We start from the raw sequence: 57,269 nt of genomic DNA, 5'->3' as shown, positions 1-57,269 counted from the left end.
CAGAAGGATTGTTTACCAGAATTACGGGGAAAATTAGTGCACTTACAATCCTTCAATATATAAACAAGATTAATAACAAACCCATTGGACAAATTAAATATGCACTAATTTAATTCCGCCAACGGGTTATATCAATACTTTAACGAAACCTTCGGATGTATATGGGACATTTGTCTATCAACCTACATCTGTAACAGAACAAACTTATGAGCCGGTGGCTAATAAAGTTATTCAATCTGTTGCAACGAATTATTCTTATGATAATTATGGAAATCTGTTGGTGCAAACTGCGACTTATGGTAACGGAGATGTACAAAAAGTAACAAATACATATAACAACAACACAACAGACTGGCTTATTGGGCTATTGACCCGAAGTGTGAGTACGAGTACGGTGAATGGTAGTTCACTGACTAATACAGTTGATTATGCTTATAACAATACAACAGGCTTGTTGCAAACACAAACAGTTGAACCGAATCAATCATCATATAAATCCGTAACAACTTATACTTATGATGGGTATGGGAATGTTGCAACAAAAGCCAAAATGGTTGGCAGCACTTCACGTATGGAATCTTATACGTATGAGAAAGGACGTTTTATTAAAACTCATACAGATGTTTTAGGACAAGTGGAGTCTTTTGTTTATGATCCGGTTTCTGGTTTGTTGTCTTCTCAAACGGATATAGCAGGTGACGAGTCGACTTTTACTTATGATGGTTTTGGAAAAATAAAGACGCAGTCTTTGAGTTCTTCATCTGCAAATAAGGTTTCAACGAGTTGGACGTGGACGAATGGTAACCCTTCAAAATCTGTAGTTCTTCGTACAGAAACAACAGGGGACGGTCAAATCATCAAAACCTGGTATGATGTTCTTGGGCGTGAGATTCAGTCTAGTCATAAGAATTTCCAAAATAAGGAAGTTTATACAACAACTGAGTATGATGCATTGGGGCGTACTATAAAAGTTTCCGAACCTTATTTTACGGGGAGTTCTTCGTCTGCAATCCAGTATCATACCAGTCAATATGATAATTATGGCAGAATAAGTAAGTTAGTGACACCTTTGGGTACAATAGCCTATAGTTATTCTGGTAATCAAACAACTATTAATGATGGAACTAAAGGTTATACCACTGTCCGAGAAACTGATACTGCCGGGAAGTTAAAATCTGTAACAGATCCGGGGGGTAAGATAACTTATACCTATGGACCATCGGGTGCTCCGGTTAAAGTTGTCTGTGGTTCAACCTTCTCAACTATGAAGTATGATCTATTAGGACGTCGAACCGAACTAAAAGATCCGAATGCCGGTACAATTACTTATGAATATGATGGTTGGGGTAATCTGAAAAAGCAAACAGATGCCAGAGGTGAAGCGGAAGAATATGTATATGATGGTAGCGGGCGTCTTCAAACGTATAAAAGAGGAGCTGGGGAATCTTTTTCCTATACTTATGATTCTAAATATAAAGGACTGGTGAGTTCAATTGTTTATGGTGGTATGAAAACTACATGTACTTATGGAACTTATGGTCGTTTAGACTCAAAAATAGAAACTGTCGATAACAAATCTTTCCTATTTTCATATAGTTACAATAATAAAGGACAATTGGAAACGATGACTTATCCTAACTCAAAGTCAATTAAATACGAATATACAAACGGTGATCTTTATAAAATTATTTGGCAACCGACTGTGACGACAGTCTGGCAAAAAAGTGATGCAAATGCGAAAGGCCAAATATTGTCGGTAAATTCAGGAAACAGTATACAGAATAATTTTACTTATAACACCATCGGAATACCGACTTCAATTCAGGCAATAAAAGGGACATCGACTCTATTCAATGTAGCTTACCGGGATATTGATTCCCGTGGTAATATTCAAAACAGACATGATTTTTATAAGTCTCAGGGAGAGTATTTTGCATATGACGACATGAACCGACTTACGTCCGGAGTTGAATATGGTGAAAATGGAAACATAACATTTAAATCGGATGCCGGAACATATCAGTATGCAGCAAATCATCCCCATGCGGTTAATAAAGTCTCTCCCGGGAATAATATGGGATTGGCTAATACTAATTTGTCGGTAACATATAACAGTGTTCGTTTGCCAGTTAAGATTACAGAAAACAATAAGGTCTATACGATTTCTTATAATGGAGGAAATAGTCGTATAAAAAGCCAATATGTGGAAAATAATGCGACTGTATTCACAAAATACTATAGTGGTCCTTATGAAGAGATTCAAAAAGGTTCTACAATCCGTAAAAATTATTATATTTACGCCGGTGGAGAAATAGCGGCTGTTTATACGGAAGGTGCATCTGATGCCGGCATGTATTATTTTCATAATGACCATTTAGGTTCTCCCTGGTTGATAACCAATGCTTCAGGTAATGAAGTGCAACGTTTGAACTTTAATGCTTGGGGGCGTAGGCGTGATGCTTCGAACTGGAATAATTATGAGAATCTGCCGGAGATGAAATTTGATCGTGGCTTTACGGGTCATGAACATTTGGAGATGTTTGGTCTGATCAATATGAATGCGCGTTTGTATGATCCGGTGTTAGGTCGTTTCTTAAGCCCTGATCCTATTGTTCAGGTACCAGATTTTACGCAGTCTTATAATGGTTATTCGTATGCGTTGAATAACCCGTTATCGTACAAGGATCCGAATGGTGAAAGTCTTATCCTGGCAGCAGCTATTATTGGTGGATGGATTGGCATGGGAACAGCGATGGTATCCAGTGATAAGAGTGGTTGGGGATTGGCTGGGGATATGTTTAAAGGCTTATTTGTTGGAGCCGCTTCTGGAGCTGCTGGTGCATGGGCTGGTGGAGCTGTTGCGGGTTCGATAACGGCAGGTGGTTTCATAAATGGAAGTCTTTCTGGGCTAGCAGGTGGATTTGGAGGCGGTTTTGTCGGTTGCTCCGGAAATGCTTGGTTATCAGGAGCTGGTTTTGGTGCAGGACTGAAGGCTGGATTTGTAGGAGGCGCATTAAGTGCTGCTTTTAGTGGTTTATCTGGCGGTCTGATACGTGGGTTTACGGATATGGCTAAAGGGTATTCATTTTGGGATGGAAGAACAACCTCTGAGTTTGTAATAGGAAATTCAATAGAAAAGACAGATTATAAAGCAATGGGAGATAATTATAATGATAGTTTTATTGCTGAATTGAATGATGAAAGCTTGAAAACTAGAATTCAAGGAGAGTATAGTATAAAAGAAGGTGATTTAGGCATAGAAAAAATAACAACACGAACAGGAGAAAGGTATGGTATGACTACAAAAGAATCATATGTAAACCTAAAAAACGGACACGAAGTTGCTGGATATGCAGATTTGTCCTCTACAGGGCGTAGTTCAAAAATACATATTTCTCCGAAATACGCAAATGCATTGGATGTAGCTGATTTTAGGGCTGTAGCTGGACATGAGCTGATTCATGCTTACCACCAATATACTTTTGCTGGAGCTTTTGTGAGAGCTTCTTCTGAAAGTGTTGCTTATCGATATTCAGCAAATATTTATTTGAGGGCATCTCAACCTGTAAAGGCATTTCAGTGGATGCAAAATGCTGTTAACCAACGTTTTTTTGGGCACTCCAGTAGTTATGAAATTCCCAATATTTATAGGTTTAGATAATGAAATACAAATTTGTCATACTATTTATGTTTTGTGCAAATCCTTTATTTGCGCAAAGATATGTTTTGGGTGAAAGTAAATTCTTGAACCATTGGACTCAGGAGTATATCGATTGTCGGTTGTATCTTTTGGACAATAAATATACTATGAAATTCTCTTTGATATCAGATGATATAGTTTTTAATATGTTTCCCTTGTATGGGTATGTCCGAAAAGAGGGAAATTTATATTATTTGAAAGATATACCAACTAATGCTGAAATAGTCTTGGAAAAGGATAAGTCAGCTAATTTCAACATAAAAAAGGGCTTTTCATTTATGCAAAAGAAATGTCTTACTTATGAAGACAAAGCTGATAGTGACGATTTTTCTTGGTTTGATATTGATGTTGAATATGATAAAAAGAAGAAAGAGGTTCAATCAATAAGAGATAAACAGTTACCTGATAAACTAAAGTTTGGGTTTGGAGAATATATGAATGGGAATGTTCATGTGTTTCTTGAAGGAAATGGCTCATATACAATTGCATATAAATTTCAAGAGTATTTGATTGTAATTTCAGAAGGAAAATGGGCAACCAGAAATGGTATTTTAAAATTAAGAGATCCATTTCTTAATTATTCGTTTACAATGTTGATAAGCGTGGATAGACAGTTGATTGCGATTGATTTTCCAAATGAATTGAATGAGAAGCGGATATACTCTTTTGTGGAAGGAGGTAATAAATATAAAAAAATAAATTTGCATAAATAGGAAACTGTTTTGATTTTTTTATTTAATCCTCTTGACACATGATTTGTGTCGGAAATGTGAGAATTAAAGAGATTACGACAAAGACAGGACGGATGGGGATGATGACTGATGGAGTATATGTTGATAATGGAGCTGAAGTTGCTGGCTATATAGATATACTACAGGGAAGAGTTTGGTGCATATCTCTCCGCGATATACTTTAGGAAATGTTGTGGATTTTAGAGCGGTTGCTGGTCATGAGTTAAATCATGTATATCATAATTATTTTTTTTTAAGAGCTTATGTGAAAGCTTATTCAGAAACTGTGGCATATAAATATACTGCTAGTGTATACCAAAATGTTGGTAGATATCAGATGGCTTTAGATGTGACAAATATAGCAAAAAGCTTAGGGTATTCAGGGACCTATCCAAGTAGTTATAATTTAGGGAATACGATAAAATCAATGTGGGTCTATTAAATTTATGATTATGTTAAAATCTTTTTGTGACTTAAAAGACACTTTAGTTCAAACGTATGAACTGAAAGATCCTTTTTATGAAAAGAATATTTCATGTTATTTAGAAATGATAAATAATAAGGAGTATTGCATTTATTTTATTATTGGACCAGGTGATGATAGGCTGATTTTATTTCTTTCTTTCGGATCAATGTCTGTGAAGGGGAGCAGTATTCTTTTGAATGACATAAGAAGTAATTCGACTTTAATTCTGGAAAAAAGAGACAATGTTGATCTATTTGTAAAAAAAGGTTTTAAACTAATGCATGGGAAATCTTTTATTCATGTAGGTGGATCAGACTCATTTATACATAAATCTATATTGGATATAAAGGATGAATCAGAAAAAAGGAAGAAGAAAGTAGAGGAGTATTTAAGTTTACTAAATTCAGATCATGTTCCTTTACAATTGGGAGTATATGATAATGGATATGTTTATTTGGATATAAATATAAATTTTAATTTTAAAATCTATTATTTGATAGAAAGAAAAGTTTTTTTGTTATCAGAAGGTAAATGGATAAAAGATGGTAATAAATTGCAATTAAATGATTCTTCTTTGGATTATTCTTTTTTACTCCTAATAGAATCTAAATCATTAATTGCTATTTATTTCCCAAATGAGATAAATGAAAGTGATCAATATTCTTTAGTTAAAAATGGATTGTATGCGTTTATTATGCGATGAGTGTTAATGTTCAGAATATTAGCTTCAGCTTGGATTTAGATAAAATAGAGAATGAAATATATGTATGATAAAAAAGGAATGGTAGAAATACTAAATATGTATGGTGAAGGTTAAGTATATATTAATTGCTGTTTTTTCTATGTATATAGAAACTATATTTGCTCAATATTATGAAATGGGAGAACGTAAGGTTTTGAATACCAAAAACTCTCCAGAGGCTTATTGTGAGTTACATTTGCAGAAAGATAAATATTATATTTTGTTTACGGAAGGTACAGGTGAACTCTCGTCGAGTTTTTTTGTCTCGTATGGGCGAGTACATACAATAGGCAATATGTATTATTTGAAGGATATACCTTGTAATGCCGAAATAGTATTAGAGGCAAATAATGATAAGTCAGAATTTGTTGTAAAGAAAGGTTTTTCTTTTATGGAAAATGAACGGTTTCTATGTAAAGGGGAAACAGATGATACATGTGGGTATGTTGTTGATCTTGAAGTTGAGTGCAAAAATAAGAGAGAACGTGATTTGCATAATAGAAAGAAGAAATCTTCATATCCGATTCCTTTTCGATTAGGTGTATATAAAAATGAATCTATTACTCTGTCTTTAGATAATAACTATCTTTATCAAATTCATTATCATTTGGGTGAGTACTCACCAATAATTTCTGAAGGGAAATGGTCAAAAGAGGGTAACTTATTGAAGTTATATGATTCCTTTTTAGATTATTCGTTTACAGCGTTGATTGACTCCAGCAAAATAACAGTAATTGATTTCCCGAATGATGTTTACCCAAATAAGAACTACTCCCCTATAGAAAGTGAAATGTTGCCAACTCTAGTGGAATAGTCATTTCAATGTAATATGAATAAATTGTATATATATTTATTGTTGTTTAATGTTCAAAATCTACTTTCACAAGAAGTGAAAGTAGATTTATCCCTATCATGGTCTAAGAGTAAATTAAGTGTTTCAGCAGAGTATGATACTATATCACATCCCTATTTGTTTGTGAAGTATTCGAATCTTACACAAGATTCAATTTAGGTATACATTAGATATAAATGAATATACAATGGATATAGGTTATATTGTGGAAGTGTTGTTCCTGATACTTTAAGTGTTGTATTTTAAAATGAATATTAATGAATAATTTGGACGGAATATGAAGTATGTTTTGAGAATATGTGTTGTTTTTATTATTTTGAGTGCTAGGGCTTATGCTCAATCACCTGTTTCTTTTCAAGTAAAGGTGGGAGCAGGTCTTGCGAGCATGTGGGGACAGAACACTGAAGAAAATGCCAAATTCGCTTATAGGGTGGGTGTTGGTATGGAATATGGTTTTAATAAAACCTGGGCGTTACAACCTTCTCTGAATTTTGTATCAAAAGGATCTAAAGAAGATGGAAAAGATTTGGGAAAGGCTACAGTAAATATGCTTTATCTTGAATTGCCTGTTATGTTGTCGGCCCGCTTACATCTTACGAAAACATCTAACCTGGTTATTTCAGGAGGTCCTTATATGGCTTATGGAGTAGGAGGCAAAACATCGGTCGATGTATGGTTACCGATTCCGGGTACTACAGGGATTCAGACAGTTCATAAAGAGTATAAACTCAATACCTTTGGTAGTATAACCGATGGGAATATGGGATGCAAACGTTTTGATGCCGGAGTTGGACTGGGTATTGCCTATGAGTACCGGAGAATTGTAGTGGGCTTGGAAGGACAATTGGGGCTGGTTAAGATACATGACGGATTTTCCGAACTAATAGATATAAAAGAGCTCGAAGATAATGCTCTTAAAAATTTATCAGCGTTCGTAACGGTTGGATATAAGTTTTAAAGAAGTACTGTACAGTGTTGCATATCCAATGTTTTTGTTTAATTTTGTTTACAATAAAGGGGTTGTTGTGAGATATTGAACAGATAGATGGATTTTGAGAATTTTTATATAACATGGTACTCGCGTGTTAAACACTTTGCACGCGACTATGTCCTTTCTGAAGAAGAAGCGGAGAACATTACACAAGATGTTTTTCTTGATTTCTATCAAAAGAGAGATTCGTTGGATTTCCATATAAATGTGATAGCCTATTTGTTTACGTCTGTAAAAAACAGGTGCATTGATTACCTGCGGCGTAAGCTATTGGAGCAGGAAGCAGCTTCGAAGATGCAGGAAGATTTTGACTTGTCCTTCCGCATGAAGTTCGATTCTTTGGAAGCATTTGATATGGACGGGCTTTCGGAGGATAATATAAGGAATATAATAGAAAAGGCACTTAACGCACTTCCCGAACGGTGCCGGGAGATATTCATATTAAGTAAACTGGAAGGAAAAAAGCAGAAAGAGATAGCAGAAGAACTGAATGTGTCTGTAAAAACCATTGAAACACAGATGACTATCGCTTATAAAAAGTTAAGAGAGGAATTAAAAAACTATTTACCACTATTGATGTTTATTTTGTCCTTTTGATAAGGCGTAAAAATTAAAAATATGGCAGAACCTTTTAAAAACATGTATAACGAGCAATTTTTCGATAGATTTACGAAAGATTTGAAACTTGTTATCAAGGATTTTGATGCCCGTGAGTTTGTATCCCAAATAATGGATAATGAATGGGAAAACAGAGAGCTTAAACAACGTTGTATGCACATTACAACAATTCTGAGAAAGTTTTTACCGGCAGATTACAAAGAAGCGATCGCTAAAATACTAGAACTGTTGGATTATGTAAAAAATACACAGCCTGATTTTTCAAAAATTGATGATACGAAGTTTGGCTTAACATTGGAGTATGGTCCGGTTTTAGATAATTATGTAGAACAATACGGATTGGACGATTACGAAACCTCTGTTAAAGCGATAGAAAAAATCACCCAGTTTACAAGTTGTGAATTTTCTGTTCATCCTTTTATTATAAAATATCCGGATGAAATGATGCAGCAAATGTTAGTTTGGTCGAAGCATGAACATTGGGGAGTAAGACGGCTTGCGTCAGAAGGGTGCCGTCCGCGTCTTCCCTGGGCGATGGCTTTGCCGAATTTGAAAGAAAATCCTGCCCCGATCATTCCAATTCTGGAAAACCTTAAAAACGATCCGGCGAGATTTGTGCGCTTGAGTGTTGCCAATAACTTAAATGATATAGCGAAAGATAATCCCCAAACGGTGATTGATTTGGTGAAAAGATGGCAAGGAGAGTCGAAGGAAGTGGATTGGATTATCAAACATGGCTGCCGGACACTCTTAAAACAAGGCAATCAGGAGATGATGGAACTGTTTGGTTTTAATTCTACAGTAAAAAGTATCCGCATTGAGAATTTTCAGATTTCAATACCCCAAGTTAAAGTTGGAGAGTCGTTGGAGTTTAGTTTTAACTTATTGAATAAGAACAATAAAAGAACCAAAATACGACTTGAATACGGAATTTACTACCAAAAAGCGAATGGAACGTTGACAAAGAAAGTCCACAAGATCAGCGAAAAGGAGTACGCCGAAAATTCTACAACACAAATTACTCGAAAACACTCTTTTCGCGTGGTAACAACCAGGAAACTCCATCCCGGACTTCATCAGGTTGCTGTAATAATCAACGGGAATGAGTTTGAAAAGTATGATTTTGAGCTGATTGAATGATAAATACGGCATGTGGTAATTAGTCTTCCGGGGAAAATTGAAAAAATAATCAGATTTCTTTAGGGGGATTTTTTTTTTCTGTTCGTTTACTATATAAAGAACAGTGAATAATGGATGAAAGAATCATAAAATATTGCCAGGGAGTATTACCGAAGCAGGAACAGGATCAGCTTTTAAAAGAAGCTTATAATGATCCTAAGTTGAAATCTCAAATCATAGACTATCAACATTTGCATAGTCTGTTGGAGTTGGTTCCGGAAAAAGCTGATATGCAGCAGGGATCTGAAAGATATGGTAACTTTAAAAGACTTGTGAATTCACGGAAAAGAAAAGTTTGGCTGATCTCGTTCAGCCGGTATGCAGCAATAATTGTGATCGTCTTTGTGTCTGCTTGGATGTTGGCATCTTACTGTTTCTCCGGAGATATCACAAACCGGCAAGAGTTGATCGCTTTTCAGCAGGAATTAGTAGTTCCAGCCGGACAGCGTGCAGAACTTACATTACCTGACGGTACGAAAGTCTGGCTGAATGCTGGTTCTAAATTATCCTATCCTTCTTTTTTCGAAAAGGAACGGAAAGTTTTTTTGTCGGGTGAAGGTTTTTTTGATGTGAGCAAAAATAAAAAGGTACCTTTCATTGTCTCTACCCGGACGATGGATGTCAAAGCTCTGGGAACCCAGTTCAACGTATTCTGCTATCCGGAAAGTAATTATACTGGCGTTTATCTTCAGGAAGGTTCTGTGAAAGCTTACTTTCCCTCTTCCGAGGCTGAAGGTGTGATCCTTTCTCCGGAACAGTATCTTGTTCAAAAAGGAAAACAGTTAGTGCTCTCTACAATGGACCCGGATGAATTATTATGGCGCGAAGGTATTTATACGTTTAAAAGGCAGAAGTTGGGAAGAATCATAGAGAAGTTGGAGTTGTATTATGATGTGAAGATCGTTGTGAAAGATCCGGAAATATTAGATTATGAATATGTCGGGAAGTTCCGTCAAAGGGATGGAGTGATGGAGATTCTTCATCTGATCCAACGGATACATAATTTTAAAATCAAGAAGAATGATGAACTGAACCAGATAATACTGAGTAAATAAAAATAGTATTAACCTTTAAATTTAGTATGTATGAGTCCATGAAGAATTAAAAAAATCGGCAGATATTGGCCTATCTACCGATTTTACGAAAAGTAAAACCATTTGTGTTCAAAAAATTAGTATTTACTTAACAAAGCAAAGATATGAAAATAAATCCTTTGTTACCGCATTTCTTATGTCTAAAAAATCACCAAAAGGCATTCAGAATTATGAAACTATCCTTTTTTATCCTGTTTGTTTTTGTGTGCCAGTTATTTGCATTGAATACTGATGCACAGACTGTTGTTGTCGAATTAAAATCGAATAAACTTTCAATTGAAGAATTGTTTAAGGAAATAGAAAGACAGACTGACTATCTCGTCATATATAGTACGAGTGGTGTTCGTTCAAACTTCGATTTGTCATTAACTAAGAAGAAAGCCAAAGTCTCCGAGTATTTGGATGAAGCATTGAGAGGACATGGTTTGAAATATGAGTTTGTCAATAATTATATCATATTGTCGAAATCAGAAGAGGCTGTTGTCCAACAAAATAGAATTAAGATCGAAGGGACTGTTTATGATCCGGCCGGAGAACCCATCATTGGAGCCAATGTTGTTGAAAAAGGGACAATGAATGGTATTATCACGGATATAGACGGAAAGTTTTTTTTGGATGTCGTTTCCGGTACAACTTTGGTTGTCTCTTATATAGGATATAAAACGGAAGAAGTGGCAGTAGGTAATAAACATAACCTGAGGATAACCCTGAAAGAAGATTCAGAAACATTGGAAGAAGTGGTGGTTGTCGGTTATGGAACACAAAAGAAAGTAAACCTGACAGGAGCTGTTTCACAAGTAACTTCCAAGGTGTTGGAAAATCGTCCGATAACGAATCTGGGACAAGGACTTCAAGGGGTGGTTCCGAACCTAAATATCTCTTTTAACGGAGGCGATCCCAATGCTGAAGTAAGTATGAATATTCGTGGTCTGGCATCTATCAGCGGAGAAGGTAGTTCTCCTTTAGTGATGGTAGATGGTGTTCAGATGAATATGAATATGGTCAATCCGGAAGATGTGGAAAGTGTATCGGTTTTGAAAGATGCTTCTTCTTCGGCTATTTATGGTGCCCGGGGTGCTTTCGGCGTGATTCTGATCACAACGAAAAAGGGGAAAACGGATCGTAAACCGGTGATTGAATATTCCGGAAGTATCCAGTTGAATACACATACTTATTTACCGGATATGCTGAGTGCTCCCGATTATATGGATGCCATGAATGAATCTTCGTTCAATAATACGGGTAAAGACAAATATTCGGCCGAACAGGTACAATGGGTGAAAGATTATTATAATGACCCGGTTAATAATCCGGTTTACCATATGATGGAGAATGGTAAAATTTTCTGGAATTCAAATAATAACAACTATAAACAGATGCTTCAGAAATGGGCTCCTACCCATAAACATACGGTAAATATCAGTGGAGGTAGTAAGGCTATCCGTTTCTATGCTTCAGCAGGTTATATGAACCAGGAAGGGATGTTTAAGGATGCGACCGATATATTTAAGAGGTATAATTTCCTGAGCAATATCTCTGCAGATCTGACTCCTAATTTTCGTGTAGGCTTTAAAGCATCCTATACACATACGGTATATGATGCACCTCATGCTTACTCAACAAAGGGAACTAATTGGTGGGAACAGATGACACGCGGTGAACCGCAGATATTATTCCCGGTCACAACACCTGAAGACAGCCCTGTCGGCGGTGGTATTCCGACGGAGCATTTTTATAATTTCCTGACAAGCGGTTCAAGAAATGTGACAAACAATGACCTGACCCTTTTGATGGGTAATGCGGAATGGGATGTGGTGAAAGGCTTGAAGATTAAAGGTGATTTTAGTTATAGAGCTACTAATGACAGACAGAAAGATGTACAAAAGGAATTTGATTATATCCGCGATTCCTGGACTACCCAAAATAGTGCGACCTTCCCTTCCTCTATCCTCGCTCAGAATGCACGAAGTAACTATTTTGCTGCGAACCTATACGGGGAATATATGACATCGATCAATGAAAAACACAATATTACAGTATTGGCCGGTTTTAATCAGGAATGGGAAACTTACCGGGAAGATTATACCAAACAAGAAGAACTGGTATCAAGTGATATTCCTTCGATCAGCTTGGGTACAGGGAAAGTAACGACAAAAGATAAGGAGTACAGTTGGGCGATTCGTGGTATGTTTATGCGTCTGAAATATGACTATATGAATAAGTATTTGTTTGAAATGAATGGTCGCTATGATGGTACATCTAAGTTCCCGCATAATTCCCGTTATGGTTTCTTCCCTTCCTTCTCTGTCGGATGGCGTATTTCTTCAGAATCTTTTATGGAATCTACACATTCTTGGCTGAATGATTTAAAGGTTAGAGTTAATTACGGTAGTTTGGGGAATCAGAATGTCAAAGGTTATTATCCTTATATTTCCACATTCGAAGTAACGCAGCAGACTCCTTTTATCATTAATGGCTCTTTACCTATTTCCGTTGCTGCTCCCGGAATGGTTTCTCCGGATCTGACATGGGAAACTGTAAAGTCTTTAAATCTGGGTATTGATATAACGGTATTGAATCGTTTAAGTGCAAGCTTTGATTGGTTTAACAGGAAAACTACAAATATGCTGACTGAAGGGGATAAGCTTCCGTCTATTTTAGGAACAGATGTTCCAAGACGTAATAATGCAGATATGAAGACTGCCGGTTGGGAGCTTTCTGTCAATTGGAGGGATCAGCTGGCTAACGGTTTTTCTTATGATTTAGGTTTGATTCTGTCTGACTATCAGAGTGAAATTACCAAGTTTGATAATAATCCGAGTAAGTTATATGATAATTATTATGTAGGAAAAAAGATTGGAGAGATCTGGGGATATGAAACTGTCGGAATCTTCCAGTCGAAAGACGAAGTGGCTGCGGCTGCCAATCAGAGTAAATTAGGTAATGGCGATAAATGGGGACCTGGTGATACACATTATGCAGATTTGAATGGTGACAAAATAATAGATTGGGGTGATAAAACGGTAGATAACCCGGGCGATACGAAGGTGATTGGAAATACGACGCCGCGTTATCAGTTCGGTATAACGGCCAATCTGGGATGGAAAGGTTTTGATTGTAATATCTTTATTCAAGGTATTGGTAAACGTGATTTCTTCCCGATCGGTAGTTATTTCTGGGGACATATTAATAATGCGAATGCTGTCGGTACCTATGAAGTTTATAAAAATGCCTGGAGAGAAGATAACCCGGGAGCATTTTACCCTATGTGGAAAGCTTCTTCAATGAGTTATAATGTAAGAACACAGACTCGTTATTTACAAAGTGGAGCTTACGCACGGTTGAAAAACTTTACAGTTGGATATACGATACCTGCTGAGATCACCCAGAAAGTCAGATTGAACAAAGTTCGTGTTTACTTTTCCGGTCAGAACTTATTCGAGATTACCAATATGCGAGGTAAATTCGATCCTGAGCTTATCGGAAATGTGGATGATGAAAAATCAAAGTCAAATGTAGGCAAAGTGGGTGAATTTTATCCATTGCAGCGTTCAATTTTATTCGGTTTACAATTATCATTATAATTAGAGCAATATGAAATCAATTAAAATATTACTTGCAGGTAGCATCATGTTGGCAACGTTGGTTGCTTGTAATGATGATTTTATGGATCGTTTTCCGACAACAGATATCAGTGATCAGAATTTCTGGCATTCGGCCAGGGATATGGAGTTGTATTGTAATGGTTTATATACTTATATTAAAGGACATGGTACCGGTCACGATAGAAGCCCGATGTTATCCGGTGATAACCAGAGTGATAATATGGCCCCTCAGGATTACGATAAAGTGGCTGCCGGCGAACATATAGTACCGGAAAGTTCTAATGACAATGAATGGAATTGGACTTTTATCCGGAAGTGTAATTATTTCCTGGCCCGTTATCAGCAGGCAGAGATCAGTCAGGAGGAAAAAGATGCGTATGCTGCTGAAGTATATTTCTTTAAAGCCTGGGATTATTTTGAGAAAGTGAAACGATATGGAGATGTACCCTGGTTAACGAAAGACCTTACAACTGAATCGGAGGAGCTTTTTGGGGCAAGGGATTCGCGTGTTGAAGTGATGGATTCTGTGTTAGCTTGCATCGATTGGGCTATTGAAAAGCTACCGGCGAAAAAGAATGCTGTTTCCGGCCGTATCAACAAGGATGTAGCACTGATATTAAAGGCGAGAATCTGTCTGCATGAAGGAACATTCCGTAAATATCATCAGATTGATAATTCAGAAAAGTTCCTGAAGGAGGCTGTAAACATGAGTCAGACTTTAATTAAAGAAGGTCATTACCAGATTTATAACACAAATAATCCGGAGTCTGATTACCGTACGCTTTTCTGTTCTCTGGATTTGAAGGATAATCCGGAAATGATTTATTATAAAGTTTATGAAGAAGGATTGTTAGGTAACAGGACTAGTAACCTTTTGGAAGGGGGAGAATCAACTTTAGGATTTAGTGTGACAAAATCTTTAATTGATGCTTATCTTTGTGAATGTGGAAAACCGATATCTCTTTGTAAAGAACATTTCTTGGGACATGATAGTATTCAGGCTGAAATGTTACATCGTGATCCACGTTTGTGTCAGACGATCTGTTATCCGGGAAAAGATTTGCAACGGGATACGAAGAAACCATCTATTCCTGGTTCAAATATTTCTACAGGAAATATTCCGACCGGTTACCAGATCATAAAATATTGGGTAGACGATCCGGCAGAATATTTACGTTATCAGAACGGTATTCTGGATGCTCCTGTATTCCGTTATGCGGAAGCCTTATTGGTTTATGCGGAAGCGAAGGCGGAATTGGGCGAGTGTACGCAGTCTGATTTGGACCTGTCTGTTAATTTGTTGCGTAAACGCGCAGGTATGCCGGATATGAAAATCGATCAGCTGGTGAAAGACCCGATGTCTGATTTTCCGTCTTTACCAGTGCTGATAGACGAGATCAGAAGGGAAAGACGTGTGGAGTTTGCTTTGGAGAATATGCGGTATGATGATTTGATGAGATGGAAAGCGGGTAAGCTGATGGAAAAAACGGTTCGGGGAATGAAGTTTGTTCAGTCTCAGTATCCGACAGTCGTTATTGGTAAACATATCGATGTGGATAAAGAAGGTTTTATTTTGCCGTATTGGAATATTTTACCGAACGGACGTAAGTTCGATGAATCGAAACATTATTATTTCCCGCTTCCGACAGAAGAATTGGTTATTAATAGAAACTTAAAACAAAATCCAGGTTGGTAATCGATTATGAGAAAGATTTTTTATTCTGTAGCCGCCTTGGCTACATTGAATTGTTCGGTGTGGGCAAAGGGGAAAGAGACTAAGAATGTATTGTTTATTTTGGTAGACGATATGCAGAAAACCTGCATTCATGCCTATGGCAATAACCAGGTCGTATCCCCTAATATCGACAGGATCGTCGATCAGGGTATTTCCTTTATGCATACCTATACGAACGGTTCTTTGGGAGGTGCTTTGTCGATGCCGAGCCGTGCCATGATCATGACGGGTAGAGGTGTCTATGAGGTAAGTGGAGACGGTGCGGTGATTCCGGAACAACAAGTTACCTTGCCGGAATTGTTGCGGTCTAACGGTTATGAAACGTTTGCCACAGGGAAATGGCATGCAGATCCCTTGTCGTTTAACCGTTCATTTGCCAAGGCAGAAAATATTTTCTTCGGAGGAATGCATTCGTATGCAACGGACGGGCATGTATCTCCCCGTCTGAATCATTATGATCCGGAAGGAAAATATGAAAAGACCTTTATCGGAGATAAGTTCTCATCAGAAATGTTTGCCGATGCTGCTGTCGATTATCTGAATAAAAGAAGTAAGAATGATAAACCGTTCTTCGCCTTTGTTGCTTTTACTTCTCCGCACGATCCGCGTATGAAGCATCCAGAATACGGACATCACTATAATCCGGAAGATATGGAGCTGCCTGTTAATTTCCTGCCGCAGCATCCGTTTGACAACGGTGAGTTAAAAATTCGTGATGAGGTATTGTTACCCTTCCCGAGGACAGAGGCCATGATGAAAAAAGATTTGGCTGATTATTATGGAATGATCAGTGAAGTCGATACGCAGATCGGACGTATTATGAAAACTCTGAAGGACAAAGGAGAGTTGGATAATACCATCATTGTTTTTGCTTCTGATAACGGTTTAGCGGTAGGACGTCACGGACTTCTTGGCAAACAGAACTTGTATGAGCATAGTGTCTGTGTACCGATGGCTATGGTTATTCCCGGCATGGAACAAGGTACCCGGAAAGATGTGGATTGTTACCTGTACGATATCTATCCGACCCTTTGTGATCTTCTGAATATTAAGCCGGCAGAATCTGTTACAGGAAAATCGCTGGTTCCGGTATTGAATGGGTCGGAAAAACACAGGGATCAATTGTTCCTGGCCTACAACAGTTTCCAGAGAGCTCTGGTGAAAGATGGTTGGAAATACATTATTTATAATGTGGATGGTGCCGTTACGGAACAGCTGTTCAACCTGCAGACAGACCCGGATGAAATGGTGAACCTGGCTTCTGATGCAAAATACGATTTCAAAAAACAAGCTTACAAGCGTATTTTGAAAGAAGAGATGAAAAAGAACAATGATTTCTGTAATCTGGATTTACATTACTGGATGGGAAGACCGGGAAAGATGTCCTGGGATGAAGCTTCTAAATTGTATGTTTATTGATCTGATCTGACTTCAATTTCATATTTAGAGAACCGTATGTTTTCTTTAGCGCAATTTTATATTGTCGAAAAAGAAAGCGTACGGTTTTTCCGCATACCTATGCGGCTTTATGGAGATAATCATGTATATTTGCAAGTTATAAAAGATATCTCGGGCATATTTCGGATATCATTTAACGAGGATTTATATGGCAAAGAAAGCAACTACAACAAAACAAAATAGTAACAACGAACCTGGTAAGTTAGCCTTGATGAAGATGTTCTTCACCAACGAACGTACCCGTTTTATTACCGGATTGGTAATAGCTATTATTACCATTTATATCGGATTATCCCTGATCTCTTTCTTCTTCACGGGAGGAGCGGATCAAAGTAAGATCGAGAATGTCCCGTTATCGGATTTGCTGACGAACAGAGGTTCGGTTGAGAACTGGACGGGGGTGCGGGGAGCTGTCCTGGCAGACCTGTTGATGAACCGCTGGTTTGGTATCTCTTCGTTTATGATCCTGTTTTTCCTAGGATCGGTCGGAGCGAAGCTGATGAATCTGCGCAGGGTGTCGTTGTTGAAGCGTTTCCTATTCTGCGCGGCTATGCTTGTTTGGGGATCGCTGTTCTTTGCTTTCGTTTTTATCAGCGGATATGAAGATACTTTTATTTATCTGGGAGGACAACACGGGTATTACCTGTCTGAAATGATGATTACCAATATCGGTATCCCCGGAACCATCCTGTTACTGGCCGGTATTTTCCTGATCATTGCCATATTCAGCAGCAAGAAAACGATACCGTTCCTGCAAAGCCTGCTTTCTTTCGGTTGGTTGAAGAACCGTCTGAAAAGAGAAAAGAAAGAAGATACAGAAGACGATACGACTTCGGAAGACGATACCGCATCCGAACATCTTATTGCCGACCAGCCGGACGAACGACCGGAAACGGATGATTTTGTTTTTGATACGGCAAAAGAAATGGAGTCTGCCGACGAGGTGGAACGCTACCGTAAGCCTGAACCGCGTACTGAAACCTATTCGAATATATCCAACGACGATACATTTGAAGTAACAGTCCCACAGGAGGAAGAAGCGTATGATATTCCGGATGCGGGAAATCAACCCGATGATCCGGAAGACCTTCCGGGAGATCCTCGCTTTACAGTCGAGGTTCCGACCGGTGACGACGAAGTGTATGATGCCTCTGCTTTGGGTGATTATGACCCGAAACTGGATTTGTCCAACTTCCGTAATCCACCGATCGAACTGCTGAAAAAATACGATGTGAGCGAACATCAGGTCGACATGGAAGAACAGATGGCTAACCAGAAACGTATCAAACAGACTTTGGAAAGTTTCGGTATCAGTATCTCTTCTATCAAGGCGACAGTGGGTCCGACCATTACATTATATGAAGTAATTCCGGATACCGGTGTCCGTATCTCGAAGATCAAGAACCTGGAAGATGATATTGCCCTGAACCTGTCGGCTTTGGGTATCCGTATCATTGCCCCGATGCCGGGTAAGGGAACGATCGGTATCGAGGTTCCGAACAAAGACCCGCAGATCGTATCCATGCAGTCGGTGGTGGCTTCTCGCAAATTCCAGGAGTCCAAATATGACCTGCCGGTAGTATTGGGTAAGACGATTACCAACGAGATATTTATGTTCGACCTGTGTAAGATGCCTCACTTATTGGTGGCCGGTGCTACCGGGCAAGGTAAGTCAGTCGGTCTGAATGCAGTGATAACCTCTTTATTATATAGAAAGCATCCGTCGGAATTGAAGTTTGTTCTGGTCGACCCGAAGATGGTAGAGTTCGGAATCTATTCGGACCTGGAACGTCATTACCTGGCAAAATTGCCTGATGCGGACAAGGCGGTGATCACAGACTGTACGAAGGTGATTATGACGCTGAACTCCGTTTGTAAGGAAATGGACGACCGTTATGAATTGCTAATGAAAGCGCATGTGCGTAATATAAAGGAATATAACGCTAAATTTACCTCCCGTCACCTGAATCCGGAGAAAGGACATAAGTTCATGCCGTTTATCGTGGTGATTATCGACGAGTTCGGCGACCTGATCATGCAGGCAGGTAAAGAGATCGAAACACCGATTGCCCGTATCGCACAGAAAGCACGTGCCGTCGGTATCCATATGATCATTGCAACGCAGCGTCCGTCTACCAATATCATTACCGGTATCATCAAGGCGAACTTCCCGGCCCGTATGGCATTCCGTGTGATGCAGATGGTCGACTCGCGTACGATCCTGGATGCACCCGGTGCCAACCAGTTGATCGGTCGTGGTGACTTGCTGTTCTCGCAAGGTGGAGAAACAAACCGCGTGCAGTGTGCCTTTGTCGATACTCCGGAAGTAGAACAGATCGTAAACTATATCTCCGGCCAGGCCGGTTATGCTACCGCCTTCCTGTTGCCCGAATATGTGGGAGAAGGTGGCGAAGATAAAGCTCCGGGTTCTGTCGACCTGTCGGATCGCGATCCATTGTTTGATGAGGCTGCCCGCCTGATCGTTATCCAGCAACAGGGTTCCACTTCGCTTATCCAGCGTAAGTTCGCGATCGGTTACAACCGTGCCGGACGCCTGATGGATCAGTTGGAAGCGGCAGGAATCGTAGGACCGTTTGAAGGAAGCAAGGCTCGTCAGGTCTTGATCCAGGACGAGTATAATCTGGAACAGTTACTGAACTCTTTGAAATAATCGTTATTTATGGAAAGAGAAAGAAAGATAAAGATATGGCGGAAGATCGCCTTTATAGGTTTGTTATTATGTCTCCTTTTCGGTGTCAGAGTGATAAGCAGGGCACAAAATCCGGTATCGATTCTCGATAAGGCAGCTTCTGCCTACGAAAATTCCAATGGCATCTCTGCTTCCTTTGCTTTGAATACCCGTTCCGATATGCAGAAAATGTCGGAAAGTTTCGAAGGAACGATCAATATGAGAGGGGATAAGTTTACCTTGGTCACTCCGGATATGATTACCTGGTTTGATGGGAAGACGCAATGGAGCTACGTGGAACGTAACGATGAAGTGAATGTCAGTACCCCTTCCGGAGAAGAATTGCAGTTTACCAATCCCGCCATTTTATTACGTGTATATAAGAAGGGTTTTACTCCTAAATATATCGGGGAAAGTACGGCAGCGAACGGAAAAGCGGCTTACGATATAGAACTGACGCCAAAGAAGAAAGGAGATATCATCCGGGTGGAATTGCAGATCGAAAAGTTCTCGAACTTCCCGGCTGCAATCAAAGTCGAAGCAAAAAACGGCATTACCAATACGATCCATATCAGTAAACTGAAAACGGGTGTAAACCAACCGGACGACTTTTTTGTTTTTAAGGAAGGTGACTATCCGGATGCAGAGGTGATCGATCTCCGTTAAAAGACAGTAGAGTGATTCCTTAGATTAATTATCAATTATCAATAAATAAACGCTATGAGCAATTCAACAAATGAAAAGGTCCGTTGCCTGATTATAGGTTCCGGTCCTGCAGGATATACAGCAGCAATTTATGCTTCTCGTGCAAACTTATCACCCGTATTGTATGAAGGTATTCAACCGGGCGGACAGCTTACGACAACAACGGAAGTGGAGAACTTCCCAGGTTATCCGGAAGGTATCACCGGTCCGGAACTGATGGAAGACCTGAAGCAGCAGGCATTGCGTTTTGGTGCGGATATTCGTTTTGGAATTGCTACGGAAACCGATCTTTCCGCTGCTCCTTACAAGGTGACGATCGACGGTGAAAAAGTAATTGAAACGGAAGCCCTGATCATTGCAACCGGTGCGACTGCCAAGTATCTGGGTATCCCCGACGAACAAAAATATGCAGGAATGGGTGTTTCTGCCTGTGCTACCTGCGACGGTTTCTTCTACCGTAAGAAAGTCGTTGCTGTTGTAGGAGGTGGAGATACAGCTTGTGAGGAAGCTGTTTACCTGGCCGGATTGGCAAAGCAGGTGTACCTGATCGTCCGTAAGTCTTATCTGCGTGCCTCCAAAGTGATGCAGGAGCGTGTATTCAATACGCCGAACATTATGGTATTGTTCGAACACAACACGATCGGCCTGTTTGGCGAAAATGGTGTGGAAGGTGCTCACCTGGTAAAACGGATGGGGGAATCGGATGAAGAAAAGGTGGATATTGCCATCGATGGTTTCTTCCTGGCTATCGGTCATAAACCGAACTCGGATATATTCAAACCGTGGATCGAAACCGATGAGGTAGGATATATCAAGACAATACCCGGAACGCCGCGTACAAAAGTGGCAGGTGTCTTCGCAGCCGGCGATGTGGCCGATCCTCATTACCGTCAGGCTATTACTGCTGCCGGAACAGGTTGTCAGGCGGCTATCGAGGCTGAGCGGTATTTGTCGGAAATTGGAAAATAACGAAAAAGTACTACCTTTGCCCGCTGAATAAATAAGTGGAAATGAGAAAGTATTGCCTGTTATTCCTGGTCCTTTTATTGCTTCATTCGATTGGAGCAGTTGAATCTCCGAAGCACGAGATACGTGCTGTCTGGCTAACTACCGTCTATGGACTGGACTGGCCTAAAAAGCCGGCTACAACGGAAGCGGGAAGAAAGGCCCAGCAACAGGATTTATGCAATATACTCGACCGGTTGGCTGATGCGAATTTCAACACCGTATTTCTGCAAGTTCGTTTGCGGGGGGATGTTATTTACCGTTCGGCAATAGAACCGGCATCCAAAACTTTCTCAGGTAAATATGGAACAATGCCCGGATACGATCCGTTGGCTTTTGCGATAGAAGAATGTCACAAACGGGGGATGGAATGCCATGCCTGGTTTGTGACATTTCCTGTTGGTACGGAGAAAGCTGTAAAAGAACAAGGTAAATTATCTGTTGTAAAACGCCATCCGAAACTGTGTAAACGTCATAACGGGGAATGGTATCTGGATCCGGGTGTGCCGGAGACTGCCGATTATATTTTATCTCTGGTAAAGGAGGTGGTGAACGGATATGATATCGACGGGATCCAGTTTGACTATATCCGTTATCCGGAGCAGGCCAAGAGTTTCCCGGATAAAGCCGTTCATAACAAATACGGTAAATCGCAAAAACTGCCTGACTGGCGGCGCGAGAATATCAATAAAATGGTTTATCGTATCTATGACTGGGTGAAACTGGTTAAGCCTTGGGTGCAGGTCAGCAGCTCGCCGTTGGGTAAGTATAACCGGATCGAACGGGTTCCCAATGCAGGCTGGACAGCTTATGAAAGTGTCTTCCAGGATCCCAAGATGTGGATGCAGAAAGGAAAGCAGGATATGATCGTTCCGATGATGTATTATCTGCATGAAAACTTCTTCCCGTTTGTAGACAACTGGGTGGAGAATTGTAACGGGCGCCTGGTCGTGCCGGGACTGGGAGCTTACCGTATGGAGAAGAATGAAGCGGACTGGACGGTAAATGATATTACCGACCAGATTGATTACAGCCGTTATTATGGAGGTGCAGGCTGTACCTTTTTCCGTTGCGAGAATGTGTTGGATAATTCGAAAGGACTTTATGATGAGTTGAAAGATAATTATTATAAATTCCCGGCCCAGCTATTGCCTCTCACCTGGTTGAGCGATAGGGTGCCCGCTGCTCCGGCAGAGATCCGTGTGGAGAAGGAGGGAAGCGACCTGAAACTGTCCTGGCAGAAACCACCGGTGGAGAAGGAAGATCTGACTTATACGGTTTATTATTCATTGACGGACTCTATCGATACGTCGTCGGCTAAATCTATTTTGGCTACCGGAGTGCGGGATACGGTACTTTATCTTCCGGTTGCCCCGAATGCGGAGAGAGGATATAGCTTCAGCGTTTCGGCTTCCACCCGCTACCATATCGAGAGCGCTGTGTCTCCTGATACTTATTATTATCTTTCCGAATTTCCTAAATAATATTAACGGTTAGGAGCGGATAGGTGAAAGCACTATCTTTGTGTCGAATGAAAAATACTGTAACATATCTGTTTATCGTTTTTCTGGCGACTCTTATTTTTTATGGAGGTGCCGGAGTGAACCTGATTACCTATTGCTGCGGTGATTGCCGTACCGAAGGAGTTGCAGTATTATTGAATGATAACTGTTGCGAAGTACACGAACATGGCTGTTGCAATGCCACCGATGAATCTTCGGTTTGCCACTCCGGCTGCTGCGAAGATGATTGCTGTGGCCTGGAACGGATCAGTTTCGACTGGAGCAGTTCCAATAATCCGATAGTAGAATTACAACCGGCAGTGACCGACCTTATGTCGTTTGCTTCTCCAATAGCCTCACTCGTTCCGGTTCCTTCCATAAAAGAATATATTGCACAGGATCAGGATGGCCCTCCCATTGTCTGCCCGCGTATTTACCTGAATTTACTTACTACCTTATTGATTTAGATTGTCATTGTGCTTTTGCGGCAGCAATGTCTCTGCGATGTCACAACAGTGCCACGTAGATGACAATGTTTTGCCACGCTGTTGGCAAAAGCTTTCACTCAGGACAAAGCAGGCCTAACGTTACGGGTCTGTTTGGACATACCTTCTTACTGAATCAAAATGTAAAGCAATGTTGAAACAATTCTATATTACTCTATTTATACTATTCTCCGCCATCGCAGCCCGGGCGGAAGAAGTGAAAGGGCATGTGTTTGATGATAATAACCAGCCGATAATCGGTGCCAATGTTTATTGGGAAGGAACCCAACAGGGAACCACCACTGATGTAGACGGTGCTTTCGAACTGGCTACGAGAAAAAGTTCCAATAATCTGGTCGTTAGTTATATCGGCTATACAACTTTCACGATGCAGGTAACAAATCCGAAGGAACCGTTACGGATTATCTTGAAAGGCGAAGTAGCCCTGGAAGAAGTCGTGATCAGCGAACGTAAAATGGGAACGATCGCCTCCCGCACCAGTGTGTTGCAGACGCAGAAGATCACCTATGATGAAATATGCCGTGCCGCCTGTTGTAACCTGGCGGAGAGTTTCGAGACTAACCCATCTGTCGATGTGTCGTATGCCGATGCTGCGACCGGTGCCCGGCAGATCAAATTGCTGGGGCTGTCCGGAACGTATGTGCAGATGCTGACGGAGAATTATCCGAACTTCCGTGGAGCCGCCTCCCTGTACGGGTTGGATTATGTGCCGGGTGCCTGGATGGAAAGCATACAGGTTTCCAAAGGTACTTCATCGGTAAAGAACGGGTACGAAGCCCTTGCCGGACAGATCAATGTGGAATTTAAAAAGCCTCCTACGGCGGATATCTTTTCAGTGAATTTATTCGGAAGCGATGCCGGACGTTATGAAGGAAATGCAGATGCCTCCTGGCATATTAACGATAAAGTATCGACCGGTTTGCTGGTTCATTATTCCAATGACAAAAAACAACATGACGGCAACGACGACGGCTTCCTGGATACTCCGTTGAAAGAGCAGGTCAACCTGATGAACCGCTGGTATCATAAACTGGATAATTATGTAGCCCAGTACGGAGCCCGCTACCTGCACGAAAACCGTACCGGCGGACAGGCTACCAAACATCATGACTTTGCCGATCCGTATCAGGTTCATCTGGAGACGAACCGGGCTGAACTCTTTACCAAGCAAGCCTATATCATCGATAAGGAAAAGGTGGAGAGTGTAGCCATGATCCTTTCCGGCTCTTATCATGAACAGAAATCCATGTACGACCGTACGCCTTATAATGTCTATCAGAATAATGTGTATGCCAGCTTGTTGTATGAGAAAGAGTTTTCTCCGGCACATAGCCTGAGCACCGGCTTGAGCATGAATTACGACGGCTTCGATGAAAACCTGTTGCAGGATGGTACGCGTAAGGTCTTCGACCGTACGGAAGTTGTCACCGGAGCTTATGCACAGTACACTTACAATCTGAACGATAAACTGATCCTTCTGGGAGGTATCCGTGCCGATTACAGTTCTTTGTATGATTTCTTTGTCACCCCTCGCATACATATTAAATATAATCCGTTCGACTGGTTCCATATCCGTGCCTCGGCCGGTAAAGGGTTCCGTACGGCCAATATCCTGGCAGAGAATAATTTCCTCTTGTCGAGTAGCCGTAAGATGAATATTGCCGAGAACCTGGATCAGGAAGAAGCCTGGAATACCGGCTTGAACCTGTCTTTTTATATCCCCCTGTTCGGAAAAGAATTATCTTTGAACGGGGAATGGTATTATACCGATTTCCGGAAACAGGTGGTGGTCGATATGGATAGCGATGCGCATGCCGTCAGCTTCTATAATCTGGACGGAAAATCTTATTCCAACAGTTTCCAGGTGGAAGCGACCTATCCTTTCTTCCGGGGATTTACCCTGACTGCGGCTTATCGTTACACGGATGCCAAGACGGATTACCGGAATGCAGAAGGGGTAACGCAACGGCTGAAGAAACCGCTGGTCAGTGATTATAAAGGACTGGTGACGGCTTCTTATCAGACCCCGTTGAAGAAATGGCAGTTCGACCTGACCGGACAGTTTAACGGGGGAGGGCGTATGCCGACTCCGGATGCTACCAATCCGTTGTGGGAACCGAACTTTAATGCATATACCGTTGTCAATGCACAGATCACCCGGTATTTCCGTCGTTGGTCTGTCTATATCGGGGCGGAAAACTTGTTTGACTACAAGCAATCTCATCCGATCATCGATGCGGAGAACCCGCGTGGAGATAATTTCGACGGTTCGATGGTGTGGGGCCCCGTTCACGGACGAAAGATATATGCCGGCTTACGTTTTAACATCAGCCGCGATTAAAAAACAAGATAAATTATTTACCAATTAATACAAATACATTATGAAACAGTTAGTAGTAGCATTGATTTGTGCCGTATTTACTTTCTCTACGGCTTATGCACAGGATGCAAAAAAGAAAAAAGACACAGTGACTTTTTTTGTTGAAGAGATGGAATGTGCCAATTGCCAGAAGAAGGTAGAAAAGAATATAGCTTTCGAGAAAGGAGTGACAGATTTGAAATGCGATTTGAAAACCCGCACGGTGAACGTTACCTATAAAACAGATAAGACTTCCAAGACAAAATTGGCTTCAGCCTTTAAAAAGATTGGAATGGAAGCTGTGCCTGTCGATGACGGTGCCGGCTGTCCGGTTAACCCTGCGAAAAAAAATTAAGCAGTCTATCTCCGTTAACATGGAAATTCGTTAGAACATCTTATCTTTGCAAAAGCATACCTGTTGGGGCGGATCTATGTGTCCGCCCCTTTTATGGAAAAAAAGTTCATGAAACATGCAGCGTTTTGCACCAGAATAACATCATTATAGTTGAATGGACGAGTCACAACTGATAAGGGGTTGTAGGAAGGGGGACAGGCTGGCTCAGAAAGAGCTTTACGAGAGGTATTCCCGCAAAATGATGGGAGTTTGTCTGCGTTATGTGAACGACAGGGAGACTGCCCGCGATTTGTTGCAGGATGGTTTTGTAAAAGTTTTTACCAGTATGGACTCTTATTCGGGAGCCGGTTCATTCGAGGGGTGGATGCGAAAGATCTTTGTAAATTGTGCATTGGAGTATTTGCGTAAGTCAGATGTATTGCGCGAGTCGACCGATCTGGATAACACGGCGGAATTGATTCAGCCGGACAGTTCGGTTATATCGAGTATGTCGGCAGCGGAGCTGATGACATTGGTACATGAGTTGCCAACCGGTTTCCGTACGGTATTCAACCTGTTCGCAATTGAAGGGTATTCTCATAAAGAGATCAGTGAGATGTTGAATATTACGGAAAGTACGTCACGTTCACAGTTCACGCGCGCCAAACAGATGTTACAGAAGAGGATTAACGCTTTGTATTGAAAGGAAAGAATGAAAAAGGAAAGAGATACATTTGATGATATGTTCCGCTCGAAGTTGCAGGATTTCGAAGTGGATACGATGCCGGAAGACTGGGGGGCTATTGCCGATCGTTTACCGGTAAAAGCACCGGTATCTTTCCGTCGAACGCTCCGTTACTGGGCTGCTGCGGCAGTCATTTCATTACTGATGATAACGGGAGGCGTTTATATGTTTAAATCGGAGAGGGAGGTAGCTCCGATAGCAGAGAAGATCGAGAAGGAAACAAAGAAGGTGGAGACTGAGCTGGCTAAAGATGTTGAAGCTCCGGTTGCTCAGATAGAGGAAAAAATAACCGTATCTCCTGTGGCAGCAGTGCAACAGCCGGCTGTAGTACGGTCAACATACAAAGCTGCCGTAAAGGTTGCTCATACTGAACCTGCCGTTATTTCTTCAGATGATGATTTGGAGGAGCAAGCAGAAGTAATAACCGATCCGGATGAAGACTCTGTTGTGGTTGATAGAGAAGAGGTTGTGCAGGATCATCCGGAAGTGGGTTCTATTGATACCCGGTCGTTGATAGCTGATGCTGCTCCGGTCGGAAAAGTGGAAAAGGAGGCTGCTCCGCGTAAGTGGGGATTCGGTATGGGAGGTGGTAGTGTTACAACCGGAACAAATAATTCGTTGAACACCTATGCCTTGAAGAATACAATGATGACGGATCAGGAGTTGTTGTTCCTGAACTCTCCTAATTTTGAGAACAGTTCATTACCGAAGACGAACATACATCATAAAACTCCCGTGTCCGTAGGTTTTTCAGTAAGTCGTTATTTGAATAACCGGTTTGCATTGTCGACGGGATTGAATTATACGTTTCTGTCTTCTACCTGGGATGTGGATGCTCCGGTCTATTATAATAAGACAGCCCAAAAGCTCCATTTTATCGGTATTCCGGTTTCTCTGTCCTATAAAATTGCAGAATGGAACCGTTTTCAGGTATATGCAGCGGCAGGTGTTATGACGGAAGTCAATGTATCAGGAAAGCTGATTACGGAAAAATATTCAGGTAAAGAGTTATACGAAAAAGAGAGTGAGCATATTCGTATGAAGGAATGGTTGTGGTCTGTCAACGCCCGTGCAGGTGTGAGTTACCCGTTGCTTCGTTTTGTAAGCCTTTATGCTGAGGCAGGAGTAGACTACTATTTCGATAACGGTAGTACAATCGAAACCGTACGTTCCGAAAAACCATTTAATGTAAGTCTCCAGGCCGGATTCCGTCTGGGTTTCTAAATAAAACAAATACTAATAACATAAAATAAAAAGAACAGAAAAATGAAGAAACTTAAGTTTTTAAGTGCAGTAGCCATGGCTACGGTTTTGTTGACCTCTTGCTTGGATGGGGGAAAGAATGAGCAGAGTGGTGTTTCTTATGGTGTAGTAGGTTTTTCTACGGATGCTATGGGGTATGTTGCTTATACAGCTGATGAAGTTCCGGTATATGCTTCTGGTTTTAATAACCTAAAGGATGATGAATGTGTCTTTTTTGCGTTCAACATTAATTATGATGATCCGGCTAATAATAGTGGAAAAAAATATTTAACGGCTACTGTTTCTCAATATTCCAGGTTGAATAATACTGGTAGGGTAGAACCAGTTGATACAGCTAAGACATCCCCGACATCAATTAAACAGGGGGAAATAACAGCTGTGGATGCAGGGATCGTGACTACGGGTGCATATAGTGCTACTATAAAAGATTTTTTATTCTTAGGTTCTAGCCATGAAAAATCGGCAAACGATCAGACAAACGAGTATTTTCTGCAGATTGATCCTTCTCAGGAACCACAAGTTGTAGACGGTAAAAATATTTATGATTTCTTTTTGCGTGTAGTAAAGAAAGAAGATGGTAAAAATACAATTGGGACTTCTGTATTTAACTATGCAATTCGTGCGGGTAATTATATATCTTCATTAGAAGCTAAGGAAAAATCAAAAGGAAGTGAAACTTTCAACTTTAGAATTAATTATATCAAAGAATTTAATAAAGATACAACAGAAGCTACATGGACTAAGTCGAAAGTTTTTTCATATATGATCAATAAAGAAACGAATAAATAAGAAACTGATAATTTATGTAAAAAGGAGCTTGTTAGGGCTCCTTTTTTTATTGGGTAATCAATCGATAAACTTTTTGACTTGCTGTAAAAGAGCCCCTTTCTCCATCACACCTGAAGTCCGCCAAACAGCTTCTCCCTTTTTGAAGATGATTAATGTGGGTACTGACTGAATGCGGTACTCGTTGGCAACAGCTTCATTTTTGTCAACATCGATTTTCAGAACACGTGCCTGTCCGATTAATTCTTTTCCGAGAGCTTCTATCGTTGGACTCATCACTTTACAAGGGCCACACCAAGTCGCGAAAAAGTCTACTAATACAGGTTTATCTCCGTTTATAATATCTTTGAAAGTTTCCATATTGTTTTTCTATTTATAACAATTGGAATGTAATGCTTGTTCATCGAACAGATGAAGCCGGTTATTTTATTTCATTAATAACGGTTTCGCTGTTTTCAAAAACGATAAATATGCCTTCCCATTTGCCTTCTTTCTCATAGCTATCAATACCTTCTTTCTCAACAAAACGGATTCGATATGTCGCTTTTATCTTTTTCATTGTAAAAGTTGAGCTGTTTCGTAACTCACATGAGGGAGCTAACGATATTGTTTCTGTAGTTGTTCTGTTTGGAGGAAGAGGTGTTTTTTCATTTTTGAAAGGTGCTTTTCTATCTCCAATGAAATATTTGTATTCAGAAGATAACAATTCGAATACATCAGGAAAAGCGATCGTTATCTCTTCTTCCGGCAAATAAGGCAATATATTTTCATCAATGAAAAACTGAGAGGATTCTTCTACTTTTTCAGATGAATTAATAACAATGTCTTTTGTTGTATTCCCTGTATTACGGAAAACCTGTTCAGGTGTTTTTATTTCAAAAAGTTCTTCTCCGTCACCTTCCTGCAAAGCCCACATGATAGAACTAAATTCATATTGTTTTTCTTCGATTAGTTCTTCGTCATTGTCTTTGCTACATGCAATAAACAAAAAAACAGATAATAATAAAAATAGCGATCCGATTATATTCTTCATGGCCTCTGTGAAATTGATTGTATGCAAATGTATATAAGATAATTGCATATCAATGGATTAAATGTAAATTTTATGGACTTTTAAGGTTGTTGATACAAATTATACTTCTATAAAATCGTTCTTAATACTTTCAATCAATTTTTCATTGATATCCAATTCCTTTGCATAATCCTCGAAATTAGCGATCGCATTGGAAACACCATTAATTAATGCTTTATAATCTTGTATATCGTTATTTAAAGCTATAGTTTCAAAATCTTCATAGGTAATGTCTTCGTTTTTACCATTAACAGTTAATGAGTGCCTGTTTGAATATGGAGGAGCAGTTGGATCTACGCTGTAAGTTAAATCGTATGCAGGTGATAGCCGCCATGCACCCTCACGATTCATACAAAACGAAAAGTTTTTAGAATGATCATCGACATTCCGGGTGATAACATTAAATATCATTCGCAAGTATTGTTGTTTACTATCCTCATAGCGTAGATTCAGTCGCCGGATTACTGCAAAAATATCTTCATAACTATCACTTGTCGGTGACATAGCTGCTAGTGTTTGTGTATGTATTTTTTTGTTCCCATAGGTTATTATTTACTTAGTTTTTTAAATAAGCTCCGTGGGCTTTCCGGTAATTCCGGCAATAGTTTCTCTATTTCATCCAGACTGTCGATTGCCCGTAGCAATTTTATAAACGAAGCCAATGTAATACCGGTAGAAGAACCGTTCTCAAAGGAACTTATGGTAAACACGCTCAGTCCTGATTTCTCAGCAACTTCTTTTTGTGTGTACCCCATCCGTTTTCGGTAGTCACTATACCGTTTTCCCAATTCCCGAATTATATCACTTCCTGATTTTTCATATAGTTCACTATACATACTTTCTCTTGTTTGCTTACAAATATAGGTAAATCTATAATAGTATCGAATAATTATGAGAAAATATAGATATATCTGTTATTGGTCGAGCTTAATCGATGTTATTCTCTTGAAATGCTTTACAAAGATATGAAGTGGATATGGAGCGGATGGACTGGATGGAACCCAATGGGAATAATAGTTGGTTTTCCGGAAGTTTTTTAATTGATTTCCGTCTATAAAAACAATTGTATTTGTGTTCAAAAGCAATTGTTTTTCAAATCAAATACAATTGTATTTGTAACTGAAAACTATTGTCTGTGTAAACTCTGAAATAAAACAGGCAGTTTTCAGTAATACGGGGATAGGGAAGATTGCCTGATTTGCCAGGCAAAATGAAATGTCTTCTTTGAATCCTTTTAAAACTGAAAAATGGCGATAGCCTTATATAATCTTTATAAAGAATATTCTTTCTATATTAAAAGAGAAAAATAAAGCTATCAACGAACTCTAATATGAGCGTATATTAATTGTTAGTTAGTCAGCATGTTAGCATGACCTTTTCGTAATAAAACGCTAATATGAAAATTTGCCAACAATATCGGTACAGCGAGAGGTGTGTAATGTGCTGGAAAATAGGCTATTGTGTTTTTTTTGTCGCTATAGTCGGAGAAAGAATAATCTTTCCGCTGATGTTTTGTTAACTTTGTATGAATAAACCGCGCTATAACCAAATGTCGGGTAAATGTCGGGTGAAAGTTCGCTGCTTTATTTGTTGAATGTTTGAGTTATGCATAATCTTGTCGAAAATTTGAATGAAGATGAAACAGCCGGAATTAGGTAAGTACATTGCAGGGCTTCGGGAAACGAAAGGGTTGACCCAAGAGGAACTGGTAAGTAGATGTAATATTAGTGTCCGAACTTTGCAACGTATCGAGTCAGGTAAAGTGGTACCAAGAAGTTACACATTGAGGCTAATTGCTACTGCACTGGATTGTGATTTGTTAGCTGTTCCGGAGGTTCAGGAAATTGGTAAAGCTGAACTCCCGGTTCATTTGTCATTCAAATCTGTTTTGAAAGATTTGTTTAACTTAAAAGTACACACAATGGCAAAATTATCAGTTTTAACAACGGCATGTCTGGCTATAGGTTTCAGTTTGTATACTGTCGGTTCCAAATGTAACGCACAGCAAATGATGAAAATGAATTTTGTAACAGACAATACCGGAGGATTTGAGGTACAACTTCCTCGCGGACTCCCCGGTTATGGAAGTTATATAAATAATGATACCGTTTTTATCAGGGCGGGGGAAGATTTGATCAAAGAGCATAAAGGATCTTTGTTTCTGAATAATGCTTTTGTTGGCCATGTACAGGAAAGTGATACGATAATATTTAAAAAGGGAAACCTATTTACTAAAAAGTCACTTATTATTAAGCCATATAGAATGAACGCTTCTTTGATATATAAAGATATTGTTTTTGTGACCCCTCAACCTATCAGTGGGTTTACCGATGATAATGGAGACACTTTCCGATCGGGGCCTCATACTTTTAAAGAAAGGGATAATCGAATATATCTGAATGATGTTTATCAGGGGGATGCTTTTGCAGGTGATACTGTTGTTTTATCCAGATCAGGTAAATTAGAGATTAGACGAAGTGTCCAGGAGAAATTAGATATATAATGAATATAGGTGGTGTTAGTAAAATACCGACACCACCTATGTTTTATACGTGTTGTTTAGAGTTGTTAAATGCCTTCATTCTCTATGAGTTTCCCTTTAAAGTCAAATTTTAGTTCTTCTCCGTTTGTTAACACGATTTGGTAGCCATAATCTACTACAGTTTCAACTTTTGTTATTTTTTCTTTTGCGTTAATTACCATATATTGATTTATTTCATCAGGCAAAACACTTAAAAGGGCCTCCGGAAATGGATGGCCATTCCCGTTAATTGTAAGCCATTGATAATATTTGTTCATAGTAATAACGAATCCATTAGGAAGCTCAATCTTGAAAATCAGTTTAGTGTAATCGTCTGGAGTACTGACTTTTTTGGATGTGATACCAACAAAATATTTATTTATAAACTCATCTATCTTATCTAATTCAATAGTTATATGTTCTTTCTCCGGATCAATTACTACCTGGAGTGTTTTGCTAACCCGGATAGTGTATTGCGTAGAATGAGCTAGCAAGATTGCCGTTATTTGAGCTTCTGGGTAACGGCTTGTGAGATACTCTTTTACCTTTGTAGGTAAGGATTCTATAATGGAAGTCGGTAATAGTTTTCCATAACCGTCAAGTTCTTTCCAATTATTATTAATATCAAATTCCAGTTTAATGTTTCCATTTAACCAAACTATGTAATTATAATCAGTATCCTCATTGATGGAGGTGTTTTTTATTATGGTCTGATACTTTGCTTCTGGAAAATGATGAGATATGAATTGTTTTATTGATGTAGGTAGTTCATCCAGGCTGTTTATATCCAGTGTTTCTCCCAGGAATATACATTGATATGTCTGAAATGCAAGTTCCTTGTTGCTTTGTAATGTAAATATATTACCGAAAAAAGTAGGGGTGATTCCTATTATAGGATCATTGGGGTAATTTTTCCGAATGTATTCACTCTCTTCTCCTGAAAAAAATAGATTTAATGATCCCGGAAATGTGCTGTTTGGAGAAGTAATATTTAACCAATCTCCGATTTGATTAAACGTAATACTGAGATCGTCCTGGAAATAGACTTTGTAGTTATCTCCATTTTCCGGATCGGTAGAAGTTATTTTCTCTATTTTGGAAGGAGATTGATCGGGAAGATGATAAGTTAAGAAATTCTGTGCTTCAATCGGCAATTGCTTTGTTTTTAAATTCTCATCATCATCATTTGAACATCCGCCGAAAAAAGTAATACAGAAGAGCGATAGAAGTAAACACTGTATAGATATCGATCTTTTCATGGCCTTAGAGTTTAATATTGATATTACAAATGTAGTCAAATAATAAGCCGGGAATAAATTGGGTATGTTAAATCTGACTAAATAAATTGCACGTTTGGCAAATGAATTGCAGAATAAGATGTGAAATTGAATTTGTCAGAATGTTATTTGGGTAAAAGAGGTAATACGTATATAAATTCACTACATTTACACGTCATTATTTGTCGGCAATAATAAAGTGACAAAACGACGACCTGCTCCTGTTAATTGATAATATCTAATTTGAAGTGAAGATACATATGGATACGGAATTTATAAACTTAACAACGGACAATCTTGCAGATGAGCATTTGTGTTGCATTATCCGTACTAAAAAGCTCCATCCCGGTGTTGAGGCAAAGCGGCAATGGCTTTCTGACCGGCTGAATGAAGGCCATGTCTTTAGAAAGTTAAATGCAAAGGCTACGGTTTTCATAGAGTATGCCCCTTTGGAAACAGCCTGGGTTCCTATAACGGGTGATAACTATTATTATATCTATTGCTTATGGATTTTGGGTAGTTACAAAGGGAAAGGGTATGGGAAATCGCTGATGGAGTATTGTATAGCCGATGCCAAAAAAAAGGGTAAATCCGGTATTTGTATGCTTGGAGCAAAAAAACAAAAATCCTGGCTTTCCGACCAGTCGTTTGCAAAGAAGTTCGGCTTTGAGGCTGTTGATGTTACCGATAATGGATATGAATTGCTGGCACTCTCTTTTGACGGAACAAAGCCGACGTTTGCGCAAAATGTCAGGAAACAAATGATTGAAAGTAAAGAACTGACAATTTATTATGATATGCAGTGTCCTTATATCGATCAAAAAATCGGAATTGTCAGACAGTATTGTGAAATGAATGATGTTCCTGTATCTTTCATCCAAGTGGATACCCTGCAAAAAGCCAAGGAGCTACCTTGTGTTTTCAACAACTGGGCAGTGTTTTATAAAGGACATTTTGAGACGGTGAATTTATTACAGGATGTCGCCAGCTTAATGAGAATACTCAAAAAGTAAAAACGTAATTCCTGCTTTTCCCTGTTGATTATTACCTCCATTGTGTATGTGATTTATAAATAAACAATAGATATGGAAACTGTAAGATTCGGATATATTCCAACCCATCCCGGCGAAGTGCTGAAGGACGAAATAGAATACCGCAAGATTTCACAACGGAAGCTGGCAGAGCAAATGGGCATCTCCTATAAAGCTCTCAACGACCTGCTGAACGGACGGCGCACGCTGACCATCATCACGGCTATGATGTTTGAGGCGGCATTGGATATACCCGCCGATTCACTGATGCGGCTGCAACTGAAATACAATATGCAGCAAGCGATGGGTGACCAGACCCTAATGGAGCGTTTGAACCAGATACGCAAATACGCCGCCCTGCTGTAAGGCTTTGGTGTACGGAAGAAACTTTCATCGGGAATGCTAAGGGGTGATCGGTTTTTTATACAAAAAAATAAGGTTTAGACCGAAGAATAAACTCCAGGTAACTTCTTGGATGAATGTATTTCATTTCTCCTTTACGACTTGGTGTTTATATTCATACATGGAGATTGTCGTAGTGTTTGAATATGAGCATGAAGTCGGAACACACCTATTCCGCTTTTGGGTGGGATGATAGAAAAAAGGGACTGTCCCTACTCCTGCTCCCACTGGCAAAAAGCGGACTGAAAATATCCCGAACCGAAGGATGGGCACTGATAGTAATGTATTTCTGTTACCTGCCCTAGTTGCTCAGGGATCTAAAAGCAGGACTCTTTGAAGGTCTTGCTTTTTTATACCTTTGTGGCTTTCATACATATTATTTTAAACGATCAGCATGAGAAAGTTTTTTACCCAGACGTTGGATAGCTTCCAGCTGTTCTTTGACAGGAGCCATTCCGTCCTTATTCAACTTGATACTGTCGAGCCCCATTGCATACAACATGCCGATTTTCTGGGCGACACTTCCGGCTTCCTGCGTAATTGTTCCTGATTATCTTCATTTAGCTGGTCGAATGTTCCAAAGCGTGAATACTCCGGTTTTAGAGGATTGTTCTTTATCCATCCTCCACAGGCATACTCATAAAAATCAGTACCGGGAGCTACTGTTGTGTCCAGATTTGCCAGCTTGATAGCGTCCACTTTTGCAGTTTCCTTCACAGGTGATTTACTGTACCCCGCCATTGCCATCATACCGACAGCAACCAATGGAATTACTATTAACTTCTTAATTTTTGTTCAACGTTTACTTGAATTATGCCGCAAAGGTACATAAATTCAGATAAATAGAACCGATTTTAGCCTAATATGACAGGGTAACCGCACCAAAATAATTTTACTCAGATGGAACCTTGTATATCAGGATTCACATCCATATCTTTATAAACTCCTATCTATCGGCAATTTATATAAAGATTTTGAATTGAAGTGGAAGACCGACTTTTACCTGATCGGAGTAAGGAATTCCACAATCGCCTCTTGTCTGCTTGAACAGATGTTTCCGACTTTGTCGCAAAAAAGATCTTCTTATCTGTCAGGAGTCACAACAGGTGCTTCACCCGTCAAATATGCAGAAGCTTTATAACCAGTTTTTTTAGCCAAATATCTACAAAAATCCGACAAAAAACACATTTGCATATTCGGTATCTTTTCTATTTTTGGACATTCCAAAGAATAAGAAAAATACACATATGCAAAAACAACGGATGGAGTCGCGTAAACTATATCTAATCATCCTTCAGGACATCATGAATGGAGGCGAGATCATTTTCCAAATGACTTCCACCCCTACAAAAAAGGCTGTTCACGGGAGAAGAAAAGTCGTATTCACTGATACAATAAATATATACACATATGAAATCACTTACAATTAACTATCTTTCAATTCTTTTATGTGTACAGGTATTTTTTGCCTGTACATCCCATGTAAAAAAATCTCCCGAACGGAAGTTTAGGATCATCCATAATAACGATGGTACAGACTTGTTGGGAAACCGTTGGTTCAAATACCGTCCGCTAACGCTTGCCGACCTCGACTCCAGTGTCGATATGGTTGCAAACTCGCAGGTAACAACCTACATGATGTGTTCCGGCAGCGACTTTTTTTATGTCCGGTCCAAATATGGGCACGTGATTGGAGACGACCTGAACGGGACACTAGATTGCGGTTGCGATACGGCTCAATATAACTCCTTCCGTAAATACTACCAAAACCACTTGAACCTGGAAAAAGAAGGGACAGATATCATTGCCCATACTTTAAAAAGAGCGAAAGAAAAAGGAATGGAAACATTTATCACCTATCGGATGAACGACCTGCATTTCAATGATACGACTACCCATTGTCCGATCTGGTACACCGACTTCTGGATTCAGCATCCGGAATACTGGCTGAACGACACGACGCAAGGTTATAACAGCGGCGGAGCCTTTGACTTTGCCATAAAGGAAGTGCGTGACCGCAAGCTGGCGATTATTTCCGAACAATTAGAGAACTATGCCGACATAATCGACGGATACGACCTCGACTTTATGCGTTTTATCGTTTACTTCCAATCTGGGACGGGACCACAGAACGCACCGCTTATGACACAATTAGTAAAAGATATCCGTCAAAAGGTAGATGAAGTTTCGGCCAAGCAGGGCAGAAAGATTTTACTATCCGCACGTGTAGCACCGACAGTCGAGCAAAACATGATGAAAGGATTGGATATACGTGAATGGCTACGCCTCGGACTGCTGGACTTTATCAGTACAGGTGTCCATTGGAGGGGAGATCCCGCAATGCCGGTAGCCAAGTTCCGGGAAGAGATTGGGAAAGACCTCAATATTCCGTTCTACAGTTCTATTGACGACGGGGGATACCGCCCACGGGAATTCTGGTCACACGGGATGCACAGGGGTATGTGTTCTCACATTCTCTCGCAGGGGGCAGATGGAATCTATCTGTTTAATTATTATTTTGGCGCATTTAATTCCGAACATGACGGGAAACTATACCTGGAAGATGGTGGTCAAGTTTGCCGGATCATGATGCCGGAACTACTTCAAGAATTAGGATCACTGGAAACACTGAAAGGACGTAACAAAATCTATGCTTTGTCGGATGGCGTTGTCCAGTACAATATAAAACCCGATTCTCCTCTCCCTCTAAAAATAAGGAAAGGAGATCAAAAAGAAGCGGATATTTATATAGGCGATACTGTAGAAGAAGGCTATCCGGAAGAAGCAATCCTATTTATTCGTACTAATCATCCGATTGCTTGCCGGTTGACAGTAAACGGGGAAACAGTTAAAAAAGAAATGCCGGCCTACACCCGCCTTTACGACAGGGAACGTGGTTTGGATGGGGAAGAAAAAGAATATGCCTTTATCCTGCCAGACAAAATCCTCAAGCAAGGATATAACCGCATCGGATTTCGCTCCGAAGACGAAAATACGTTCACTGTTAAACGGATAGAGATAGCCCTCAAATACGGAGACGTAAAAACGCACGGATATTTCTAAAGCCATCTTTATCACAAAGAAAAATCATAAAAGGTTAGTAATAAAACACCGGTTAAAATCATTGGACAAATAAACGTAAGTTTTATAGTACAAGGGAATGTGTCATAATTCGTTACATTCCCTTTTATAAAATCCTAGCTAAAAGGAAAGAAGGTGTCAAAATGATAATGGATAATGTTAAAAAGTGAGGGATGTATTTGTTCATATTACTTATTTTTGTCCGGTCAAATAAAGATTTTGAAAGGAAATGAAGAAAAAAGTATATAAGGTAATCATTTGCCTTTGTTGTGTTGCGACGTCTCTCTCAGCCCAGGATTATGTAGTCGAATTGACAAATCCAGATGAAAGTTGTACAAGTATCGCTGTAGGTAAATTGGCGACGACCGATGGTTCGGTAATGACCTCCCAGACTTGTGACGGAACCTCGCGTACTTGGATGGAAGTAGTGCCTGCACAGAACTGGCCGGATACGGCAAAACTCGATATCTACTGGGATCTACGCCACACGGAAAGCAAAAACGACCGTTTGGGAGTTAAACTGAAAGGTTCTATTCCGCAGGTCTCTTATACGTTTGCTTTCCTGAATACTGGTTATCCTTGCATGAATGAGAAACAATTGGCGATGGGCGAGACAACTATCGTTGGACGTAAGGAACTACGCAATCCGAATGGTTTGTTTCATATCGAGGATTTGCAGGGGATTGCTTTGCAGCGTTGCAGTACGGCACGTGAAGCTGTTTTGCTGATGGGGCGTTTAGCGGAGCAATACGGCTATTGTGACGGTGGGGAATGCCTGACGGTTGCCGATAAAAAGGAACTTTGGTTTTTCGAGATTACAGGTGCGGGGCCGAAAGATATGGGAGCTTTGTGGGTTGCCCAACGCATACCGGACGACCATGTGACGGTTTCGGCCAATACGCCTCGTATTTCCGATGTCGATTTCAAGGATAAGGATAATTTTATGTATAGCGAGAGATTGAAAGAGAAGGCTCGTCAATTAGGATATTGGGATGGGATAGAACCTTTCAAGTTTTGGAAGGTTATCCATGAAACGGGGAAGAAGCCTTTTACTATCCGCGACTTTTTTGTTTTGAAAACGCTAGCTCCTTCTTTGAACCTGACGATGGATATGGGGGAGCTTCCTTTATCTGTCAAGCCCGAACGGAAAATCTCTTTGACGGATATGAACCGTCTGTTGCGTGAAACGTATGAGGGAACGGAGTGGGACATGACTAAAGATATGATGGTAACGAAGAAGATCAAAGATAAAGACGGGACCGAACGCGATACGACGTATAAAAGCCCGTTGGCTCAAAACTGGATGACAAACGACATGTTTGAGTTTTTGAATGCGCAACGAGGTGAAAAAAAGATAGAGAAACAGCGGACGATATCGGTTGTTTGGTGTGCTTATTCGTTTGTAATCCAGTGCCGTGATTGGTTGCCCGATGAGGTGGGAGGCGTTTGCTGGTGGTCGGAAGATAATCCGGGCGAGAGCCCACGTGTCCCGTTGTTTGCCGGGATGACGGATGTTCCTGAGAGTTTTAAGGTATGCGGGCATAAGCACTATCGCCTTGATGCGGCTCTTTGGACTTACCGTCGTACAAACCGTTTGGCACAGGTGAGCTGGGGGCATGGCCGCAAATTGATTGAACCAGCCGTTATCTCCTTCGAGCGGAAAGCTGCAGATGAAATGCCTTTAGTTGAGGACAAGGTCTCGGTTCTTATTCGGGAAGGCAAAAAGGAGGAAGCCCAAGCATATCTTACCCGTTACTCTTTCGAGTTTATTTACTCGACTCTTCGTTGCTGGGAGGAGATGGAAGGACAACTTTGGCATAAGTTCGGGAGAGGATTTTGATTGATCCTCTCCTATTTTTATTTTAGGCTATAGATTTTTGTCCCTTTGTATCTTAACATGTTTTCTATATGAGATGGGGCTTACGCCTGTTTTTTTTCGGAAGAAGAAAGAAAAATAATCTGGAGATTCGAAATTCAGTTTGGCAGAAATGTCTTGGATGGACATTTCCGTACTGTCTAACAATTCTTTGATTTTGTTAATTTTCAATTGTAAGATGTATTGGTGTGGGGTAATCCCTACATATTTCTTAAAAAATTTTCTAAAATTGGAGTAGCTCATGTTTATTGCTTTGGCAATGTCTTCCGATGTGAAATTTTCATAAACGTTTTCCCGCATCAGCATACAGGCTTTTTGCATTTTTTGTATGGCTTCCGTCCCATAGTCTTGGGTTTTATTTATTGAATAAATTAAGCTGATAATGTGTAAAGCGGTTCCGCCGAGTAACACTTGGAAAGCAGGTTTTTCTGCCATGGCAGAATCAATCATTTCATTCAAATGATTGATTAATAATCTATTTATACCAATATGAAATATCGGATTTGTGTAGTTTACTATTTTTCGTAACAGATTATCAAAATAGGGTCCGCTAAGGGTGAAGTAATATTCGTCCCATCCGATCTCTGCTATCGGATGATGGGTGTGCCATTGTTTGGGAAAAATGAAAAAAACATCCCCTTCGGATATTTTGGACATGGGACAGTTTGAAGATATGAAAATTCCTTCTCCCCTGGTTACGTACACTAATACAAATTCATCGATAATCCTTCCTTTTTCAGGATTGAAGGTGTATTTGGCTGAATGTCCTTTTAAAGGATAATTTTCGTTGGGCCTGATAGATTGGAAACCTATGCTGCTGATAGAAATTCCCCATGTTGTTTCGTTGTCGTTTGTGGGCAAGTACTTGATAATGTTGTGTTTGTTGCGATTGGAATACATAAGTATATATTGTTTGAGATTCTTTCCCAGCCTGTTTTTCCATAGATAGAAACAATTTTCGCAAATATAAAAAAAAATATCATTTAGGACAAAATTATACAAAAAAATATCATATTTCCATGTAGATGCAGAAGCAGAATCTGGATTTTTGCAGTAAATTTTGTTAAACAAAAATAATATATGAATTTATGAAAGATCGTATTCTGCTTTTGCTATGTTTTCTACTGTGTGGGATACAAGCTTTTGCCCAGATTTCAGTATCGGGAAAAGTGGTGGATGCCGGTAGTTTTGAATTGCCGGGAGTAAACATTTCCGTGAAGGGACAGACGATCGGCACTATGACTGGTGCCGATGGTACGTTTACGCTCCCTGGTGTTCCGGGGAGTAATTCTGTGTTGGTTTTTTCTTATGTCGGATTTAAGACACAAGAAGTGACAGTTGGTAATCAGCGAATGATCAATGTCACGTTATTGGAAGATTCTGAACAACTGGAAGAGGTTGTTGTGGTTGGTTACGGAACGGCACGTAAGAAAGATGTGTCGGGAGCTATTTCCAATGTGAAATTTTCTGATAGTGATATTACCGCTTTACCTAATCCGAATGCGATTGCTGCGTTGTCAAGTAAAGTGGCTGGTTTGAAATATGCTCCGACAAGCAGTGCTGGTGCTAATAATATGGGGACTATGACTTTGCGTGGTAAGAATGCAATTCCGGCAGATGTTTCTTCTGACAAGCAAAGTGTGAATCAGCCTTTGCTTATTGTTGATGGCGTCATTTCTTTTGGTGGTATTAATGAGATCAATACCAATGATGTCCAGAGTATTGATGTGTTGAAAGATGCTTCGGCTGCTGCAATTTATGGATCTCGTGCAGCGAATGGTGTAATCATTATTACGACTAAGAAAGGTAGAAGTGAAACGCCGACTATCAATGTTAATACGAACTGGAGCTTTTCGGATTGGACACGTCAGCCTAAAATGGTATCTGATGAAGAGAAGTTCATGAAAAATCGTTTTTATTCAAAACAAGCGACAGGTAGTATTCCGGGAGATGCTGTATGGTCTACTTCTTATGATAAAGCGCAATTGTTGAATACGGTTGAGTTAGATGCTTATAACGAAGGTGTTTATGCGGATTGGATCGATGAAACCTCACGTGTCGGTGTTGGCCAGAAATATGATGTGAGTGTTGCTGGTAACTCAAAGGTGGTAAATTATTATATTTCTGGGGATTATTACCGCCAGCAAGGTATTATGAAAGGAAATGATTATGAAAAGTATAACATTCTTTCCAAATTAGATATCAAGGCAAAAGAATGGTTGACTTTCGGTTTGAAGGGTAATTTTTTGAGTTCGAAGAGTTGGGGGGTCTCTCCTCGTATTCAGAATGCAACTTGGATGTCACCTTATTCGTATATTCATGCGCGTCAGCCGGGATATGAAAACTGGTATAATTCGAAACCGGATGGAAATGTTGCTAGTCCTTATTGGGGAACCGGTTCAAACGACTCTTATTTATGGACGGACAAAGAGGATCATGGATTCAATATCAATGGTGTATTCTATGCACAAGTGGATTTCCCCTTTGTAAAAGGATTATCTTATCGTATTTCTTTGAATGGACAGCGTAATACAGGAACAAGTGACCTGTTCAATAATCCCGGAATGTGGGTAGATACTGATAATACGGCGCAAATGGATGATCCTTCGCAGTTTGGATCCAGAGCCGGAGGATATTCTTATTCTTCTATTAGCGGCACTTGGAATGTTGATAACATTTTAACCTATATGAAAGATCTAGGTAAACATCATTTCGATTTGATGGCTGGTTATACTCGTGAGGCCTCTAATAATGAGTATCTCAGAACTGATTTCTCGAACTTCTCTGTTCCGACAATCTTAGGTGTCTATAAACAAGATTTGGCTTCGACGAAGACACTCAGACGTGAACGTACACAGAGTTCTGCTCTAGCTTATTTAGGTCGTGTTAATTACAATTACAAAAACACTTACTATGCAACTTTCAATTTTCGCCGTGATGGTTATTCTGCATTTGCGGCAGGGCATAAGTATGGTAATTTCTATGGAGCATCTGCTGCTTGGGTGATGAGTAATGAGAATTTCTTAAAAAACAATGTGGACTGGCTGGATTTCTTGAAACTTCGTTTCTCTTGGGGACAGAACGGTAGCCGTTCGGTGAGTCCGTATGCAACTGTAGCGACAGTCGGTACGACTTATACTTGGTTTGGTGATACAGGTTCCGGTAGTGCATTTGGCCTGACACCCTCTTCATTGCCGAACCGTTCTTTGACATGGGCAACTGTTGAAAAATATAATTTAGGAGTTGATTTCGGTGTTTTGAACGGACGTTTGAATGGAAATGTAGATTTGTATGTAGGAAATACAACGGATATGTTGATGAATCGTTCCGTTCCTTATCCTACTGGTTTCCAGTCTGCTAGCGATAATGTCGGAAAAGTAACGAACAAGGGTATTGAAATTACATTGAATTCCGTAAATATCGATGGGGACGGAAAAGAAAAATTCCGTTGGACTTCCGACTTGGTGTTTGACCTTAACCGCAACAAGATAAAGAGTTTGTATGGAAAAGATTATGAGGGTAAAGAAGCTGACGATGTTGCAAATGCTGTAGCCTATGGCTTTGATAACTATTATGCCCTGATGATCGGACATGCTATCGGTTCGGCATACGACTTGAAGAAGGTTGGTATTTTCCAAAGCCAGGAAGAAATCGACAATTATAACTGGACGAATCCGGAAACAGGTGAGGTAAGCAAAATTCAACCCGATGCCGTTCCTGGTGATTTGAAATTCCTTGATTATAATAACGATGGTAAGATTTCCGGAGATGACCGTCATTGGATCGGCGACATGGATCCGTTGTTTACAGTTAATTTTGGTAACACGTTGAGTTATAAAAATTTTTCTTTGTATTTCAACTTCCGCTGGATGCAGGGTAACGATACCCACTTTTTAGGATATGATCCGAATGCTTTCGGAACGAATATGTCCAACGGTGCTCAGTTGGATGCTGTTAACCCGTGGACTGCCGATAACCATTCCGACAAATATCCGCGTTACGGATATAGTAATTCGTTGAACTATTTGTATTGGAACTCACGGACATTTTTGAAATTGAAAGACTTGGTGTTCTCTTATAATGTCGATGCGTCGTTCTTAAAAAAGCTGGACATCTCTTCTTTACGCATTTATCTTTCTGCAACGGACTTGTTTACCATCACTGGTTGGTCAGGGCTTGATCCGGAAAACGGAGGTACGATTGCTTCTAATGCTTCTTCGAGCCGTTATGGTAGTAATGGTACTTACAAGACAGTTTCTGTAGGACTTAATTTATCTTTCTAATAATAATATACCCAAAAGAAGTAAATATGAAACTCAAAAGATATTTATTAATAGCATTGGCCGGAACCTCTTTGGTGACCGGTTTCACAGGGTGTCAAAGTGCGGATGAGTTTTTGACGGAACATTCTTATAAATTTGACGACCAAACTTTTTATACTTCTCAGGCTGATATGGAAATGGGGTTAAATGCTTGTTATCGCCAAATACAATCATTGATGATGGGGCAGACGCATGGCGGACATTCTTGGATGATCATGGGATTGGGACTTGATACATTCGGCCAGACAGGAGGTAATTCTCAATTTGCGAACTGGAACAACTTGAATGCCAGCGACGGTTTGATTCGTCACTGGTATGACAAACTGTATGATTTGATTAACCGTGCTAATACGGTTATTGATATGATGGACGAACGCGACTATATTACATATTCTTCAGCTGAAAAAAAAGCACAACTTCGTGCAACGGCTGTCTTTTTCAGAGGTTGGGCATATCGTGTATTGGCAGGTATGTATGGCAATGTCCCCATATTGGATCATCGCGTAACGAGTATTACGACAGGTTATGTTCCAACTACTCGGCAAGATGTATGGGAATTCTGTAAGGACGACTTTACTTATGCGGTGCAGAATTTACCGATAAAAGCTGAAAAAACGGGACAAATTGTTCGTGCAGCTGCCGACCATTATCTGGCGGAGGTAAGTCTGGCTTTGGGAGATTTTAGCGGTGCAGTAGATGCCTCTTCTCGCGTGATTGACGGAACCGATGGCGATTTCCATGTCATGACAACCCGTTTCGGCTCCCGTGCAAGCGAAGCGACAGATCGTTATGGTAACTCTTTGGCTGCACCTGCCGGTGCTTACTGGGATTTGTTCCGTGAAGGTGGCAATCAAAACTCAGAAGACAATAAAGAGGCTATTTGGGTGTGCCAATATAATTACAATACTTATTCTACTGGTGGTGGAGGTAACGAATGGTATCGTATTTATGCTTGTACGACTGAATCCAACTGGCTAAGTAACACAGTTCGTCTCAATAAAGACAGAAGAATAGCGGACGATGGTACGGAGTTTTATTTATGGGGTGACAATACTGCTTGTTTCCAAGAAGGAATCGTCGGAAGTGCTCTTTCTACCGTGCCTTCGGCCAAAGGACGTTATGAGGCCGATATCATGCGTGACTCAATTGGTGGCAATGTTCCTTACAGTGGCAATGTCCTGTGGCCTACAAGATATGTCTATACCGATTTATGGAACAATTCCAAAAAGGAAGGCAAGGAAGATTTCCGTGGTTCTGAGATCATGATTCAGCGTAACTGGTACACTCCGGGTGGTACGCGCTGGCTTGATGAGAAAGCTGCTGCATTTGAAAGAGCAAAGGCTTACGGATATGTGATTTCGGCTGCTGATACAATCAGTATTTTCCCGCGTTTCTGGAAATTCTCGGATGATAAACATCCCAATGGTGACAATAAGGCATACGACTGCGACTGGTATATGACTCGTGTTGCAGAAACCCATTTGCTCCGTGCCGAAGCCTACCTGGCTTTGGGTGACCGTGCAAAAGCTGCTGACGACATCAATGTCCTGCGTAATCGTGCCAATGCTCCGCTTTGTACGGCTGCCGATGTTAATATTGATTATATCCTGGATGAACGTACTCGCGAATTGTTGGGTGAGGAACAGCGTTGGATTACATTGAACCGTTTGTCTGTGAATCCGAATGCGACTTATGTAACGGAGGTTTATCCTGTTCAGGATGAAAAAACGTCCAATACGCTTTATGAGCGTGTGCGTAAATATGGTCTCGGCTATGAAAATATGTCCGGTTCCGACCAGCCGCGCGAATGGAGCGAAGCGGAGCGTCGTTACATATCGAACATTCATCCATATAATTATCAATATCCGATTCCTATACAGGTTATCCAATCTAATACGGGAGCCGAGTATCCTCAGAATTATGGTTATTAATATAATGTAGTTTAATTGTAGAAAGGACGGCCAATTAGACTGTCCTTTCTTGTCTTTTTATGATGAACTGCTATTATTAAATGTATGGAAGTACACTTTCTGTTAACAAGTCAAATATGAAATAGAATTAAGATGGCTGTCTTTTCGAGCTTGTTTAAAGCTATGAATTCCCGATATAGAAATACTTTATTTAGTGGAATCTGTGTGTTATTTTTCTTTGTGTTAGGATATTATCTCAAAGAAACCCAGCAATATGCTTTGTTCTACCGGGAGCAACAACAACTGTTTCTATTTGATTGGGCTTATATTTCCGATATTCTTAGGCAACCCGGAGGCCTTTCTGTTTTAATGAGCAGGTTCATCGTACAATTCTTTTATTCGCTTTGGACTAGTGCTATTTTGACATCGTTTCTTTTGACTTTAATATCTTTATTAATCTGGCTCGTTATTCGCAAGATAGGAAATTATCGATTCCTTTTGCCTGTTTGTTTTATCCCCTGTTTGTTCTTGGCTATTTCATTACTTGATAATTGTTTTCATTATGAAGGTATAACTGCCTATTTTTTAATGCAACTGTTTTTGTTTGTATATAGTATTTTAGGCATTAAAGAAAATAAATGGCTTCGATTGTCTGCCGGATGCATGTTTATTGTTGCATTGTTTTATGCAGCAGGAGCCGTTGTACTCCTATTTGCCATCTGTACTTTTTTGTATGATTGCTTGATGAGGCGGGAGACAGCTTTGCTGTCCCTTCTGTATATTGCTTTGGCGCTTATTGTAGGTTTTGTCGCTGTGCAATTCGGTTGGGCTGGTTTATATGCTTATGTATATACCCCGTTGGGTTACTATGAAACAACTGTTACGGCTCCGTTTGTCCATTATGCCGCTTGGTTGGCACTACCGGTTTGCTTATTGGTTGCAGGTGCCATCCGTTTTTTTGAAAGAAGGGGGCGCAACAGCCAAATCGCCATTGGATTGATGGTGATTGTTGCCGGATTCGTTTGTTTACAGAAGAATTATCAGGACCATATAAAACCGGATCTTAATGATTTTTATCGATATGAATATTATACGGTAAATGAGAAATGGAATGAGTTGCTCAAAGCAAGCGCAATACGTATCAGAAATCACAATGATGCGAACTATTTGAATCTTTCTCTGGTTCAAAAGGGAGAACTTATCGAGCATTTATTCCATTATCCTCAGTTTGGACCTAAATCTCTTATTTATATACCTAAAGATAAAACTTCGGATGTCAGGCTGGCTCATGTGTTGTTTGCAATGGGAAATATGGGAGCTGCCCAGAATGTGGCATTTAATGCCAGTTTGTCGTTGAACGGCTATAATCCGACTATGTTGAAAATGGTCTTGCAAATCGATTTGATGCGTGGGGCTTATGCTGTTGCCCTAAAGTATATCGAATTGTTGGAGAAAACTTGGCATTATTCCGAATGGGCGACATCTCAAAGGAAATTTCTGTTTGACGATCGTGCGGTGGAGCAGGATGCTGTTTTAGGGACTGGAAGAAGAGATTTCCCTAATGAAGAAACTTTTGTATTGTTTAATTCCCCTATGGATGACTTGTACAAAATCCTTGATGCTAATCCTGTTGATGGGAAAGCGATACAATATGCCCTATCTTATTTATTGTTGGCAAAGGATATTAATCATGTCAAAGAGTTTATTGATGAATATTACGGAACGCTGGAGTTAAAAACTTTACCGGTTTCTGCACAGGAAGCTTTGATTTTTTATTATGATTATTATCATACATTGGATGAAAATTATGCAGTTCAGCATGGAATCACGAAAGAGCAATTGCTTGTTTATCAAAGTGTGGATTTAAACTATTGTAAAGAGCATGGAGTAACACAAGATACGATTGACAGGTTTGCAATCTTTAAGGAGGCGTATGGTAGGGCTCGGCAATCTGCAGATGCTTTGGTTGCTTATAAAAACACTTTCTGGTATTATTTACTTTTTGTACAAATATAAATATGAAAAATATCTATCAATTCATGTGGGGATTAAGCGTGGTGTTCTGTTGCATAGCGTGTGGAAAGGTCAATGTACGGATATCAGAAGAGTTGGAAGAGAGTCCTTCGATATTTCCTGATTATAAAGATGTAACTGTCCCTTATAATATCGCTCCTCTGAATTTTTCTTATATGGGGAAAGAAGAGTGTTGCCTGATTGTTGCAGGGATGGATGGAGAAATTCAAGTACCAGGCGTAAAAGGACTTTTCTCTTTCTCTGTTTCTGCATGGAAGGATTTGATGGAGCGTAATAAAGGTAAGGTGTTAAAGCTGACTGTTGCTATTCGTTCGGGCGATGAATGGGTTGGTTATAAACCTTTTTGTATAGATGTAGCATCCGAACCGATTGATGCTTATCTTTCGTATCGGCTGATTCCTCCCGGATATGAAGGCTGGAAGGATATGGGGATTTATCAGCGCAACTTAGAGAACTATGAACAGACTGCCATCTATGAAAATAAGTTGACAGACGGCAATTGTGTGAATTGCCATTCTTATTGTAATCGGAATCCGGACAGGATGTTGTTTCATGCAAGGGCCGATTTTGATGGAACTGTCATGATGCATGATCGAGTGATCGAGAAGTTGAATACGAAAACTGATTCGACAATAAGTACTTTGGTCTACCCTTTTTGGCATCCTTCCGGGCTTTATGTGGCATTTTCGGTTAACAAGACAAAACAGAGTTTTTTTAACAGTCATTCGAACCGGGTGGAAGTCTATGATTCGGCTTCGGATGTCGTAGTCTATAACGTACATACTCATCAGATCACTTATTCTCCGCTAACGAAATCGGCTGAGGCCTTTGAAACTTTTCCTGCGTTTTCTCCAGATGGCCGGAGTTTGTATTTCTGCTCGGCTCACGCTGTCGATTCCATGCCTCAAAAGTATAAGGAAGTGAAATATAGTCTTTGCCGTATAGCCTTTGCCCCGGAAGATATGACGTTTGGCAATCAGGCGGATACTTTGTATAATGCGTCTTTACATGGAAAAAGCGTTTCTTTTCCACGAATATCTCCTGATGGTAGATTTTTGGCATTTGTTTTGCATGAATTTGGTAATTTTTCCATATGGCATAAAGATGCAGATCTATATATGGTCGATCTGCAAACACAAGAAGTCTATCCTCTGTCTGAAGCGAATTTGAATGATGTGGATAGCTACCACTCGTGGAGTGATAACAGCCGTTGGATGGTGTTTAGCAGCAGACGGATTGATGGATTGTATACAAGGCCTTTTATTGTCTATATAGATGAAAATGGGCATGCGCGTAAACCGTTTTTACTTCCACAAAAAAATCCGTCGATTTATTATAAGCGGCTAATGTTCTCCTATAATATCCCAGAATTGATGGTGAAAAGAGTAGATGTGAGGAAGCATAAGATTGCAAATCTATTGAGGAATTCTGTCGGGATAGATGTTATTTCTGATCCAATTATGCCAAATTTTTAATTATAAATATCAAAAGCATAGATAAAATTTGTGAGAACGTAAATATTTTTGTCCGTTGTGAAAGACACATGGAATATGCATTAATCTTATTTATGTAAATACCGTATTATGATGAACAGATACAAATTCTTTATTCTTTGCCTCAGCCTGATATGCGAGGTAAGCCTGTCAGCAAAAGATTATTATGCCACGGATTTCGGAGTGAAAGCGGATGGTAAGACTTTGAATACGAACTCTATTCAGAAAGGGATCGATTTTGTGAATGAGCAGGGGGGAGGACGTTTGATTTTTACTGCGGGCAATTATCAAACTGGTACTATTTACTTGAAATCGAATGTGACGCTCCACCTAGAGGAGGGGGCGACTTTACAGGGATCGACTAATCCCTGGGATTACGAAAAAGATCCGTATATTCGTTGGATGTCTATGATTTTTGCTGTTAAACAGCAGAATATCGGTATAACGGGAAAGGGGACGATTAACGGGCGTGGTTTTCAAACCGCCAACAATATGGTGGACTATATCCGGCGAGGTATTTACGAAGACCCTCTGAAACTGGGCCGTCCGAACGAGACGAACCGTCCGCAGAACATCTATTTTCGTGAATGTGAGAATGTGACGATCAAAGACATCACTTTGCGGGACCCGGCAAGCTGGAACCAAACCTATGATCAATGCAAGAATCTGTATGTCGATGGCATACACGTCGATAGCAAATCTTACTGGAACAATGATGGCATCGATGTTGTGGATTGTGATGGCGTCGTATTGAAAAACTCTTTTCTTGATGCGGCAGATGATGCTCTTTGTTTCAAATCGCACGATGCGAATAGCATGTGCCAGAATGTGGTTGTCGAGAATTGCGTAGGCCGTTCGAGTGCCAGCGGATTGAAATTCGGAACAGTGTCCCGTGGTGGTTTCCGTAATTTTAAAGTGAAGAATATTAAGATATATGATACGTATCGTTCGGCTATAACATTTGCTGCGGTCGACGGTGCCCTGATCGAGAATATCGAAGTGGATGGTGTGCGCTCCATCCATACAGGAAATGTGATCTACCTTCGTATTGGTGACCGTTGGAGTGCAGGGAAGAAGCCGGTTATGAAAAATATAAAGATCAAGAATGTCTATGCCGAGATCCCGATGGATAAACCGGATGCCGGATATAACTATGAGGGACCGATCGAAGACCTCCCTCGTAATATTTCGCCAGCCAGTATCATCGGGTTGCCGGAATATAAGATTCAGAACGTAACGCTTCAAAATATTAAGATCGTTTCTCCTGGAGGCGGTAATCCTTACTATGCTTACCGGGGACTGACACCGGCTGAATTGGACAGTATCCCTGAAATGGAAACTTCTTATCCGGAGTTTTCGCAGTTTAAGGAACTGCCGGCCTGGGGGTTCTATATCCGTCATGCCGAGGGGATTACTTTTGATAATGTGACTTTTATGGCCTTGAAAAAAGATTATCGTCCGGCGGTCGTAATGGATGATGCAGGGAAGGTAACGTTTAAAGATGTTCGGTTTGTGGAGCCGGAAAGCGAGGGAAAGGAACAGATATTTCCTTATAAGTCTAAAGTAATAAAATGATAGTGTGATACCGGAAAAGGAATTTGTGGGATTAAAATAAAAGAGAGACAATATGAATAAAAATAAATTATTTGCAAGTGTGATAGGTCTTCTGGTCTTCGTGTCGAATCTTTTGGCAAAGGATTATCAAGTCGCGATGTTTGGGATCAAATCGGACGGGGTGACACTCAATACCCGTTCCATCCAGCGGGCTGTTGATTATATCAGCGAACAAGGAGGCGGTCGACTTATCTTTTATGTAGGTCGTTATCTGACTGGTTCGATCGAGTTGAAGTCGAATGTGACGATTCGTATCGAAGAAGGGGCTGCCTTGGTTGCTGTCCCATCCGTTTATGATTTTAAAGGGGTAGGGGGACGTAACGCGCTCATTTACGCAGACAAGCAAAAAAATATCGGTATCGGTGGTAAAGGAATTATTGATGGTCGTAGTGTTACTGTACTGGCAAGCGTGGAAGAGCAATTGCAGAAAGGCCATATCAAAGCTAATATTTCTGGTTATGCTCCGGCTTTGATTTGTATGGAAGGTTGCGAGGATGTGAAAATTGAGCAGATCACTTTGCAGGATGCTGCTGATATTGCTGAAATATACAAGGATTGTCGCAATGTAACAGTCGACAAAGTCGTTGTGAACGCAGGAATGTCGAAACGGAAAGCGATCTCAATTTCCGGCTGTGACGGAGTAAAGATGACGGACTGCTATTTTAATATGACAGGGAATCCGCTGGAAAGTACAGGAACATCACGCAATTTGATATTTATAAATTGTATAACATTAGACGGCAAAGCTGTCTCAAGCGATCAATAAAAGGAGGAAAAAATATGCAGAGGAGATCTTTTATCAAACAGAGTGTTTTATGGACAGCTGGTTGTGTCGTTGGTAACCGTATGCCGCTATGGGGGGCAGTCGATGCAACCGAAGAGATGGCGGATACGACCTTGCGTTCCGGTGAGCTATATAAGTTATTCCGTGATCCGCAACCCATTTACCGTCCGTTTGTCCGTTGGTGGTGGAATGGGGATAAGGTAGAGGCTAATGAGTTGAAACGTGAATTACATGTATTGAAGGAGGTTGGCATCGGAGGGGTGGAGATCAATCCGGTCAAATTCCCTGGCAATGACACGGATGATCTGGGAAAGAAGTCTCTGCCCTGGCTGAGTGACGAATGGATTGATATGTTGCGGGTGACTTTCGACGAGGCGAAGTCGCTAGATATGAATTGCGACTTGATTGTTGGTTCCGGTTGGCCGTTCGGGGGCGAATTCCTGACGGGCGATGAAAGGGCGGATCTTGTCGTGAACTATTCCCGAAAGTTGATCGGACCGATTGACTATGAAGTCTCTCGCGACGGATTGTTCAGTACGGCGGACCCCGCCATAAGTTCGCCGTTTTTGGGTAGGAAGATGGAGTTACTCTCCCTTCAATTGGTTCCCGAACCGTTCGGAGGTCTTGACCAGGTTATCGATCTGATGGATAGAGAGAGCGATGGAACGTTTAAGTTTCAGGTTCCCGATGGTAAATATGTCTTATTTGCTCTTGTCAAGATACAGGGTTTCCTTGAGGTGATTAATGGCGCTCCGGGTGCTACTGGTCCGGTGTTGAACCATTACAATAAGTCGGCCGTACAGAAATATCTGAACAATATGTCGGATAAGATTCAGGAACGCTTAGGTCCGTTGTCCGGTAATATCCGTTCCCTGTTCACCGACAGCATGGAGTTAGAAGGTTCGAACTGGTCCTATGACATGGCGGAAGAATTCAAGAAACGCCGGGGCTATGATGTGCAACCCTACCTACCTTTCATTCTTTTTAAGATGGGAAGTATGGGGAATGCATTGACTTACGAGCCGAAGGTGCAATTTACTCCAGAGTTGAACGATACTATTCAGCGCGTACGCTATGATTTCGAATATACGAAGGCCGAGTTGCTCCATGAGCGTTTTACGCGGACTTATCTGGACTGGTGCAAGGGGCTTAACGTCAAATCGCGTGCACAAGCCTATGGTCGGGGGCTATTTCCACTCGAAAGCAGTCTGGATTACGATATTCCCGAATGCGAGTCTTGGACGATGACCTGGCTGCGTCACCGTTTGGGAGAAGAAATGTCGGAAGAGGACTATCGTCGTGGGCGTGCTTATACGATGGTCAATAAATACGTTTCTTCGGCTGCTCATCTGCGCGGGAAGCGTCTGGTGAGTTGCGAGGAGATGACAAATACCTATACCGTGTTTAACATGACATTGGAGTTGTTGAAGATCGGAGGCGACCAGACGGCTATTTCCGGGGTGACGCATTCCATCTTCCACGGTTTCAACTATTCTCCGAAGGAAGCTCCGTTCCCCGGATGGATTCGCTACGGGGCCTACTATAACGAGAATAACAATTGGTGGCCGTATTTCAAATATTATACCGCTTATAAAGGCCGTATGGCTTCTGCCCTGCAACATGGAACCATGTATGCGGATATCGCAATACTGAATCCGATAGCCGATATGTGGAGTACGTTGGGGATGCAGAACGAGCCGTTTCCTTCTACCACCAACGTGATATATAAGACATTGGTATGGGAGGCAATCCATAAGAACGGTAGTGGTTGCGACTATGTTTCCGAATCAATCATCAGGGATGCCGAGATGAAAGAGGGTTGCTTGTGTTACGGTCCCCGCAAATATAAAACGCTTTTCCTGATCGAAGTGGAGAGTATGGAACCGGCTACCGCCCGCAAACTGTATGATTTTGTGGCTTCGGGCGGACGTATCTTCTGTATTGAGGCTTATCCGTATAAATCAGTCGGCTTGAAAGATCATGACAAGCACGATAAGGAAGTACAGGAATGGGTGGAAAAGATGAAGCTGATGGAAGAACGTTTCGTATTGCTACATAAACCGGAAAAGGATTTTGTCGGTTGGTATCAAGGAGTACAGAAAGACTATGATCTGATACCGTATATAACAATTGAAAAGCCTGATTCTTATCTGATGCAGAACCGTTATCAGGGCGATAACAGGGAAGAAATGTTCTTCTTCAGTTATGCACACCGTTATAATTCGCATCAGACCCATATCTCCTTCAGCAGCGAGATCATAAAAGGTCGGCAGGGTTGGGTGTGGGATCTGGAAACGGGTGAACGTTATCGGTTGCCGTTAGATGCCGACAATGGCTTCCTGTTTGATTTCGGTCCGGCGGATTCTCTCCTGATTGTGTTCGATAAACAAAAGAGAGGAAATGACTATAAGCCGTTGCCCGTTTCCGGGGCGGATTTGAAAGATCTTTCGTCCGACTGGGATATAGAGTTCCGCCATAGCCGTGAGAATACAGTGCAGAATGCTCATTTCGACAAACTGAAAGATTTGAAGGAAACGGACTTTGTTAACTTCTGCGGAACAATTGTCTATAGGAAAAAAATTAATGTTTCTTCGCCTACCGGTACGGTGCTTAACCTCGGATTGGTACATGGTGTATCGGAAGTATTTGTGAACGGACAGAACTGTGGTGTCAAATGGTATGGCCGCCGTATCCATCCGATTGCTGCCCAATTGAAACAGGGAGAAAATACGATTGAAATACATGTAGTCACCGTAATGGGTAACTATTTGAAGACGTTGAAGGATAATAAGATCGCCCAGGCGTGGACCCGGAGACAGGATGTTGTCCAGTCGGCGGGATTGGTCGGACCGGTCACCACTTATAGAATTAAGAATTAAAAATTGGAGATTTAAAGATATTATGAATGTAATTAGAAAAATAACGATCATGTGTTTGTTGGCGGGAATGATGATTCCGGTATGGGCGAAGGATTATCAGATGACCATGTTCGGGATCAAGTCAGATGGAATAACCATGAATACCCGCTCCATACAGAAGGCTATCGACTTTATTTCAGAGAACGGGGGCGGACGTTTGGTGTTTACTGTTGGGCGTTATCTGACTGGTAGTATTCATCTGAAGTCGAATGTGACGATCCATCTGGGAGAGGGTGCTGTGTTGGTCGGTTCCACCAACCCTTATGATTATGATATGGAACTGAATGCCTGGTATGGTTTGATTCTAGCGAACAAACAGGATAATATCGGTATTACCGGTAAAGGTGTGATCGATGGTTGCGGACGTGAGCTTGCCAATAACTTCATCAACCAGGTTTATTCTGGGGTGATTAAGGACAAGTTGCAGTTGGGGCGTGTTGCCAACCGTCCGAAGCTAGTCTATCTTCGTGAATGCAAGAATGTCGAGATAAAAGGTGTGACGATGATGAATCCTGCTTTCTGGACACAGACCTACGATCAATGTGAGAACTTGTTGATCGACGGTATTATGGTGCATAGTCGTGCTTACTGGAATAACGACGGGATGGATATTGTCGACTGTAACGGCGCATTGATTCAAAATTGCTATGTTGATGCGACGGACGATGCGATCTGCTTGAAATCTCATAGTGCCGATGCTGTTTGCCAGAATATCGAGGTACGCAACAATACGGCCTGTTCAAGTGCTAGCGGTATTAAGTTTGGAACGGCGTCGACGGGTGGTTTCAAGAATATAAAGATCATTAACAATACGATATTCGACACATTCCGCTCGGCTATAACGATCCAGGCGGTTGATGGCGGACAGGTTGAAAATGTCATAGTGGATAGCCTCCGTTCCATCAATACCGGTAATCCGATTTATCTGGTGGTGGGGGAGCGCCGTGAAGGTCGTCGTAGCCGGATGGACAACGTCCATATCTCGAATGTCTATGCCGAAGTTCCGGCAACGAAACCAGATGCAGGATATGACTACGAAGGGCCGACAGAAGACAATCCGCGTAATGTATCGCCTTCCGCTATTGTCGGATTGCAGGATAACAAGATAACGAATGTCTCTATCGAGAACGTCGAGATCGTCTATCCGGGTGGTGGTAATCCGCTGTATGCTAAAGTCGGCTTGGATGAATTGGACAAGGTTCCGGAAATGCCTAAGGCTTACCCTGAATTCTCTCAGCATAAGGAGTTGCCGGCCTGGGGATTCTATGTTCGCCATGCTGACGGTGTTACTTTCAAGAACGTGAAATTGACAACCTTGAAGAAAGATTATCGTCCGGCTATTGTTTTAGATGATGTGCACAACGGTATGTTTGCGAAGATCAAAGTGGTTGAACCGTCTGCCGGAAAGAAAGAAAAGATATACGCTTACAAGTCGACAAAGATCAAAAAGTAAAAATAGAAACTTACGGAAATTCGTAAAAAGAGGCTGTGTCGTAAATGAAGTGTACCCTAAAAGTTATACAGGTCAAACATTTACCAGTTATAGAAAGGGGCCGTCCAAAAAGTCGGATAGCCCCTTTTGCTATTGTTTATTTCGGTAAAAAGCAGTATCTTACCGTTGCAACAAACATTATAGCAATGGCTAAGATAGTATTTAAAGAGTTAACATCCAACCAAAATGTACTTTTTCCGGTAAGTTTATCGGAAAAGATAGCTCCCAATCATCCCGTTCGTGTTGTAAACGCGTTGGATATTAGCAGTCTTCTTCAGACATATAAAGGAGGAGGCACCAGCAGCTACCATCCCCGTATGATGCTCAAGGTCCTGTTTTATGGGTACTTGAACAATATCTATTCCTGCCGTAAAAT

The 57,269-nt window shown here is 40.7% G+C and carries 43 protein-coding genes and 1 pseudogene; 37 read left to right on the top strand and 7 right to left on the bottom strand.

The annotated features are described in order from the left end of the window. The 22 genes and pseudogenes from M1P97_RS24615 to M1P97_RS24510 all read left to right on the top strand — a co-directional run. A pseudogene (locus M1P97_RS24615) lies at positions 1 to 113 on the top strand (IS982 family transposase); the annotation flags it as partial. Positions 114 to 214: 101 nt separating this feature from the next. Further along, the gene (locus tag M1P97_RS24610) at positions 215 to 3,661 is read left to right on the top strand and encodes an RHS repeat domain-containing protein (protein WP_249390462.1); all 3,447 of its coding nucleotides are present in this window, start codon (positions 215 to 217) and stop codon (positions 3,659 to 3,661) included. Further along, positions 3,661 to 4,413, top strand: a complete 753-nt coding sequence (locus M1P97_RS24605) for a hypothetical protein (RefSeq protein WP_195371849.1) — start codon at positions 3,661 to 3,663, stop codon at positions 4,411 to 4,413. The genes M1P97_RS24610 and M1P97_RS24605 overlap by 1 nt, the downstream gene beginning before the upstream one ends. 470 nt (positions 4,414 to 4,883) lie before the next feature. Next, a complete protein-coding gene (locus M1P97_RS24600) occupies positions 4,884 to 5,600 on the top strand; it encodes a hypothetical protein (protein ID WP_195371850.1) in 717 nt (238 codons plus the stop codon). Between the two features lie 100 nt (positions 5,601 to 5,700). Then, entirely contained in the window at positions 5,701 to 6,453 is a 753-nt protein-coding gene (locus tag M1P97_RS24595) for a hypothetical protein (RefSeq protein WP_249390461.1), read from the top strand. Between the two features lie 316 nt (positions 6,454 to 6,769). Continuing rightward, positions 6,770 to 7,450: a porin family protein gene (locus M1P97_RS24590; protein WP_249390460.1), complete on the top strand. Its 681-nt coding sequence runs from the start codon at positions 6,770 to 6,772 to the stop codon at positions 7,448 to 7,450. A gap of 87 nt (positions 7,451 to 7,537) precedes the next feature. Then, positions 7,538 to 8,080 (top strand): RNA polymerase sigma-70 factor, encoded by a 543-nt coding sequence (locus M1P97_RS24585; protein WP_195371853.1) that lies wholly within the window; start codon positions 7,538 to 7,540, stop codon positions 8,078 to 8,080. Between the two features lie 21 nt (positions 8,081 to 8,101). Further along, positions 8,102 to 9,241 carry a DNA alkylation repair protein gene (locus M1P97_RS24580; protein WP_249390459.1) on the top strand — a complete coding sequence of 380 codons (1,140 nt, stop codon included), beginning with the start codon at positions 8,102 to 8,104 and terminating at the stop codon, positions 9,239 to 9,241. Positions 9,242 to 9,351: 110 nt separating this feature from the next. Continuing rightward, the gene (locus tag M1P97_RS24575) at positions 9,352 to 10,335 is read left to right on the top strand and encodes a FecR family protein (RefSeq protein ID WP_249390458.1); all 984 of its coding nucleotides are present in this window, start codon (positions 9,352 to 9,354) and stop codon (positions 10,333 to 10,335) included. 209 nt (positions 10,336 to 10,544) lie between these two features. Next, positions 10,545 to 13,958: a TonB-dependent receptor gene (locus tag M1P97_RS24570; RefSeq protein WP_195371856.1), complete on the top strand. Its 3,414-nt coding sequence runs from the start codon at positions 10,545 to 10,547 to the stop codon at positions 13,956 to 13,958. A gap of 10 nt (positions 13,959 to 13,968) precedes the next feature. Continuing rightward, a complete protein-coding gene (locus M1P97_RS24565) occupies positions 13,969 to 15,675 on the top strand; it encodes a RagB/SusD family nutrient uptake outer membrane protein (protein ID WP_195371857.1) in 1,707 nt (568 codons plus the stop codon). A gap of 6 nt (positions 15,676 to 15,681) precedes the next feature. Then, a complete protein-coding gene (locus M1P97_RS24560) occupies positions 15,682 to 17,133 on the top strand; it encodes a sulfatase-like hydrolase/transferase (RefSeq protein WP_249390457.1) in 1,452 nt (483 codons plus the stop codon). Between the two features lie 187 nt (positions 17,134 to 17,320). Continuing rightward, positions 17,321 to 19,843 carry an FtsK/SpoIIIE family DNA translocase gene (locus M1P97_RS24555; RefSeq protein WP_249390456.1) on the top strand — a complete coding sequence of 841 codons (2,523 nt, stop codon included), beginning with the start codon at positions 17,321 to 17,323 and terminating at the stop codon, positions 19,841 to 19,843. Between the two features lie 9 nt (positions 19,844 to 19,852). Further along, complete coding sequence (locus M1P97_RS24550) at positions 19,853 to 20,527, top strand: LolA family protein (RefSeq protein ID WP_195371860.1); 675 nt, start codon at positions 19,853 to 19,855, stop codon at positions 20,525 to 20,527. A 54-nt stretch (positions 20,528 to 20,581) separates the two neighbouring features. Continuing rightward, positions 20,582 to 21,535 (top strand): thioredoxin-disulfide reductase, encoded by a 954-nt coding sequence (gene trxB / locus M1P97_RS24545; RefSeq protein ID WP_075556363.1) that lies wholly within the window; start codon positions 20,582 to 20,584, stop codon positions 21,533 to 21,535. Between the two features lie 41 nt (positions 21,536 to 21,576). After that, a complete protein-coding gene (locus tag M1P97_RS24540) occupies positions 21,577 to 23,055 on the top strand; it encodes a glycoside hydrolase family 10 protein (RefSeq protein ID WP_195371862.1) in 1,479 nt (492 codons plus the stop codon). 47 nt (positions 23,056 to 23,102) lie between these two features. Further along, positions 23,103 to 23,540, top strand: a complete 438-nt coding sequence (locus M1P97_RS24535; RefSeq protein WP_195371863.1) for a hypothetical protein — start codon at positions 23,103 to 23,105, stop codon at positions 23,538 to 23,540. A 169-nt stretch (positions 23,541 to 23,709) separates the two neighbouring features. Further along, complete coding sequence (locus tag M1P97_RS24530; protein WP_195371864.1) at positions 23,710 to 25,920, top strand: TonB-dependent receptor; 2,211 nt, start codon at positions 23,710 to 23,712, stop codon at positions 25,918 to 25,920. 40 nt (positions 25,921 to 25,960) lie between these two features. Further along, positions 25,961 to 26,293: a cation transporter gene (locus M1P97_RS24525; RefSeq protein ID WP_075556367.1), complete on the top strand. Its 333-nt coding sequence runs from the start codon at positions 25,961 to 25,963 to the stop codon at positions 26,291 to 26,293. Positions 26,294 to 26,447: 154 nt separating this feature from the next. After that, complete coding sequence (locus tag M1P97_RS24520) at positions 26,448 to 26,975, top strand: RNA polymerase sigma factor (RefSeq protein ID WP_195371865.1); 528 nt, start codon at positions 26,448 to 26,450, stop codon at positions 26,973 to 26,975. Between the two features lie 9 nt (positions 26,976 to 26,984). After that, the gene (locus M1P97_RS24515) at positions 26,985 to 28,241 is read left to right on the top strand and encodes a porin family protein (protein ID WP_249390455.1); all 1,257 of its coding nucleotides are present in this window, start codon (positions 26,985 to 26,987) and stop codon (positions 28,239 to 28,241) included. A 42-nt stretch (positions 28,242 to 28,283) separates the two neighbouring features. After that, positions 28,284 to 29,069, top strand: coding sequence for a BFO_2992 family lipoprotein (locus M1P97_RS24510; protein ID WP_195371867.1), 786 nt, complete (start codon positions 28,284 to 28,286; stop codon positions 29,067 to 29,069). 57 nt (positions 29,070 to 29,126) lie between these two features. On the opposite strand, the gene trxA is transcribed toward M1P97_RS24510, so the two are convergent. The 4 genes from trxA to M1P97_RS24490 all read right to left on the bottom strand — a co-directional run bounded on the left by trxA (position 29,127) and on the right by M1P97_RS24490 (position 30,974). Beyond that, positions 29,127 to 29,426 carry a thioredoxin gene (gene trxA / locus M1P97_RS24505; protein ID WP_195371868.1) on the bottom strand — a complete coding sequence of 100 codons (300 nt, stop codon included), beginning with the start codon at positions 29,424 to 29,426 and terminating at the stop codon, positions 29,127 to 29,129. A 61-nt stretch (positions 29,427 to 29,487) separates the two neighbouring features. Then, positions 29,488 to 30,099 (bottom strand): hypothetical protein, encoded by a 612-nt coding sequence (locus M1P97_RS24500; RefSeq protein WP_195371869.1) that lies wholly within the window; start codon positions 30,097 to 30,099, stop codon positions 29,488 to 29,490. 99 nt (positions 30,100 to 30,198) lie between these two features. Beyond that, on the bottom strand, positions 30,199 to 30,642 hold the full coding sequence (locus M1P97_RS24495; RefSeq protein ID WP_195371870.1) for a type II toxin-antitoxin system HipA family toxin: 444 nt from the start codon (positions 30,640 to 30,642) through the stop codon (positions 30,199 to 30,201). Between the two features lie 44 nt (positions 30,643 to 30,686). Then, positions 30,687 to 30,974, bottom strand: coding sequence for a helix-turn-helix domain-containing protein (locus tag M1P97_RS24490; protein WP_195371871.1), 288 nt, complete (start codon positions 30,972 to 30,974; stop codon positions 30,687 to 30,689). Between the two features lie 800 nt (positions 30,975 to 31,774). Here M1P97_RS24490 and M1P97_RS24485 point away from each other — a divergent pair. Further along, positions 31,775 to 32,641: a helix-turn-helix domain-containing protein gene (locus M1P97_RS24485; protein ID WP_195371872.1), complete on the top strand. Its 867-nt coding sequence runs from the start codon at positions 31,775 to 31,777 to the stop codon at positions 32,639 to 32,641. A 65-nt stretch (positions 32,642 to 32,706) separates the two neighbouring features. On the opposite strand, the gene M1P97_RS24480 is transcribed toward M1P97_RS24485, so the two are convergent. Next, positions 32,707 to 33,918: a PepSY-like domain-containing protein gene (locus tag M1P97_RS24480; RefSeq protein WP_249390454.1), complete on the bottom strand. Its 1,212-nt coding sequence runs from the start codon at positions 33,916 to 33,918 to the stop codon at positions 32,707 to 32,709. A gap of 278 nt (positions 33,919 to 34,196) precedes the next feature. Between M1P97_RS24480 and M1P97_RS24475 the strand changes: the two genes are divergently transcribed. Then, complete coding sequence (locus M1P97_RS24475; protein ID WP_249390453.1) at positions 34,197 to 34,949, top strand: N-acetyltransferase; 753 nt, start codon at positions 34,197 to 34,199, stop codon at positions 34,947 to 34,949. Positions 34,950 to 35,021: 72 nt separating this feature from the next. Further along, positions 35,022 to 35,333, top strand: a complete 312-nt coding sequence (locus tag M1P97_RS24470; protein WP_249390452.1) for a HigA family addiction module antitoxin — start codon at positions 35,022 to 35,024, stop codon at positions 35,331 to 35,333. Between the two features lie 501 nt (positions 35,334 to 35,834). On the opposite strand, the gene M1P97_RS24465 is transcribed toward M1P97_RS24470, so the two are convergent. Continuing rightward, on the bottom strand, positions 35,835 to 36,119 hold the full coding sequence (locus M1P97_RS24465; RefSeq protein WP_394803948.1) for a hypothetical protein: 285 nt from the start codon (positions 36,117 to 36,119) through the stop codon (positions 35,835 to 35,837). A 229-nt stretch (positions 36,120 to 36,348) separates the two neighbouring features. Between M1P97_RS24465 and M1P97_RS24460 the strand changes: the two genes are divergently transcribed. The 3 genes from M1P97_RS24460 to M1P97_RS24450 all read left to right on the top strand — a co-directional run bounded on the left by M1P97_RS24460 (position 36,349) and on the right by M1P97_RS24450 (position 40,290). Continuing rightward, positions 36,349 to 36,510 carry a hypothetical protein gene (locus M1P97_RS24460; protein ID WP_195371877.1) on the top strand — a complete coding sequence of 54 codons (162 nt, stop codon included), beginning with the start codon at positions 36,349 to 36,351 and terminating at the stop codon, positions 36,508 to 36,510. Between the two features lie 269 nt (positions 36,511 to 36,779). After that, entirely contained in the window at positions 36,780 to 38,432 is a 1,653-nt protein-coding gene (locus M1P97_RS24455; protein WP_195371878.1) for a glycoside hydrolase family 10 protein, read from the top strand. A gap of 247 nt (positions 38,433 to 38,679) precedes the next feature. Continuing rightward, positions 38,680 to 40,290: a dipeptidase gene (locus M1P97_RS24450; RefSeq protein WP_195371879.1), complete on the top strand. Its 1,611-nt coding sequence runs from the start codon at positions 38,680 to 38,682 to the stop codon at positions 40,288 to 40,290. 27 nt (positions 40,291 to 40,317) lie between these two features. Here M1P97_RS24450 and M1P97_RS24445 read toward each other — a convergent pair whose 3' ends face one another. Further along, positions 40,318 to 41,226 (bottom strand): helix-turn-helix domain-containing protein, encoded by a 909-nt coding sequence (locus M1P97_RS24445; RefSeq protein ID WP_195371880.1) that lies wholly within the window; start codon positions 41,224 to 41,226, stop codon positions 40,318 to 40,320. Between the two features lie 188 nt (positions 41,227 to 41,414). On the opposite strand from M1P97_RS24445, the gene M1P97_RS24440 reads away from it, so the two are divergent. The 9 genes from M1P97_RS24440 to M1P97_RS24400 all read left to right on the top strand — a co-directional run. Beyond that, positions 41,415 to 44,609, top strand: coding sequence for a SusC/RagA family TonB-linked outer membrane protein (locus M1P97_RS24440; protein ID WP_195371881.1), 3,195 nt, complete (start codon positions 41,415 to 41,417; stop codon positions 44,607 to 44,609). 26 nt (positions 44,610 to 44,635) lie between these two features. Continuing rightward, the gene (locus M1P97_RS24435) at positions 44,636 to 46,579 is read left to right on the top strand and encodes a RagB/SusD family nutrient uptake outer membrane protein (RefSeq protein ID WP_195371882.1); all 1,944 of its coding nucleotides are present in this window, start codon (positions 44,636 to 44,638) and stop codon (positions 46,577 to 46,579) included. Between the two features lie 132 nt (positions 46,580 to 46,711). Beyond that, entirely contained in the window at positions 46,712 to 48,574 is a 1,863-nt protein-coding gene (locus M1P97_RS24430) for a DUF6057 family protein (protein ID WP_249390451.1), read from the top strand. Between the two features lie 2 nt (positions 48,575 to 48,576). Beyond that, positions 48,577 to 50,067: a TolB family protein gene (locus M1P97_RS24425; protein ID WP_249390450.1), complete on the top strand. Its 1,491-nt coding sequence runs from the start codon at positions 48,577 to 48,579 to the stop codon at positions 50,065 to 50,067. Positions 50,068 to 50,178: 111 nt separating this feature from the next. Beyond that, positions 50,179 to 51,660, top strand: a complete 1,482-nt coding sequence (locus M1P97_RS24420) for a glycoside hydrolase family 28 protein (RefSeq protein ID WP_195371950.1) — start codon at positions 50,179 to 50,181, stop codon at positions 51,658 to 51,660. Between the two features lie 52 nt (positions 51,661 to 51,712). Continuing rightward, a complete protein-coding gene (locus M1P97_RS24415; RefSeq protein WP_195371885.1) occupies positions 51,713 to 52,465 on the top strand; it encodes a glycosyl hydrolase family 28 protein in 753 nt (250 codons plus the stop codon). A 14-nt stretch (positions 52,466 to 52,479) separates the two neighbouring features. Beyond that, on the top strand, positions 52,480 to 55,362 hold the full coding sequence (locus M1P97_RS24410) for a glycosyl hydrolase (protein WP_249390449.1): 2,883 nt from the start codon (positions 52,480 to 52,482) through the stop codon (positions 55,360 to 55,362). Between the two features lie 22 nt (positions 55,363 to 55,384). Further along, positions 55,385 to 56,854, top strand: a complete 1,470-nt coding sequence (locus M1P97_RS24405) for a glycoside hydrolase family 28 protein (protein ID WP_195371887.1) — start codon at positions 55,385 to 55,387, stop codon at positions 56,852 to 56,854. A 185-nt stretch (positions 56,855 to 57,039) separates the two neighbouring features. After that, the coding region (locus tag M1P97_RS24400; RefSeq protein WP_249390448.1) for a transposase at positions 57,040 to 57,269 on the top strand (230 nt) is incomplete at its 3' end.

Source organism: Parabacteroides leei (assembly GCF_023369805.1).
Taxonomy (GTDB): Bacteria; Bacteroidota; Bacteroidia; order Bacteroidales; family Tannerellaceae; genus Parabacteroides; species Parabacteroides leei.
Note: the sequence above shows the minus strand (reverse complement) of the source record. Positions and strands in the feature narration are given on the sequence as shown.

Bases quoted from the DNA above. Each gene is read 5' to 3' on its own strand.
- M1P97_RS24605 (WP_195371849.1), top strand. From the start codon at position 3,661: ATGAAATACAAATTTGTCATACTATTTATGTTTTGTGCAAATCCTTTA.
- M1P97_RS24600 (WP_195371850.1), top strand. From the start codon at position 4,884: ATGTTAAAATCTTTTTGTGACTTAAAAGACACTTTAGTTCAAACGTAT.
- M1P97_RS24595 (WP_249390461.1), top strand. From the start codon at position 5,701: ATGGTGAAGGTTAAGTATATATTAATTGCTGTTTTTTCTATGTATATA.
- M1P97_RS24590 (WP_249390460.1), top strand. From the start codon at position 6,770: ATGAAGTATGTTTTGAGAATATGTGTTGTTTTTATTATTTTGAGTGCT.
- M1P97_RS24585 (WP_195371853.1), top strand. From the start codon at position 7,538: ATGGATTTTGAGAATTTTTATATAACATGGTACTCGCGTGTTAAACAC.
- M1P97_RS24580 (WP_249390459.1), top strand. From the start codon at position 8,102: ATGGCAGAACCTTTTAAAAACATGTATAACGAGCAATTTTTCGATAGA.
- M1P97_RS24575 (WP_249390458.1), top strand. From the start codon at position 9,352: ATGGATGAAAGAATCATAAAATATTGCCAGGGAGTATTACCGAAGCAG.
- M1P97_RS24570 (WP_195371856.1), top strand. From the start codon at position 10,545: ATGAAACTATCCTTTTTTATCCTGTTTGTTTTTGTGTGCCAGTTATTT.
- M1P97_RS24565 (WP_195371857.1), top strand. From the start codon at position 13,969: ATGAAATCAATTAAAATATTACTTGCAGGTAGCATCATGTTGGCAACG.
- M1P97_RS24560 (WP_249390457.1), top strand. From the start codon at position 15,682: ATGAGAAAGATTTTTTATTCTGTAGCCGCCTTGGCTACATTGAATTGT.
- M1P97_RS24555 (WP_249390456.1), top strand. From the start codon at position 17,321: ATGGCAAAGAAAGCAACTACAACAAAACAAAATAGTAACAACGAACCT.
- M1P97_RS24550 (WP_195371860.1), top strand. From the start codon at position 19,853: ATGGAAAGAGAAAGAAAGATAAAGATATGGCGGAAGATCGCCTTTATA.
- trxB (WP_075556363.1), top strand. From the start codon at position 20,582: ATGAGCAATTCAACAAATGAAAAGGTCCGTTGCCTGATTATAGGTTCC.
- M1P97_RS24540 (WP_195371862.1), top strand. From the start codon at position 21,577: ATGAGAAAGTATTGCCTGTTATTCCTGGTCCTTTTATTGCTTCATTCG.
- M1P97_RS24535 (WP_195371863.1), top strand. From the start codon at position 23,103: ATGAAAAATACTGTAACATATCTGTTTATCGTTTTTCTGGCGACTCTT.
- M1P97_RS24530 (WP_195371864.1), top strand. From the start codon at position 23,710: ATGTTGAAACAATTCTATATTACTCTATTTATACTATTCTCCGCCATC.
- M1P97_RS24525 (WP_075556367.1), top strand. From the start codon at position 25,961: ATGAAACAGTTAGTAGTAGCATTGATTTGTGCCGTATTTACTTTCTCT.
- M1P97_RS24520 (WP_195371865.1), top strand. From the start codon at position 26,448: ATGGACGAGTCACAACTGATAAGGGGTTGTAGGAAGGGGGACAGGCTG.
- M1P97_RS24515 (WP_249390455.1), top strand. From the start codon at position 26,985: ATGAAAAAGGAAAGAGATACATTTGATGATATGTTCCGCTCGAAGTTG.
- M1P97_RS24510 (WP_195371867.1), top strand. From the start codon at position 28,284: ATGAAGAAACTTAAGTTTTTAAGTGCAGTAGCCATGGCTACGGTTTTG.
- trxA (WP_195371868.1), bottom strand. From the start codon at position 29,426: ATGGAAACTTTCAAAGATATTATAAACGGAGATAAACCTGTATTAGTA.
- M1P97_RS24500 (WP_195371869.1), bottom strand. From the start codon at position 30,099: ATGAAGAATATAATCGGATCGCTATTTTTATTATTATCTGTTTTTTTG.
- M1P97_RS24495 (WP_195371870.1), bottom strand. From the start codon at position 30,642: ATGTCACCGACAAGTGATAGTTATGAAGATATTTTTGCAGTAATCCGG.
- M1P97_RS24490 (WP_195371871.1), bottom strand. From the start codon at position 30,974: ATGTATAGTGAACTATATGAAAAATCAGGAAGTGATATAATTCGGGAA.
- M1P97_RS24485 (WP_195371872.1), top strand. From the start codon at position 31,775: ATGAAACAGCCGGAATTAGGTAAGTACATTGCAGGGCTTCGGGAAACG.
- M1P97_RS24480 (WP_249390454.1), bottom strand. From the start codon at position 33,918: ATGAAAAGATCGATATCTATACAGTGTTTACTTCTATCGCTCTTCTGT.
- M1P97_RS24475 (WP_249390453.1), top strand. From the start codon at position 34,197: ATGGATACGGAATTTATAAACTTAACAACGGACAATCTTGCAGATGAG.
- M1P97_RS24470 (WP_249390452.1), top strand. From the start codon at position 35,022: ATGGAAACTGTAAGATTCGGATATATTCCAACCCATCCCGGCGAAGTG.
- M1P97_RS24465 (WP_394803948.1), bottom strand. From the start codon at position 36,119: ATGATGGCAATGGCGGGGTACAGTAAATCACCTGTGAAGGAAACTGCA.
- M1P97_RS24455 (WP_195371878.1), top strand. From the start codon at position 36,780: ATGAAATCACTTACAATTAACTATCTTTCAATTCTTTTATGTGTACAG.
- M1P97_RS24450 (WP_195371879.1), top strand. From the start codon at position 38,680: ATGAAGAAAAAAGTATATAAGGTAATCATTTGCCTTTGTTGTGTTGCG.
- M1P97_RS24445 (WP_195371880.1), bottom strand. From the start codon at position 41,226: ATGTATTCCAATCGCAACAAACACAACATTATCAAGTACTTGCCCACA.
- M1P97_RS24440 (WP_195371881.1), top strand. From the start codon at position 41,415: ATGAAAGATCGTATTCTGCTTTTGCTATGTTTTCTACTGTGTGGGATA.
- M1P97_RS24435 (WP_195371882.1), top strand. From the start codon at position 44,636: ATGAAACTCAAAAGATATTTATTAATAGCATTGGCCGGAACCTCTTTG.
- M1P97_RS24430 (WP_249390451.1), top strand. From the start codon at position 46,712: ATGGCTGTCTTTTCGAGCTTGTTTAAAGCTATGAATTCCCGATATAGA.
- M1P97_RS24425 (WP_249390450.1), top strand. From the start codon at position 48,577: ATGAAAAATATCTATCAATTCATGTGGGGATTAAGCGTGGTGTTCTGT.
- M1P97_RS24420 (WP_195371950.1), top strand. From the start codon at position 50,179: ATGAACAGATACAAATTCTTTATTCTTTGCCTCAGCCTGATATGCGAG.
- M1P97_RS24415 (WP_195371885.1), top strand. From the start codon at position 51,713: ATGAATAAAAATAAATTATTTGCAAGTGTGATAGGTCTTCTGGTCTTC.
- M1P97_RS24410 (WP_249390449.1), top strand. From the start codon at position 52,480: ATGCAGAGGAGATCTTTTATCAAACAGAGTGTTTTATGGACAGCTGGT.
- M1P97_RS24405 (WP_195371887.1), top strand. From the start codon at position 55,385: ATGAATGTAATTAGAAAAATAACGATCATGTGTTTGTTGGCGGGAATG.